This window comes from Candidatus Zixiibacteriota bacterium, from assembly GCA_040753495.1.
Lineage (GTDB): Bacteria > Zixibacteria > MSB-5A5 > GN15 > PGXB01 > DYGG01.
Genome location: JBFMEF010000037.1, coordinates 1 through 48,398 on the forward strand (window position 1 = coordinate 1; position 48,398 = coordinate 48,398).

Genomic DNA, 48,398 nt, shown 5'->3' on the forward strand with positions numbered 1-48,398 from the left:
CTTTCAAACCAAAAATTACGAAAGACGCCTCCTCAACGGCTACATCAGCTGATAGCAGGCGAATCTGAAGCGGGGTGATTGCCATCTGCGTGCCCTTAAGCATTCCGGCATACTGCTCCTTAAGACCAATTGCGATTTCGGCACGCCCGCGGAGAGTTACGCCGTTTGCAAAAGTATGAGTGCCATCGACCGCATAAATGGCCGCCATGCTGTCTGCCCTGCCCGCGTTGCTGGCTGCTTCATATTGCATAATACGTTTTTTGATTGCTTCTTCAGCTGATTCTTGACCGAAAGCAGAACCTGAAGCAACAAGTAATATCCCGCCAAGCAATACGGCGACGACGAGTTTATGCATCGCAAACCCCTTTCTGTTATGAGTCATATTACCATTTGCCATATGATAGCCATTCCACAGGGATTACTCAATGGGAAAGTGCACTAAAGGGGACCGTTGAGTCGTAGTTCCAGAAGTGTTAAGAAACCTGATTGACAGGAAGGATAGGTTACTAATTGTGTTTCAACAAGATGCTACAAAGCAGCATCGACCTTGCTCTCCCCTGGCTTCTGTACAATTTGCCTTTTGAATTGAATCAAGTTACTCTACAATCAGCGGAGTCCTTTGAAAAACATGCCAATAGGGAAATGCCTAATGCTTTCACCCCATCGGTTTCGAGCGCGCCATGCCGGGGTGTCACACATGGCACCTTCTTAGCGAGTCGCTGGCACAATACGAAGCCGTCCAGACTGGATTATAAGCGGGCATGACAGCCCCACTGGTCGCCGTAGCTAATCGTGGCAAGACAAACTATTGCCGCAGAATTTTCTCCATTGCTCTCCCTTTAGCGAGTTCATCAATCAGTTTGTCCAAGTACCGAATTTTCTGCATTAGCGGGTCTTTGATTTCTTCTACCCGCACGCCACAGACAACCCCCTTAATAAGCGAACTCTTCGGATGAAGCGCGGGAGCCTGCGCAAAGAAGGTCGCAAAGTCATTTCCCTGGTCGATCTGTTTCCGCAATCCCGCCTTATCATATCCGGTCAGCCAGCAGATTATCCGGTCAACTTCCTCTTTCGTGCGATTTTTCCGTTCCGCTTTTTGAACGTACATCGGATATACACTCGCAAATTTCATCGCAAAGACCCTTTGGTTATCCATTATAATTCCTCCTCTTTATCACAGTTCGATTAGCAGCGCTGTCGTTTGAACCGGCTCCCCCCTTTTGCATCGGTTTCCTAGACCAGATATATTACGAATGCAAGGGTTCACAGGTAGTCCTCCAATAAAAAAATCGCGCCACCCGGCGGGGTCATAAAAATCAATGCAGAGTTGACTATGCAATGCTTGAAACTTTTCGCTTCTTCTTTTGCAGTTGACAACATAGCAGAAGAAATCAGCCCCCAATGAACGGGCCCCAAATGACATCGCGTTCGTTGCCCCGCAGTCTATTCTCGCAGCTCTATTAAGCGACCTGCGGGACATAATAAGCTGCGTTCTATCTATATTCCCGAAGCAAACCCACAATTTTTCTCTCCCCCCTCATCTCTGCAAGTGAAAGAGGAGTTTGACCCTCTGCTGAAATATTGGGATCAGCTCCACTCTTCAATAATAACTCAACAATTTCTAAGTGCCCCATTTCAGCTGCGCGATGTATAGATGTAAAGCCCCTATTATCTCGGGCGTTGACATCTGCACCAGAGGAAATCAATAAGTTCAAATGTTGAATCTTCTTTGATTGCACGGCATTCATCATAGGTGTTGCACCTTGGAGTGACCTGACATCCAAGTCCGCCCCTAATTTAAGCAGATGTTGCATTGCTTGTGTACCTTCTGATTCTAGAGACCAATGGAGCGGCGCAAGGCCGTCTGCAGCGAGAATATCAATAGGGATGCCATTTTCAACTTGTAAGTCAATTTTATCCAATTCATTTCTAGCAGTGGCGATGTGCAGAAGAGAAAGGGAGCGCAAAGGTGATTCAGTCCAACCCTTAAGATTTGAGGTGAAAGTCCCGACTTTAGCCATATTACCGTATAAAGATAATGCCCATAAGCTAGCAGCCTTCTGGTCCGAGGAGAGAACTTTGGGGAGTGGTGCGGGAAATATTTCACCAATAGCATGACTAATCAGCAGATATCTTGCGATTGCTCGTATGAATTCCGGTTCATTTTCATCACAAAGTTGTCCTTTAATCTTATGGATATGGAGCCGACCATTTTGTTGGGTGGAGTCAGCGGTCGCAACTACCTTTCTTAACCAACTGCGAACGAAAATGATCTTGTTTTGATGGTAGAATATCGCCCATTTATTTTCCATTGCTCGCGGAAGAAATAGTACTCCCGGTGCAAGAATCGGATCAACATTGAAAGATATATCGGCCGTCATCTCAATGCCTGATTCAGGCTCTTGATTGATATATGAAGTCCCATCATCCGAACTAAAGGAAATTACATTCGCCGCCATTTGGGGGTCATCGGACCAGGAGAGCACTTTCTGTGTGATAGGTCGTAAATCTAATAATTTACTGCCCCAAGGATTTTCAGAGGCTTCAATCCAATTCAGAGAATGGGTATTTGAATATGATTCAATTATCACTCTGAAGAGATTCCTAAAAAATCGCATATGCACAAACCTTTCTTTGGCCAGCTGAAGATGATTACGAAATTTCCTATTACAATTTTCCGGCACAGAATTGCGGCTAAACTCCCATACCCGAATCGGCATTGATTGAGTGAACGCATTTGCACACTAAAAATTAACTCGGCTAGGGATCAATAAAAGCTAATATAAACGATTCCAATTAGCAACCTCATTACGCTTGCACGAATTCTTATCATAAATCTGATTGGTGAAACGAGTTCTGAGCATTTAATAAGTCAAAAGCATGAAATTACTTGTACCACAGCAGCTTACTTTGCTGGCACCCCCGCCCTCACTCCCCCCAATCATTTGTACAGTGAACCTTCAAAGTGCTATCAAATTATGCTATTCTTGACAGAACGTATTGGAGAATATTGAGATAATGAATACTGGGCCCGCTCGGTTGCCTCATTCATCACTTCTGAAAATATAAATCGCCCACCCTATAATATCTCTGCCCCACTTGAGATAGTTGTTCTTGTCCGACATCACTCGGTTCAAGAGTTCGGTTATGTCCGGGTCGTTGGGATTCTGACGGGCGTATTCGTCGGCCGCCAACCACTGCAGCCCTTCGTATTGATCCCAGTCATTCTTGTCGCTGACAATAGTATAAACAAGTTTCAGCCCCTGCTTCTCTCCAACCTTGACGTTATCGGCATGGGTTCCGAAGCTCTCTCTCTTAAGGCCTGATGCCTCCAGATATTCCTGTGCTGGTTCATGGAGCCAGAATGGCTCCCCAACGACTACCAGGCCGCCCGGGATAACCCAACTTTTCAATTTTCTTACCGTTTCACTGTGGTTTTTGAACACCCAGCTCGCCCCGATGCAAGACGCCAGATGCAGACTTGCAGGTTGTTCAGGCCTGAACTCGGCGCCGTCCATCTCAGTGAATTTGATATCAGCTCCGGACACTCTCTCGGCGGCCTTCTTTCTGCAATCTTCAATGCAGTAGGGAGAAATATCTACTCCCACCCCTCTGACTTCATATTCCTCAGCCAGTCGAATCAGAAACTCTCCTTTGCCGCAGGCGATATCGACCACTTCGGCCCCTTTCGGAAGGTCCAGAATTCTGACAAGGTGTGCCAGTTTGGCCTCGCTTGTCGGATTGCAGACGAGGTGCTTTTTATGCGTGATATTATAGAACTTCCAGGTATCCAAAGTCACTCCGTTTTGTATTGAAATATAAATCAAGACATTGAGAACCATTTTGTCAATCGGGAATTAACTCCCGAATGGTTCCGGATTCCGCGAGGCGCTACAAACGGTACTATGCCCTGTACACAAGGAACCCTTTGACATACTTGCCAAAGAGTCTAAATTTTAATCTGCCCGCCCCACCCAATCTCAAACTCTCGCCATATCTCTACCGCTGAGCATACCGAATGTACCAGAAGCCCGCAAAATGAGCGGCAGACTTATTCGTCTCTTCTTCTCTCTCTTTTCAAAACATCAGAATCGCTTCTGATAGAAATGGCAGTATGGCTCCTTGCCGGTGTAGTTGTAATAATCCTGATGATATTTCTCCGCTTCGAAAAACTCGCCGGCCTTGGTCACTTCGGTGACCACTTTGTACCCTTTGTCTTTCAGAATCTTTATCAATTTCTCGGCAATCTGTTTTTGAGTTTCATCGACATAAAAAACCGCCGAGCGATACTGGTCGCCGACATCAGGTCCCTGCCTGTTCAGCTGCGTTGGGTCATGAATTTCAAAGAAATATCGCGCCAGTTTCTCATAATCGGTCTTGGTCGGGTCGAAAACCACTTCAACCGCCTCGGCATGCCCGGTGTTTTCATAGCAGACCTCTTTATAGGTAGGATTCCTGGTTTTTCCTCCCATATAGCCGACCCGGGTTGAAATTACCCCTTCGACCTGCTCCAGAAGATACTCGGTGCCCCAGAAGCAACCACCGGCAAAATATGCTTTCTCGGTTTTGACCTCCTGAGATGCCGGTACGAAATTGAGCGAAATCGAATTGACGCAGTGACGGACATTTTTTTCGGTGAACCTTTCTCCTTCAAAGACATGCCCCAGATGTCCCCCGCATTTGGCGCAGGTGATTTCCGTCCGCATCCCGTCGGCGTCGGTCGTCCGCTTCACCGCTCCCGGGATTTCGTCATCGAAACTCGGCCAGCCGCAGCCGGAATCGAATTTGTCGCTGCTGCGGTAAAGGGGCGCTCCGCACTGTTTGCAAGTATATGTTCCGGCTTCCTTATGCTTATAATATTCGCCGGTAAACGGCGTCTCGGTCCCCTTGTGAATTATTACCCGCTCTTCTTCGGGAGTCAATTTATTCAATGTCATCTTTTTTTCCTCCGAGGTTCCTTCTGACCTCAACATAAATACGATGCTGACTATAGCCATCACTCCCAGAATCATCTGAAGCATTCTGCCGGTTTTCATTGCTGGACACCTCTATTTCTCTACGGGTGTAGATGCCAGGAATTTTAATCGTCTGTCCCTCTATCAGATGAAGACAAAATTATCCCCGGAAATGTTCCGCCAAACTCTTGCGATTGTCAGATTAAGCGGTTCAATTACCCCCGAAGTTCAAGGCTCGCAAAGAAAAAGCGTTCCCTGTCTATAGAGAATCAGTACTCTCCGCGGTTGGGAACGATACAGATAAATTCAAAATCTCTGTCGTACGGATTCTGGAACTGATGAATCTTATTGGGCGGCACCAGAGCGAAATCTTTCTCCGCCACTTCATGCATGACGCCGTCTATCATCAGACGTCCTTTCCCTGAAATGACATAGTTGACATGCTCCCAGTCGTGCTGATGTTTTGGGGTATGACCTCCCGGGGTAATCCTGAATACTCTGAGGGTGTATCCTTCCCAGCCCTCTTTAATTCCTATCGGGACTTTTTTGGTGACCCCCAGCACGTCCCCTGAACTCACTTCAGTCTCTTCTATTTCACTGAACTTGCGAACCGGCATTTCGTTCTCCTTTTTCATAAATCTACGAAGCAGCCGGCGTAATCGCAAGCCGTTCAGGCAGAAAGTATTTATAACCGGGTTGGCGCCGCATTCCGGCGGCGGGGTTACTCAGAGAAGATTCTCCAGTTTCAGTTTCAGTCGCAGTTCCTTCCCGCCGCGCTCCACCGCAAAACTATATTCTGTTCCGGCTTTCTCGGAAAGGAGCAGCCGCAATTGACTCAGTTCACCCAGCTGTTCCATCCTGATGCCGTTGATAGATTTTATGATATCGGCGGTTTGGAATCCCGCTTTTTCTGCGGGTGTCCCGCCGGCGACAAAGAGAACCTCGATATTTTTCCCGGAGCCGCGTTTTAACTGAAGCCCGGAGCGATCCACCGGATACTCCTTGTTGAAATTGGCGCCTTTTTCCAGTATCACTTTTTCCCGGTGATAATCGCAATAAATTACAAAATGCCGGAAGGTGGTATTTCCCAAGGTCCCAATCTCGTCGGAGACATGGGCGGTATCGACTTTGGAAATCTCAGTTCCGATTATCGGATTATCAATAACAAATCCACCCAGTTCCAGGCTCTTGCATCTGACCACTTTGGACCGATACTCCTGCCCGGCGCCTCGTCCCAGTCGCTCTACCCCGGTGCGGTTTGTGAACCCTTTTCTTAGCGCGTAGCCGCCGTCAAGCGACGTATTTGATGCCCCCAGATCAAACAGCCACGAGCCGGAGTGTTCATTGTCGAGATTTGCCGACACCATAAAAACACTGTTCTTGAAATAGAGAGGCAGTTCCGCGCCCGGTCCCTCGTATTTGAACGTCTCCGGGTCATAGAAAGAGACCAGCTGCGCGGCATAGTCCACCTTGGTCACAAATCGCGAGAGAAAGTCAAATCCGAGAATGCCGGCGCTTTCGATGTCGATTAGGCGGTTTAGTTCTGTCATATCGATTGCAGCGACTGTCTGCTGGTCGAATTCAATACCTCGAAGACTCAGCGAAGGAAGCGTGGCGAATGAAATGTCAACGGAGCCGCCGGCGCCCTTTCCTTTCATATCCCCTTTGAGTTCCAATCCCAGCTCTTCTGCGAACTCTTTGCTGATGACCGACATCCCCGCCCCGGTGTCCAGTATCCAGTACCGCTCTTTGCAGTTGACTGTAACCGGGATATAGAGATGATTCCCGGATAGACGGAAGGGGATATTTTCCGCGTTGACGCCATTGGTAAAGCGGTAGTCTTTGCGTGATTCTCCCGGAGGATAGAACTGGGATGGCTCAATCTCGGGGTTTGAGCGATACTCGCTGATTGTAATCTCCTGAGTTTGACCGGTCAGATGCTGGATTTCCTTTATCTTGAAGGCAACTTTCAGCCCCTCGATTTCGCGGTAGTCGCCATAATAGGAATCGGTCCCGTCTTCCCCTTCTTTGGCGCTGGTCTTCTCCAGCATAAAATTTTCGGCATTTATGAAACTGGTGTAGATATCGCTGTTGAGAGCGTTGGCAATTTTGATGGCATAGCATTTTTTGCCCTCGACATCAGCCATTCCGTCATATGAAACCTTGAAAATTTCCGATTGCGGGTTAAGGTATTCCAGCTCCGCCATTCGTTTCTTCAGTTCTTTTCGCTTCAGCGTCGGCTCATCAAAAGTGGTTATTTTCTGAAGTTTCCCGTTGGAGTCAAGCACCCAGTCGAATTCAGGATTGCTTCCCTGAAACTGCTTCAATATTCCCAGGTCAACATCGGCGCGGGAGAGGTCCGGTTTCTTTGTCCAGATTTTAATGGTCCCGCTGAGACCGGCCACCGCCAGCGTTCCCTCCATATACTGCGAACGCTCCGCTTTAAGACGCTCCAGTCCGCCGTTCATTTCGATATGTTTGTTCAGTATCTCATACGGGTCAGTCAGCCCGGTCTGCGAATAAGCGGAAACGGCAACAACCAGACATAGTCCGGTTATCCAGAAAGATTTGACAACGCGATTCATCACCTTACTCCTTTCGATTACACAGAAATTAACGTGGAGTCGCCGATTATGTTTCACCGCAATATGATTTGATAATGAACCGCCACAGCCGATTGATATTGCCGCCTTACTTCTTCAGCAGTTTGAAGGCGTGTGTCCAATTATTGTTCTTGAATCCATAGATAATCCAGAGCATCGCAAAAGCCTCCAGCCAGAACGATTCGGCGATACCTCCGATATCGACGCAGGAATTCCATCCCCATTTCTGCGCTAATTCTTCCACCCATTTCTTGGCGGAGTCATCATTGCCGGCGATAAAGAGGTCGGGACGTCCTTCCTCCAGATGAGCATTTATCATCGTTAAGGCATTTACCGTATTGAACGCCTTGACCAGTTTCGCTTGCGGAATAAATCTCTGTATCTGCTCCCCCAGCGAATTCCCCAGCTCCGCCGCAAATCTCGGCGGTACCCCTTTCGAGAAGTCAAGCGGATTGGTGGCGTCAATGACCATTTTCCCGCCAAATTTCTCTTTGCCCGCCATATCGATCGCTGCCAGAGTTGTTACGCCATGCGTGGCAAGAACCAGCGCCTCCCCGAATGATGCCGCCTCGGCGAAAGAACCGAGTGAGACTTTTGGCGAATTTAGTTCCTTCTGCCATTTCTCAAGCTTGGATATGTCGCGAGTCCCCACCTTGACATCGTATCCCAGACCGGCGAACCCCCGCGCCAGCGACTGTCCTACCATTCCCGAGCCTAAAATTCCAACTTTCATTGCTTTTCCTTTCTGTTTCTCTCAACAAAATGATTTTCTGCTTTGATGAATTAATTCCTAAACAACTTTATTGCGGCTAATGTTCGGATATTCGTCTGCTCCCAACCTCTTGACTTGTAAGGTAATAATGTTATAATTACAGAAATTATGACCGCCAGCATGAGATTATCTTAATGGACAAATTGATTTATCTTGATAACGGGGCTACTACCTTTCCAAAGCCGGAGGAGGTCTATCGCGCGATGGACCATGCCTACCGCAATTACGGCGTCAATCCCGGTCGTTCCGGTTACGACCTCTGTATTTATGCCGGCAACATTGTCGATGACACGCGCCGTCTCTTGACTCGCTTTTTCAACGGCGGCCTCGACCATAATCGCCTGGTTTTCTCTTATAACGCCACCGATGCCCTAAATCTCGCCATCTTCGGCTCTCTTAAAGAAGGCGACCATGCCATCAGCACTACCATTGAGCACAACTCTGTCCTTCGCCCCTTATATCATTGCTGGCGCGACCATAAAGTTGAAGTCGATTATATCCCTTTTGACCGGAAAGGATTTGTCGACCCTGACGATATCGGGCGCAAAATCAGAAAGAATACTCGTCTGGTTGCGGTCAATCATGGCTCCAATGTCATCGGTACCGTTCAACCTGTCAAAGAAATCGGCGCAATCTGCCGCGAACGGGGAGTTACTTTTCTTATTGATGCCTCCCAAACTGCCGGGAAACTTCCTATCGATATGCAAAAAATGAATATCGATATCCTCGCTTTCACCGGTCATAAATCGCTTATGGGTCCTATGGGTATCGGCGGGCTATATGTCCGCGACGGTGTTAATATCCGTCACACCCGCGCCGGCGGCACCGGAGTTCGCTCCGCCCTTCGGGGGCATCTCGATGAATATCCCTATCGCCTCGAATATGGCACCGGCAACCTGATGGGTATCGCCGGACTGAAAGCCGGTGTCGAGTGGATTGAAAAGAAAGGGCTCCTGAATATCGCTCATCAGGAAGACCTTTTGCTCAAAAAACTGCGTGATGGCTTGCGCGAAATTGACGGAGTGATTCTCTATTGCCAGGAGGATTTGACCGACCATATCGGTGTGCTGTCGTTCAATATCGAGGGACTTGAAGCCTCCGACACCGGCACCATGCTTGACGTAGATTATAACATCGCCTGTCGCACCGGGCTTCATTGCGCTCCTCTTGTCCATGAGCAGCTCGGCACCGACGCCGTCAAAGGGGCGGTCCGCTTTGGCCTGGGACCGTTCACTACTGATGGCGATATCGAGCATGCCGTTGCGGCGGTCCGCGAGATTGCCGCCGCCCGCAAGAAGGAGATATCGCCCGCTATCACCAACCGTAAACCAAGCTGCTGATTCCCGGGGATGCGGAATTTCATAATTCTCCGCCTCATTAACTATTTGATAACAGGCATTCTCCTTTCTGCCGCCGCCGTCGCCGCTGATGGAGACATTACTCATATAGTCTCGCATGACCGCATGAAAGTAGTCACCGACCCCTCGCGCGGTTACAACCCGTATCGTTCCTGGGCGCTTTTCCCCTCGACGGCAATCGAATACCGCAAAGTCTTTCTGCATATCCGCTACCAGTGCCCCGATTCTCTTCACTGCGGCGAATGGGACTATATCGATAATATCTTTATCCGCCGCCGCGGCTCACAGGATGCCGACACCGGCAAGATAGAAATCGCCCGGATGATATCTCCTTATGGATGGCGTTTTGGACCGGACTGGCAATTTGACTGGCAAACCGATATTACCGATTTCGGAATTCTGCTGCATGATTCGGTCGAAATTGAATTCAATCATACCGGGTATGAGAAAAATGATGACCGGGGGTGGGTAGTTACCCTCGACTTTGAAATAACGGAAGGTCCTCCGGCGATGAAATGTCTCGGTTTCGATACCCTCTGGTGCGGCTCGTTCCCTTATGGCGACTCCGCCCGCCCTATCGAAAACTTTCTTTCACCGGTTTCATTAGTGAATAAATATGACGCCGCCCTCGCCCGTGTGCGGATTCTGCAGACCGGTCACGGAATGGATGCGCAGGAAAACTGCGCCGAATTCTGCCGCAAATACCGGCGGCTCTACATCGGAGATTCTCTCATTAATGAAAGATTTATCTGGCGCGAATGCGGCGAGAATCCGCTCTATCCTCAGGCTGGCACCTGGATTTTTGACCGCGCCGGTTGGTGCCCCGGGGCGCTGGCGTATCCCGATATTTATGACTATCCGATTCTGGGGGATACTTTGATTAGAGTCAATATCGATATGGAGCCGTACCTGAATCCCAAAAATCCAACCGCCAATTTCTATATCTACTCCTACCTGTTCTATTACGCGCCGCCGTCGGCGCGGTACGACATTACGCTGGAAGAGCTGATTGCTCCGAACGACCGGGATGAATACTCCCGCCGGAATCCGGTCTGCGCTAATCCGCGGATAATAGTCAGGAACAACGGAAGCGAGAAGATTACATCATTTGCCGTGACATATGGATTTATTGGGGAAGAGACTTCCGTATATAACTGGAGCGGGAATTTGACACCCCAGAAATCAGTGGAGATAACGCTCCCCGGCACTATCGTACCGCGTGGGGAAAAACGTGACTATCTCATAAGACTTGATATGCCCAACGGTCAGACGGATGAATACCTGCCGGATAATTCGGCAATTACCGCTGCTACGGCGGTTCCATTGCTGGGAACTGATTTTATACTAAATTTTCGCGCCAATCAGGATTCCAGTCATAATTTTTATCGATTAAGCGATGAGCCGGGAGAAGTTATCGCAGAGAGAAAACTGGGGACATTGAACTCGGCGAGAATATACTATGATACCCTGCATTTGGCGCCGGGATGTTATAATTTTCTTTTCGGCGACACTGCCGGCGATGGGCTCGATTTCTGGTTCAATCCCGAAGGGGGCTATGGCTTTGTCAGGCTCCTTGATATGCAGGGGAGGCTTCTGAAATCGTTCTTATCTGATTTTGGAAGCGAGATAAACTTCTCCTTCCTGGTACAAGAGAACCCTCCTCCGATGCCCCCGGAGGATACCCTTCCTCTGGTTACCCCTTTCCCGGCGCGCAATTCCGGTAAGTTCAACCTCGATATCTTCTTCAATGAGAAATCTGATTTCCGCTTGGAAATCTGGAGTGAAGACAGCAGTAAGATAGTTTTTCGCCGCGATTACAAAGCTGTCAAAGAAGCCTTCCTTCCGCTCGATATATCTTCCGAGCCGGAGGGGATTTACTTTGTGAAAGTACTCACCGAGTCAAATACCACCGTACGACGGGTCAGGCTTAAGCGAACTTAAGAAAGTCCAGGTTTACTTCTTTCCCAGCCGCAGCTGCATCGTTTTCGCGCTGTCACTATCTTTGGCAGGTCCGCTCAGAGTGATAAATAAAGAGTCCTCACTGACCCTTTCATAGATGATATCCGTTGGCCAATCATTCTCTCTGTTCTGAAACGATGCCCGCCTGACAGCAGGGTCGTACCCAATCAGGCGGAATTTGATATCTTTCGGCCTGCCGCCGGGGTACGGGATAAGAAATGCTCCGGTGTCATCGTACCCAAATCGTTCGAATTCGACGTAGCAGGGGTGTCCCTCAAGAAACTCCTTATTCATCGAAAGTATCGCCCCGCCTTCGGGCGAAGAGTAGGTCGCTTCAAACCGATTGCCGCCGAATAGTCCGGTCCATTTACCCTCCATCCAGGTCATTGTCGCCAGTTGTTCAGCGGGGGCGAGAGCACCTCCAGTTACAGCGGCTGCGGTTAAGACGAACAGAAGAAGCCAGAAAAGAGATGGCTGAGCCATGAAATCCTCCGTTTTCATTTATTGTAATTGCTTATATATCAATAAAATATACAATTTTGTGGATAAAGGTAAAGATTTTCCTTGACAATCCGATGATATCATTATAATATCATAACGATAGCAAGGAGGTAAACTAAATGCTAAAAGAAAAAGAACGCAAAGCCATTTCCGGATGGGGACCATTCATCACCTTCTTTTTTCTTGGTCTCTTTTTCATCGCCGGAATAATCATTCTTGTCCCCTGGCTCAAGATTGTCTTCACCGTACTGCTGGTGCTGGATATCTTTTTTTTGACCGGACTATTCTTTATCAATCCCAACGAAGGGCGGGTGTTGCAGCTGTTTGGCAAGTACAATGGGACCGCCAAAGAGCCGGGACTTCGCTGGGCAAATCCGCTTTATACCAAGCGGCGGATATCTCTTCGTGTCCGCAACTTTGAAACTAACCGTCTCAAGGTAAACGACGTCGACGGCAATCCGGTAGAGATCGGCGCCATTGTAGTCTGGAAAGTGGTCGATACCGCCGAGGCCTGTTTTCAGGTTGACAATTATGAGGAATTTGTAAAAATCCAGAGTGAAGCGGCGGTCCGTAATCTTGCCACTCAACATCCGTATGACACTCACCACGACGAGCGCGTTTCCCTGCGGGGTCACACGGCAATAATATCGGACCAACTTCGGATAGAAATCCAGGAGCGGCTGGCGCAGGCGGGAGTGGAAGTGCTGGAAGCCCGTATCAGTCATCTGGCGTATGCGCCGGAGATTGCCGAGGCGATGCTTCGCCGCCAGCAAGCCGGAGCGGTCATTGCGGCCCGCCAGTTGATAGTCGAAGGGGCGGTCGGGATGGTTGAGATGGCGCTGGAGCAGCTTTCGACCAAGAAAATACTGGAACTGGATGAAGAGAAAAAAGCCGCCATGGTTTCCAATCTGTTGGTAGTCTTATGCGGCGAAACCTCAACCCAGCCGGTAGTCAATACCGGGACATTGTATCATTGAGTCGTGGCGGAACGGAAGTCATTTTTATTGCGGGTAGATGAGGAGACTCTCAATCTGGTCCAGAAATGGGCGAACGATGAATTTCGGAGTCTCAACGGCCAGATTGAGTTTCTCCTCCGGAAAGCCCTTAAAGAAGCGGGGCGAATCTCCCCGAAAAGCAAGGATGAAAATATTTCCGGGCAACAATCATAAAAAGCCCCCAGGAATCTTACTTAAAAGACGGTCGGCAGGACGTAATTACTATGTGATTGACAGTCTGTCGGCGATTTCTTATGATTAGGCAGAATCAAGCTCTAAATTAAGGTCTTCCAAAGAAAGGAGTATTTGTGAAAGGATTAAAGCCTGCATTTTTGTTGGTGGGGCTTCTGGCTTTTGTCGCGACTGCAGCGACCGCCCAGGAAAAACCGGCCGCGGAGAAACCGTGGTTTGATATGGCGAATTGTTCCTTCTGCAAGCACCTGGTGAAAGACACCATGCTGCTTGAGAATATGACCTGGAACCACTATGATATCTCCAACGGTGTCATGGCGGTCACCACCGTAAAGCCGGAGTATAAAGCGGCATATCTGGAGGCGATGAAGTCGATGCAGCAGGTCGGCGAAGATATGGCGGCTGGAAAAGTCCAGGTTCAGATGTGCGGTCATTGCGAAAACTACGGGAAGCTGATGATGTCGGGCGCGAAAATGGAATATGTCCAGACCGATGTCGCCGATATCGTTCTGATGACTTCTGATAAGCCGGAAATTGTTGAGATGATAAAGAAGTTTGGCCAGCGCAACCGTGAAGAACTGGCTAAGTGGGAAGCCGAAGCGAAATAGCGGCTGGCGCGATTTTCCCAATAAAAAAGTCAGAGTCATCGGACTCTGACTTTTTTTGTTCTATCCTGATGATTATCCAAAGCCACTTTAGTTAACGAAGTTTCTGGCAGCGCGGGCAGTAGTGCGCCGAGCGACTCCCTATTTTCTCTCGTCGGATACTCCCTCCGCATCTTGGGCATTTTTCCCCTTCACGACCATACGCCTTAAGATATTTCTGGAATCCCCCCGGTTGCCCATCAACTCCGGCGAAACTGTCCACCGATGTCCCCATCTTGTCAATCGCTTTCCGGAGCACCCTGATAATCGCGGAATGAAGCTCAGCCAGTTTTTTTGCGGAGAAGGAATCGGTCAGACGGCGGGGATGAATTCGCGCCAGGTACAACGCCTCATCGGCATAAATATTCCCCAGTCCGGCAAGAAAGGTCTGGTCCAGAAGAGCCGGCTTTATCATCCGATGGGTCGAACGAAACCGGGCGATAAAGTCGCCGGCAGGAATCTCCAGCGGCTCCGGTCCCAATTCCTTTAGCTCTTTTTGCAGATTCAGTTCTTTTGTCGATATCAGCCGGATATTTCCGAATCTCCGGTAATCGTTGAAGCGCAGTGTATGACCGTTGTCCCGGAAGTAGAAGATAAGGTGGTCATGTCTGTCAATCGGGGTTTCTTTGGGCAAAAAATAGAAATGCCCGGTCATTTTAAGGTGCACCCAGAGAGTCATTCCCTGGTCGGTCGCCATCAGGATATTTTTACCCCGGCGCTGGATATGCACAAAGCTGGACCCGGCCAGACTTTTGAGGTTACCCTCGAAATATCGCCGCGCAATTTTGGGCGGCTCCAGATAGACCGATTCAATTGTCTGATGAAGAACTGTCCGGCGCAGACCGCGGACGACCGTTTCAACCTCGGGGAGTTCCGGCATTCCTCAATCCTTGAATTGTGGGACGCTATTTTTTTTGCGGAAGTCTTTCCAGTTCGGCGATTAAGACGTCAATATCATGGCCGTGAAGCATTGCCCCCATCTCCAGCGTTTCCAGTTTCATAGCCGGGCATTGATAGCATCCGCCATGGAAATATTTCTGGATAAGCGGTCCTGCCTCCGGGACCAGTTCTATAATCTCGCCGATGGTCATATCCTTATTTATCTTTTTCACTTACACTTCCTCCCGCGCCATCTCGATTATGGAAAGCTTTTTCCTCCGACCCGGGCCGTGACAAGTTCACCGGCGCCGTGAGGAAACGCATATTTCACCAGTCCGACATCTTTTGCATACCACCAGTAAAGGTCCCCCTGAATCAACTGCTCCTGCCGGCTATAGAGCGACTTGAAAGACAATCTTATTTCAACGCAATCCTGAAAACCTCCGGCCGGGGTTGTTACCGGCTCGGTAGCAATAATCTCCAGTTCGGCCTGCGTTCGAAGGTGGGAATTGAGAGAATCGCTTCGTATCTCCGCCGCCGAAAAGAGCAAAGTATCGCCTACGGTCAGCGACCAGGGGGTAATCGGAATCGGCGGTTCGAAAAAGAGCGCCGGAAGATTCCCGCCGCGGCTGACAGTGCTTTTCCAGCCGACCGAATGGTCGGTGCGGACAAAATCATTCCAACCGGTTATATTTCCGGCGCTGTCGAAATAGGTAAACGTGAAGAGGTCATTAATCTGACTGGAAACGACCGCCTTCCCGAGTGGTCCGCTGTACTGATATATAGCGCCATCCACCAGCGGAAAGTAACGGCTGAAATCAGTCCGCGCCGGACGCTCCGCCTTTTGAATACAGGATAGAATGAGAAGCAGCGAAAAGAACAGAATTAAAGTTGCTGTCGGACGGATTCTCACGCGTTCTTGCCGCCCTTCCGGGAGCGGTAGTTTTCGATGGCGGCGCGAAGAGCATCGGTGGCAAGATTGGAGCAGTGCATCTTGATAGGCGGAAGTCCATCAAGCGCCTCCGCAACCTGATTGCGAGTCAGCCTTTCCGCTTCCGCAATTGTCCGCCCCTTGACCAGCTCCGTAGTTATGGAACTGGTGGCGATTGCCGCCCCACACCCAAAGGTCTTGAATCGGATATCGGTGATGATATCATTTTCCACTTTTATATAAATTGACATGATATCGCCGCAGGAGGCATTTCCCACCGTTCCCACACCGTCGGCATCCTCAATCTCTCCGACATTCCGGGGATTCTGAAAATGCTCGATAACTTTCGCGGAATACATATAAAACCTTCTAAATTATATCAAACTTATCCGCTTTAATATAACAATTTCGTAAGAGATTGCAAGTGAAATAATTCACATACAATCGGTTTGAGGACAAACTCAGTGTGTCGAGACCTCGCCGGCATTAAAAGGAATAATTCCTTCTCTCGTATCAAGCACCAATCGTCCCAGGGCATCTATATCTATTACGGTGCCAGTAATGGTTTTACGACCCATTTTCAGCTTTATTTCCTGATTGAGCAGGGCGGAGTATCGGAGAAGGCTCTTGCGGGCTTCTTTGAGGCCCGATTTGCGAAAGACAAAGTATTCTTTCTCAAAATTCCGCAGAAATCTTTGCAGAAATTCCCGGCGATTGACCTTCTCTTTGGTTCCGATACGGACGGAAGTAGCCGTTTCCCGCAATTCCGGCGGAAAATCGCTTCTTTTCTGATTCAGATTGACACCGACTCCAACTATCACATATTCGACCCGGTCGAGTTCAGCTGAAAGCTCTGTTAGAATTCCGGCCGCTTTCATTCCGGAGATGAGAACGTCATTGGGCCATTTTATCTTGACGTCGATATCATCGTATGAATTAATAGTCTCCGCCAACGCCACCGCCGTCATCAGAGAGATTCCGGGAGCCTGAGTGGGGTGAATTTTCGGGTAAAGAATCAGCGAGCAGTAGAGGCCGACCTTTTCCGGAGAGTGCCATTCCCGTCCCAGCCGTCCCCGCCCGCGGGTCTGATGTTCCGCAATCACCAGGGTTCCTTCGGGGGCTTTCATTGCCGCCAGTTGCGCCGCTATGGTATTAGTCGATTGAACAGTCTGATACGCATAAATCTTGCGGCCTATCATCTTGGTCCCGAGATGGTAGGCGATTTCTGCTGAGAGATAACTGTCGGGGATGCCCGTAAGGGTGTATCGTCCATTCCGGTCAGCTTTGATGGTGTACCCCCAGCTGCGTAACTCGCTTATTGCCTCCACCACGTTTTCCGGGGAGCATTTGAGTTCTTTGATCAAACGCTTCGGCTCCACCGGCTGGCCTATTTTCTTGCGCAAGAATATCAGAACCCGGTCGGCGGTCGTTTCCGGATTGAAGGGATTCATTTTACCGTGAAAACTCCATTGAAAAATCAGAGGACGGGGCCGAATGCGTTAAGGCGCCGATAGAGATGAAATCAACGCCGCTTGCCGCTATGGCTGCAATATTGTCCAAGGTAACATTCCCTGACGCTTCCAGAATCACTTTTGGCTGAAGCGACCGGGCAGTATCGACTAATTTCTTTAAGCCATCGGGGGTCTGGTTATCCAGCAGTAGCCTGCCAATTCCGCAGGCGAGCGCCTCTTTCAGTTCCGCCTCTGAGGTCACCTCCACCTCTATTTCAATATCATCCGGCTTTGTCACAAACTGCTCCTGGAACTCCTGGCTCCGCAGGAAATTGCGGAGACTTTCCACGGCGGCGGTAATCGCGCCGGCGGCGGCGATATGATTGTCTTTGACCAGCGCCATATCATAGAGTCCGTAGCGATGATTCTCGCCGCCTCCACAGGTAACGGCATACTTTTCCAGATGGCGCAATCCCGGGGTCGTTTTGCGTGTGTCCAGAATCTTTACTCCGCTTCCCCTGGATTTCTCCACGAATTTTGATGTCAAGGTGGCGATTCCCGAAAGATGCCCCAGGAAATTAAGCGCCGTCCGCTCGCCGGTGAGAAGAGCCCGCCGGTTTCCCTCAATAATCGCTATTTTATCGCCGCGCCGAAAAGGCTGGCTGTCATACTTAAGACATTCCATTTTCACCTTCGAGTCGAGCTTGGAAAAGACTGTCTCCACCAGCGGCAACCCCGCTAAAAAGCCATCCGATTTGGCGACAATCTCCCCTTTTCCCGCTCCGTCAGGAAGGCAGCCGAGCGTGGTGATATCGCCCGGACCGATATCTTCCATCAGAGCCAGTTCCACCTGGCGCTCGATTATGTCGTCGATAACAGTCATGCTATAGAGATTACCAGTTGCATAAATAGACTTTCATTATAATCATTTCGTCATTCCTTTTCCAGCGAGATTTTGCTTCCGGAGGGAAGGTCGAGAGTGCGAATCGGGAACGGTATGACAATCCCCTCTTCCCTGTATCTCTTCTGTATCCCCTTTATAAATTCATGCTTTATAAGATACTGATTGACATATTCCCGAACCCTTAAAATGACGCTGAAGTTGATACTGGAGTCGCTGAAAGTATGATACCGAATGAACGGTTCAAACTCCGCTATGCCGCCTTCGACCGCCCGTTCCGCCTCCCGCGCTACTTCAATCGTAACCCTTTCCACCTTTTCCAGGTCACTGTCGTACGCCACCCCCATCTGCACGATGACCGACATCTCTGTCTCCGGCAGGTGATAATTGGTGGTGATGGTGGTCGCCAGTTTGGAATTGGGGATTATGATAAAATTATTCGAAAGCTGCCTGATGGTCGTGCTGCGCCAGGTGATATCGGTGATATAACCCTCCTGATTGTTTTCCAGTTTCACATAATCTCCGACTTTCAGTTTTCCCGCCAGCAGAATATTCAGCCCCGCGAAGAGATTGGAGAGGGTATCCTGAAGCGCCAGCGCTACCGCCAGACCGCCGACGCCAAGGGCAGTCAGGAGCGGCGTTATTGAAATATTCAGAGTTTGCAGGATAATCATCACGCCGATAGACATCACCACTATCTTCGCGAGAATGGAGAATATGGACGTTGCGAAAATTTCTCCTTTGACCTCGGAGGAGTATATCCCGATGAAACCGCTGACAATCGAGGATGCCGCAAAAGTGACTGACAGAATCACCAGAACCAGGAGAGCTTTTTGAGCGATGGCGTGGTATTCCGGCGAGAGATGAAGCATAGGCAGCGCGGCGTATAGTCCAATAATAATCGCCCAGATGATAATTTTCCCGCGGAGTCCCTCGACAATGACATTGTCCCCTTTCCAGTGGGTTTTCTCCACCATCTTGCGAAGGCGAGTATTGACAAAGGTCTGGATTATCAGTCCGATAAGTACGGCGACGCCGAAGGTAATTGCCGGCGCAATGAATTTTTCGAGTCCTTTCAGTTCTGGATTCATGTTTCCTCCAAATAAAGTGAGCGTGGAAGAACCTTGCCGCAAAATAAACGGTTATCGCGATATGTCAAGGAGTAACGGTCTTTCCAGGGCAATGCCAGAAGGCACTCTGCGCTCTTTGAAAAATGGATTTGGCATCGGCCTGTAAATAGCATAATATTCCGCTGTTATGCCGTTTCTGTTGCTCTCTTTTCTCGGCTGGCTCTTTTTGGCCTTATTTGCGCTGCTTTTCTTAATAATAGCCGGCTGGGTTATCTTTGAAATGCTCGACCTTCTGGGATATATCAAGAAGAGTTTTGAATACGATTTGAAACGACGCCGAAAAAAAGAAAATGACCGCGATACCAGATCATAACCGGCGGTATATTCAATTGCATTAACCTGTCATCTTCATTACCTTCACAAAAAAATCGGAGAGGTGAGGATTGATAACAGTCGCTTTCCATGGCGCTGCCGGAACTGTTACCGGCTCCAAATATCTGGTGACGGTAAATGAGCAAAAAGTCTTGGTCGATTGCGGCATGTTTCAGGGCGCCAAGGCGCTCCGTCTTCGCAACTGGGAGCCGTTGCCGTTTGCCCCTGCCGAAGTTGCTGCTGTCATCCTGACCCATTGTCATATCGACCATGTCGGATATCTGCCCCGAATGGTCAAAGCCGGATTTGAGGGACCGGTTTATTGTACGCCGCCGACGGTGGAACTGAGCAGTATCGCTCTCCTTGACACGGCCCATCTGCAGATGGAAGATGCCGAGTATCGCAACAAGAAAAGAATCTCCAGTCATCCGGTAGCCCTGCCGCTTTTCACCGATGTCGATGCCGAGGCTGCTATCCGTCTTTTCCAGGCCGTTGGCTATGATGACTGGTTCGACCTGCCGCCGGGGATTCGTTTCCGTTTCCATGACGCCGGGCATCTCCTCGGAGCTGCCGGTGTCGAAATGGTCCTCAATGACGGCGCCAAAGAGCGCACAATCTTTTTCTCTGGCGATGTCGGGCGATACGGCAATCCTCTGACCACCAACCCGTCCCGGCCTCCGGAAACCGATTATCTCATCTGCGAATCGACCTACGGCGGGAAAATGCATCCCCCGGAAGACCCCACATTTGAGATTATGAATCTCATCAAGGAGACCGTGGAGCGGAAAACGGTGCTTCTGATTCCGGCCTTCGCTGTCGGCCGAACACAGCAGTTGATTTATCTTATCAATGACCTTGCCCGCAATAACCTTGTCCCGCCAATTGAAATTCATGTCGATTCCCCTATGGCAATCGAAGCGACCGATATTTACGCCAAATATAAATCGTACCATGTTATCCCTTCCCGGAATCTGGAAGGGGAAAACAATATGCTCAAAGGCCCCAATGTCTTTTTTCATAAAGACAAGAAATCATCCCAAACATTAAACCGGCTGCGCGGACCTGCGGTCATAATTTCGGCAAGCGGGATGCTTGCCGGAGGAAGAATCCTGCATCATCTGCTCAACCGCCTCATCGACCCTAAGGTTATTGTGGCGCTGGTCGGTTTTATGGCCGAGGGGACGCTGGGGAGAAAACTTCTGGATGGAGAGAAAGAGATTTATATCCATAAGACGCTGGTGCCGGTGCGTTCAAAGTTAGTTACGATTCAAAGCCTTTCGGGGCATGCTGACTATTATGAAATTTTGCACTGGCTGGAATCATACAGCAAGAAACCGCGGAAAGTGTTTGTGACACACGGCGAGATTACCCAGTCGGAAGGGATGGCGAAGCATTTGATGGAAGAAAAAGGGTGGGACTGCGTAATACCGTCACTGGACGATGTTTTTAGTCTGGATAAAATTTAGAGTAAAGATGAATACTGTCAACGCGCCGTCGGGAATCATTCCCGACGGAAGTTCCGGTAGGGAGGAAACCAGGCTGGCTTGTCGGTGGCGGGCGACCCGGCCAGTTCAAGAATGGCAATGTCACCCTAAGTTCTCCAATGAAAGCGGGAACGAGTTGGGTTTGGACAAACTTTGCTGGAGGTAATATGAAAAATAGCTTATTCGCGGCAATTGTGATTTTCGGAGTTTCTTCTTCGCTTGCGGCGGACGATATCTCCCAGCCCTCACTGAGGGATTCTTCATCCCCTGCAATTACGGCGAAAACGAAGCAAACAGAGATAGCGGAAGCATCATCCCGTTTCATTCAGCGCTTCCAATCGGCTCTTAAAGGGGAGCTGATGGCGGGAATGAAGGCGGGCGGGCCGGTCGGGGCGCTTGATATCTGCAAGATGGAAGCCCCTAAAATCGCCGCCGCCCATGCCCACTCCGGATGGAGTATCAAACGGGTCAGCGACCGCAATCGGAATCCCCAGAATCTCCCTGACTCGGTTGAGGCCGAAATTCTCAACCGAATCATAGAAGGGAAAGCGACTCCGGCGGCTTTTGGTCACTGGGTCAGACCGGACAGTTTGTATCAGTATTATGCCCCTATTGTTACCGGCAAACTCTGCCTCAACTGTCATGGTGATGCCGCCTCTCTGGCATCGGGCGTCCCGGAAAAACTGAAAAAACTCTATCCTGATGACCGGGCGGTCGGTTACAAGGAAGGGGATATTCGGGGGCTGTTTGTGGTGGAGGTCAAGTGGCCCGACGGGAGAGAATATATGGAGCAACTTCTGGCTGACTCGACCCTGGCGGAGTAGGCGGGATTGAGAATTTCTCCGCGGATGGGGCGGCAGCGACCGTAAATGCTTGAGAACGATTGGAGAAGAAATGTCTGAAAATAAACGAATGGTTCTGAAAATCGCCGGCATGCACTGCAACGGTTGCGCCATGTCCGTAACCCGGGTGCTGAAGAAAGTGACCGGGGTGGTGAGCGCCGAGGTACATCTTTCGTCAAACACGGCGGTGGTGGAAGCGGGAGAGGATGTGACATTGGACGCCCTGACCGCGGCCGTAAAGAAAGCAGGGTACAAGGCAGAGGGGGCATGAGGTCACCGGATTTGATAAGTCGGTTCCTTGATTATGATATATCAGTAATTCAACAGCGCTATTTGTATGCCGCGGCGGTGAAGCTACTTTCGTCAATGCTTCCTCGAAATTTCAAATCGAAAAGCGCCAGCCGCAATAGAAGTCGCGGTCGGTCTCATCAGGAGGGCAGCCCAGACATTCCGTCTTGATGCGCGGGTCGATGGCGCGGGCAAATTCGGTATATTCCACGATGCCGACCGATTTACAGGGGAAGAGGGGAAGGTTCTTCCGCTTCCGTGCCGATTGGACACGGCAATCGACCATTTTGAAGACGAAATAGTTTTGAGTTTCTTCGGTGATAGACTGCTCGTTGAGAAAGGCGTACAGGCGGAACCCGAGCGCTTTCTTGAGGGCCTCCAGTCCGCCGCCTGGAGGGATTTTGTGCCGCTCCATTATCCGCTTGGCTTCGATTCGGGTGAATTCCGCCCAGGCTTCGGTATCGAGCTTGATAGCGGTTGCCATGCTGCATTCTCTTTCGACCGCCTGAAACCAGAGGCCGTCGTGAGCAAGCCAGTTTTTGGCAAAATCGACCAGCATCGCTTCAAGGGTTTCGCGGTCGAGAGATTTTAAATGAGGGTTCATACCATCCTCTCAGATTTCGAGTCATTTTCGCCGGTCGGTCGGCGACGTCGTCTTGGGTCAAAAGGTGAACCGGCTTAAAGAGACGGTCCATTTGTTGAGAGGGAATTTAGCAAAAAATCTTGTTGCATAAAAGAGGCATTTGGATAAATTCTTCTCTATGAGGCGGAAAAGCAGGAGAACTGAATTCGGCGGTATCGATATGGCGCCCCTGAGCCGACTGTCGAACAATGAAAAACGTATGCGGCGGCTTATGTTTCGCCTGCTTCTGATATTATCCGTCATCTTTATCGTCTATGCCGTCTTCAACAGCAACAGCGGCTTTATCCAGATTTACAAACTGAAAAAGGCGCAAAACGAACTAATAGCGACTAATCATCGGTTGCTGGTTAAACTGATGAATGCCGAGATCACCAAGAGAAGACTTCACGACGATATCGGGTATCTGGAATATATCGCCCGCAGCAAGTATAACATGTCGCTTCCCGGCGAAGTAATCTATCGCATAACTGAATAGAGCCGATGCCCCAGGTTCGTTCCGAAGGGATCATCCTCAAAATAGTCAACTGGAAAGAGAACTCGCGGATTGTCACCTTTTTCACCGACAACGCCGGGAGGCAGTCGATAATTGACCGGGGGGGGCGCTCTTTTAGAAGCAAACGGGGGCGGCTGCAGAGTTTCAGCCTTCTGGATATCGGGTATTTCAAGTCGGAAAAATCGGGGACCGGGTATCTCTCCGATGTCGAGCCGCTGGAGCAGTTTTCATTTGAAAAAGAGGGGACTCTGGGTCGTCTGGCATTCGCCTCGGCGGCGCTGGAGATATTAAACGATTTGCTCGCCGAGGATGAGCCGCATCCGGAGCTGTACCATCTGACAGTTCAATTCTTACGGCTTACCGACAGAACGCCAAAGGGGGGGCTATATGGGCTTTTTATCGCTTATTTTCTGAAGACTCTCTCCTATCTGGGGTATCGTCCCAATTTCGCCGGCTGCGTGGCTTGCGGCAGAGGAAAAGAAACGGCCTTGCTGAAAAACGGCGCCTCGGAAAGGGAGTTCTTTCTCTTTTCGCCGGAACGGGGCGGGATAGTCTGCCCGTCTTGCCAAATGATGGGAGAGTATTATATTAGGCTTCAATTTGAGCATCAGGAGATGATTTATAGTCTGCAGACGGCGTCGCTGGCGGAAGCGGCGGCGGTAAGAGTGCGCCTTGGCGATGGTGATGAGATTCTGGAGTTGTTGACGTCGTTTTTTAAGTATCAGACCGAAGCGAAGGAGTTGAAGTCGCTGAAGTTTTTGGAGAAGTTGCGTAAAGCGAAAATATGAATTCCGTCAGGAGAGACTCCTGACGGCGCGAGAAAGTTTTTGGAGAAGTTGAAGAGAGTAGGTCGAAATCCTTCTTAGGTTTCGACATCGATTCCGTCAGAGTCCGCCAGAGGCGGACTGACGGCGCGAGAGAGGATATGAAATATCCTTCACTGTCATTCCCGTGAAGACGGGAATCCAGAACCGGTTCGAAATCCCGCCAGTGGCGGGAGGTTACGACGCCAATTCGTTCAGACTATTTCGAAACTACGGTTTCGACCGGCGAAGAATGTAATTGATTATTGTATAGGATACTGAATGGCAAAGAAAAATCCAAATGACGACAAGATGGAGCGGCTGGTCTCGCTGTGCAAACGGCGCGGTTTTGTCTTTCCCTCATCCGAAATCTACGGCGGACTGAATTCCTGCTGGGATTACGGCCCGCTCGGAGCGGAACTGAAACGGAATATCAAGACCTTCTGGTGGGAGGCGATGACCGCCCGCCGGGATGATATCGAAGGGCTCGATGCCGCGATACTGATGCATCCGCAGGTCTGGGTGACCTCGGGACATGTGGCGGAGTTTCATGACCCGCTGGTCGATTGCAAGAGTTGCAAAGCCCGCTTCCGCGCCGATGATGTCGCGGGGAAGAAGAATTGTCCCAACTGCGGGAACGCGACCCTCACCGACGCTCGTCAGTTCAACCTGATGTTCAAGACCTTTATGGGACCGGTGGAAGATAATTCATCGGTGGTCTATCTCCGTCCCGAAACCGCCCAGGGAATTTATGTCAATTTTCTGAATGTCAAGAATTCCTCGCGGCAGAAGATTCCGTTCGGAATCGCGCAGATTGGGAAGGCGTTTCGCAACGAAATTACGCCGGGGAATTTCATTTTCCGGACCCGCGAGTTCGAGCAGATGGAGATGCAGTTTTTTATCCACCCCTCAGAAGACGAGAAATGGTTTGAGTACTGGCGGGAGCAGCGCTGGAACTGGTATCTGGAGCTGGGGATAAAGAAAGAAAAGATTCGCTGGCATGAGCATGGGCCCGGCGAACTGGCGCATTATGCCAAAAAGGCGTACGATATCGAATATGAGTTTCCTTTCGGCTGGAAAGAGCTGGAAGGGATTCATAACCGGACCGACTTTGACCTCTCGCGTCATCAGCAGGCGACCGGAAAAGACTTGACCTATTTTGACCAGCGGTTCACCGAGAAATTTGTCCCTTTTATCATAGAGACCTCGGCCGGCTGCGACAGAACATTGCTGACGGTGTTGATTGATGCCTATGACGAGGACTCCTCAAGAGGAGAAAAGAGCTCGGTGCTTCGCTTCTCCCCCAGAATTGCGCCGATAAAAGCGGCGGTCTTCCCACTTGTCAATAAGGACGGGATGCCGGAGATTGCCGAGAAGATTTTTCATGACCTCAAGAAAAAATTCAAGGTTTTCTATGACGATTCCGGGTCGGTGGGACGTCGGTACGCCCGGATGGATGAGGCCGGGTGTCCGTTCTGCATTACCGTTGACGGGCAGACCAAGGAGGATGAGACGGTGACGATTCGCGACCGGGATACAATGGTGCAGGAGCGTTACAAGATAGCGGAGCTGGAGGATATAATAGGAAAGAAGATAGGTTAGGACAGAGGTAAGCATAGTTTCAAAACCCAGGAGTTATTTTTACCTGCTCGGCTGACAGTGGTTGAAATCACAACCTTAAAATGAGGACACAATGAAATTTCTCCGTCAATTCCAAGCAATTATCTTTCTGATGCTTCTGGTATGCCCATCATGTCTACGGGCGCAGGAGAATGTAACAACAACAGATGACCCTTACCTCTGGCTGGAAGAAGTACAAGGGGATAAGGCGCTGGATTGGGTGAAGAGCCATGATGAGGCGACCATGCAGGCGTTCCAGAATGACACCAATTTCCTAAGTTTCCAGAAAGAAGCGCTCAAGATTCTCAATGCCGACGACCGGATACCATACGGCTCCTACCGTGGAGGATATATCTACAATTTCTGGCAGGACGAAGAACATGTGCGAGGAATATTGAGGCGGACGACGCTGGTGGAGTATAAGAAGACAGAACCGGAGTGGGAAACGCTTCTCGACATCGACAAATTGAATCAAGACGAAGGGAAAAGCTGGGTGTACGCCGGCTCGTACAGCGTGCCGCCGGCATACGACAGGTGTCTGGTGATGCTTTCTGACGGCGGGCGGGATGCGGTTCAGATTCGCGAGTTAGATTACAGCACCAGGAGTTTCGTGAAGGATGGTTTCTATCTTCCGGTTGCCAAGAGCGGCGCACTCTGGCTTGACAGCAACACGCTTATTATCGACACCGATTTCGGTCCGGGATCTCTGACCGAATCAGGGTATCCCAGGATTGTCAAACTCTGGAAGAGAGGGACGACTCTGCCAGAGGCGGTGACTTTACTGGAAGGGGAAGAGACCGATGTTAGCGCTTCGGCTTATGTCGTGCATCGACCGGAAGGGAATGTCATGTATGTCAGCCGCAATGTTTCTTTCTGGGAATCGAAGCGATGGCTGGTCGATGAGAAGATGGAGAAGACTGAAATCCCGATACCAGATGACGCCGAAATCGAGACATTCTTCAAGGGGTATATGATAGTTAGACTGTTTTCCGATTGGCTGGGATTTCAGGAAGGGTCCCTGATCGCCTTGAAAACAAGCGACTTGAGTGCAGAAGACATGCAATCGAGGATTGAGCTAATTTATGCACCGGATGAGATAAGCACTATCAAGGGAGTCTCGACGAGCGAGGATTACCTGTTAGTCTCAATATTGAATAATGTGAAAGGGAAACTCCTCTATTTCAAATTACCCGTGACCGGTGAAAGACAGTGGAGAAAGGGGGAGGTGAGACTTCCCGAGGCCGGGTCGATAGGGGTTCAGTCGACCAATAATTTCACCAATATCGTATTGGTCACTTATGAGGATTTCCTCTCGCCAACAAAGCTGTATCTATTGCAGGATCCGGAGTCGAATCCGGAAGAGATAAAATCGCTGCCAGATTGGTTTGACGCGGCGAATATGCAGGTGGCTCAGTATGAAGCGAAGAGCAAAGATGGGACGATAATACCATACTTTCTGGTCTCGAAGAAAGACTTAAGCCTCAATTCCCAGAATCCAACTCTTCTTTACGGCTACGGTGGCTTCCGGAGCTCCCAAACGCCTTACTATTCAAGAATGCAAGGCAAATTCTGGCTTGAAAAGGGCGGGGTATTTGCGCTGGCAAACATCAGAGGGGGCGGTGAATTCGGCCCGAAATGGCACAAGGCGGCATTATTGGAGAACAGGCAGAAATCGTTCGATGACTTCATCGCCGTGGCGGAAGACTTGATAGCCCGAAAAATCACATCGCCGAGAAATCTGGGGATAATGGGCGGGAGCAACGGGGGATTGCTGGTTGGAGCGGTCTTCACGCAAAGACCGGAGTTATTCAATGCGATCGTCTGCCAGGTCCCGCTACTGGATATGATTAGGTATACGAAACTGGGAGCGGGAGCGTCCTGGGTGGGAGAGTACGGCGACCCGGCAATACCGGAGCAGAGAGCCTTTATCGAGAGATATTCACCGTATCAAAACCTTAAACCGGGAGTGAAGTATCCGCAAGCGCTATTCGTAACATCGACATTGGACGACCGGGTTCATCCGGGACATGCCCGGAAGATGGCGGCGCGAATGGAGGAGCTCGGTAATCAGGTCTATTTCTATGAAGAGACCGAAGGGGGACATGGCGCCTCGGCGGATAATATTCAACGGGCGAAACGGCATGCGCTGGAGTATTCTTACCTCGTGCGGATGCTATTCAATTAAGCAGCCAAAGAGGAAAATGTCCCCTCAATCTCCGACATTAACAGGAGACTGAGGGGATTTTCATTGTTCCCGAATTTCATATGGTCAGCCAGAAATCGCGGGGGTAGAGATATAGAATCGTTGCATTCGATTCTGCTTGCCTAATCGGGATTAATATATATTATAAAAATTAGAGGAGCGAATTTTGGATTCCGGCTTCGGGGGCAAGAGATGGAGGAATATGGATTACAGTCGAGATAGATTGCTTCGAGAAGCAGAGGAATTGATGGCGCTTGCCGGCTCGTCGAGCAGCCTGGAGGTTGTGCGCGAGCGGCTTTTTGGCCGGGTTACTCGATATCAGTTCGATGTTTTTGACGAGAGACATCTTCCAACAATAAATAATATCGTTCGGGTTCGCGACTGCGCCCGGGCGATGCGCTCCATACTGAGGATTCAGTCAGACCGCATGGCCGGTTTCAGTGTCACGCGGGCGCTTATGGACATCAGCAATGGCAAGCCACGGCCCGACCTGGGGCCCGGATTTTATGCCGAGTTGATTCATATGGTGCAGGGGATGCAGGGACGCGGCCCGGGACTGGCGCCATCAGATTTTGTCCGCCGTCAGAAGCTAACCGGCCGCCGCGCCGCCATCGCCCGTTCACGCGAACTTGACCGGGTCTGGATGAAGGTAGGGGCTTTCATGGCGCGATACCGTCATGGGCTGGAGGAATCCACAATTGAGATACGCAACAACAGGAGAGACAAGATTCGCGCGGTTCTGGGGGGAACGCTGAAGGAATGGTATGACTGGCGCTGGCAGGTGAAAAAAGTTGTCAGGGACATTAGTCTTCTCCGAAAGCTGGTTCCGCTGAGTGAAGAAGAAGAGGCGAATATCGCAGCGGCTTTAAGGGCTCGTCTTCCCTTTGGAGTAACTCCTTATTACCTATCGCTGATGGATCATCAAGGATATGACCACGCCATTCGCGCGCAGGTCTTTCCGCCATCGGATTATGTCGAGATAATGGGGGCAAACCGGGGAAAAAGAGAGTGCGCCTTTGATTTTATGCTGGAGCAGGATACGTCGCCGGTAGATTTAGTGACACGGCGGTATCCTTCCATTGTGATATTGAAACCGTACAATACCTGTCCGCAGATATGCGTTTACTGCCAGCGGAATTGGGAGATTGAGACAGCCATGGCGCCCGGTTCGCTGGCGCCATCACAGAAAATAAAGCGGGCGCTACGATGGATTAAGGCGCATCCGGCAATAAATGAAGTTCTGATAACCGGAGGCGACCCGCTGGCGTTAAACGACCGGACAATCGAGGCAATTCTCAAGCAGGTGTCGGAAATTGACTCGATTGAGCATATTCGTATCGGCTCGCGTACTCCCGTGACCATGCCGATGCGTATCACCCCGCAACTGGTGGCTATGCTCAGGAAATATATCTTTCCTTTGAAGCGCACGATTTCGCTGGTGACCCATATTGAACACCCCTATGAGATAACGCCGGAACTGGCGACAGCGGTAAATATCTTGCGCAATGCCGGAATACCGGTCTATAATCAGCAGGTATTCACATTTTACAATTCCCGGCGGTTTGAAACGGCGCTTCTGAGAAGGCTGCTCCGCAATATTGGAGTGGAACCTTATTATCTTTTCAACGCCAAAGGGAAGAGTGAAACTCGTCAGTATATCGTGCCGATAGCGCGGCTGCTTCAGGAGGTGAACGAAGAAGCCCGTCTTCTGCCAGGCTTGAGCCGGACCGATGAGCCGGTTTATAATGTTCCGGGACTGGGGAAAAATTATCTGCGCGCAAGGCAGCATCGCGACCTGGTTTCGATTCTGCCAGACGGCTCCCGGGTTTATGAATTTCATCCCTGGGATAGGAATCTGGCGGAAAGGAAAAATTACGTCGGTATTGACGCCTCCATATTTTCCTATCTGGAACGTCTAAAGGAGACAGGAGAGGATATCGAGGAGTACGAGACGATCTGGTACTATTATTGACCATGTCCTGTCGCCGATGATGCCGCTTCGGTTCTGAAACCTAATCTGATAACTTTCAACAAAATACGCCATTCTTTCTGAAGAAAGTCCGATAAAATTTCGCCTCAAATCTGCCGATAATCTAATGGTACAAGCAGTGCCACCGGGTTATTGTTATGCAGGAAAATTATTCAGAAGAACTGATTCAAGAGATTTCTCGTATCCTGTTGGATTTGACCAAGATAGTCAGGGTCGTCTCGGTCTATCCGGAAAACAACCCGATTCCCACCAAGCTCAAAGAATCGTTCAGCGAGCGGTTCTCGGACCTGATAAAAGACAATCAAGGTCTACATTTCTTCATTCAGCAAGGGGAAATCAGGTACGGCAACCAGGTGGTTTATAAAGATAGTTCCGCTGAAGATTCTCTCGCTGCCATTTTTCATAATTCCGGGATAACCGAAATCTCCTTCTCCCCCCTTTTGGATACGACGAAAGCAACCGCTTCTTCCGGGTGATGAAAGCCTATATCAACCGGGAAAAAGGCGCCGGCGACCTGGTAACCCTCTTCTGGCAGGAGAATATCCCCGGGTTTGATTACGCCACGGTTGAAGATGTCATTCTGCGGGAATATGACGGCGGGATGCTGGTACAAACTTCTATGGAAGGGGAGGAAACTTATGTTCGCGGCGCCGCCGATGATGAATCGGGCAAGGTAATTTACGGCAAGATTTTTCTTCCGGATGATTCCGGGGATGTGCCGCTTTCTGCAGAGGGGTTATCGGATGGCGGACCGACAGCGGTCGCAACCGGGCGGAAAAAAGCGGGCGGTTTTGCCCTCACCGATATGCTGGCGGAGAAGAAAATGGGGCTTTCTCCTTTGCCGGCGGCGAAGAAAAGCTCCCTTCCCGACACCGCCCTGATTCTGAACGACGCCTTTGCACTGGGAGAATCGGAGCGGGAGAAAATCAATGAGATGCTTCAGCGCGACGGAGAGTTTGACGAATTTGGCTCCACCATTGAATTGATTAAAGAGATAAATTGTCAGGAGACAGAATTCCAGGAATTCAGTGAAGCGGTGACCATAGTGGAAAAATTGCAGTCGGAGTTTCTGCAACTGGGGAATCTGAAGGCGGCCGGTGAGCTTCTGAATTATTTCAAAGAGATGACGGAAAATACGTCCGACCTTCGCAGACAGGAGCGGGTCAAGCGGGCGCTGGCGCTGGCGGCAAGCAAAGAATCATTGGGCGGCCTGGCGGCCGCTTTAAACCACGCGCCCGAAATTGCTTTAGAGGAAGTAGAAAACTATCTGAACCTGTTCGGGTGGGAGGTTCTCGCGGCGGTCACCGACCTGCTGGGAGAACTGGAGCATCGCCCGCATCGTGAAGCGCTCTGCAATTATTTGACACGGACCGGCGCCGAGCATATCGACCTGATTTCGCGCGGAATATTTGACCGACGCTGGTTTGTGGTGCGAAACACCGTCTCCATTATGGCGGGAATCGGAAGCGACCGGGCGTTTTCCTATCTGGAAAAAGCGATTAATCATGAAGAGAAACGAGTGCGCCAGGAAGTGATAAGAGGGCTGGCGCGCCATTCCCACCGAAAAGCGATAGGGCTGCTCTTGAAGATGGTCTGGGATAAAGACGCAGTGGTCGCCCAAGAGGCGCTGGAGGCGGTTATCGCCCGCGGGGAGGAAGCGCTCGATGCGGTCACCAGCATGATAAATGATGACCGTTTCAGCAGTCTTCCTGAGGAAGTGCAGGAGAATCTCTTTATAATATTCTCACAATTGGGAGGGGAAAATGCGGTGTCGTATCTTGCCACGTTGATTCCCCGCTGGGGACTGGCATCAAACCAGTCCAAGCAGTATTACATGCAGCTGGCGTTCAAGGCGCTGGGATACAACAGCTCCGAGAAGGCGGAAAAAATCCTTTTGGGATACAGTCATTCCTGGAATAAGCGGGTGCGGTACCTGGCGAAAGAAGCGCTGGTGAATAGACGTCAGGTCAAATACGGAGGCAAACTATGACAACCACTCCCGTAGTTTCGGAGAAGGAACGTCTCGAACTGGCCGGTCCGGAAGAACTGGCGCTGGTCAACGCCTTTTTTGTTCTGCTGAAAACCGCCCAATATGTTGACACCAATAATGCCACCTTTCAAACGCAATCAGCAAAGTTCTATCTCTCTTTTCGCCGGATGGCTGATGAGAGAGGACGGGTATCGATAAAAATAAGCGACAACAGGATTTTTGTCTGTGATAAGCTGGTCAAATTCGACAGTGACGGACTGGTGCGGGCCAGAATTGTCAGCGATGTCTGGCAAAGTCTCGGGATTGGGGGAGTCGCCTTTGATGATTCTCTGGACAACCGTCAGATAGACAAATTCGTGCATCTGGTGGCAACGATAAAGATGACCGAGCGCGACCATAACCGGATTGCGGAGAGGCTGCGGGAGCTGGGTATCGAGGGAATTACGCTTTTTGGAATGGAGCAGAAGACACCCCAGCCGCTTCTGACGGCGGAGAAGCGGTCGCTCTTGCGGCGCGCCGCCCGCGCCACGTTTTTCAGGGCTATTTCCGTGGTTGAGGATGTCATGGCGCAGGCGGCTGAAGACAAAGAAGTTGACCTGAGCAAAGCCCGCCGGGTGGTGCATTCCTTAATCGACCAGATAGCCGAAGATGAATCATCCCTGATAGAGCTGACATCGATTCGGGATTTTGACGAATATACATTCGCACACTCCACTAATGTTTGCGTTTACGCCTTGACGATGGGGATACGACTGGGAATGGACCGTCAGCGGCTCTCCGACCTCGGCTTTGCGGCGCTGTTTCATGATATCGGCAAAATCAAATTGCCGGGCGACCTGATTCGAAAACCGGATGCCTTCGATGAAAACGACTGGGCGCAGATGCAGCGACATCCGATTCTGGGCGCCAAGACGATTCTGAGAAACCTGAAGTTTGAGAGAAATGTTGCCCGGGCGGCGCTGGTGGCATTTGAGCATCATATTAATGAAGATTTCACCGGCTATCCGGCGCTGACCGCCCGCCGGCCGACCAACCTCTTCTCCAAAATCATCGCTCTGGTGGACACGTTTGACGCCCTTACCTCGGGACGAGTCTATATGAAAAAGGCGATTCCGCCTGATGAAGTTCTTCGCAAGATGATGTACCAGATGAATATCAAGTTCGACGCCTTCCTGCTCAAAATGTTCGTCAGCATTATCGGCATCTATCCGGCCGGAACTTTGATACTTCTTTCGACCGATGAACTGGCGGTGGTGGTGCAGAACAATCCCGAGAATCTGGCGCGTCCGATTGTCAAGATAGTTGGAGACCGCAAAGGACCACATTCAGAGTATATGACGGTGAACCTGATGCTGGTGGAGAATGCCGAGCGGAAGATAATCCGGATTATTGACCCAAAGAAGTACAATATAGATATCAAGAATATACTTCTCTCCGACAAGTGACGCCGCCATTAAATTCCAGCGCGGCATGGGCGTTCCACTTTTCGCGCCTTCAGTATCCGATTCTTAAAAATTCAATTGCAGATTGGCGGCTATGCCGCCGTCGGGATGGGGCGCCAGGTCAAATGAAATTCTTTTCTCGTATTGCGGAAATTTTGCCAGATGGGCATCAACGTAGGCATCGAACATGGAAAGAAAGATGGTGGTGCCGAGATACCAGGAAAAGCGATTGCGCTCGTTTTTGGCTTCCAGGAATTTGTTGAAATAGTATTCTTTGACCGTTGTGTTGGCAGCGGCATCAAATTTCTCCCGGGCATCCGAGGTTTTCTGAGAGTAATGAATCAGGGTAACGACCAGAGAGCCTTCCAGCGCCATAAAGATTCCGGCTTTGATATATTTCTTGTTTCCCAGCTGCCCCCAGCCGGGGACAAACATCGATTTGAAAAGCGCCACGGTTGGATTTTGAGTCCGGCTGCTGTCCACCGGGATATTGACATAGTACCCGCCGCTCTGGCGGTCGCGGTCGGCCGGTGGTTGCGGCTTATCCTGAGATTTGAGATATCCGGGAGTCAGGAAAGCGATTAGAAGAAGCGATATCGGAAACAGAGGCCGCACAGCATTTCACTCGTCAACTGCCGACTCTTTTGCCGGCCGCGCCTCCAGGTCAAAGAGCCTGATTTTCTTCTCGAAAACTTCAATGGAGAGCGACTCTGACTTAATCGGGAATATATCCCCGTCCAGATAGAGATTTTTCCCCCGCAGCGGTGTCAGCAGAATTTTGTGGCCGCGATAGATTCTGATTTCATCGGAGTAGATATATTTTTTCTTAAAAATCATTCTGATATAACCGGAGAGAATCGCTTTGCCGTCGCCGACATCAAAGATGACTTCCGCTTTCCCGTCATCATCAAGAGAGGCGCCGGTCATGGGCAAGCCGAGAGTGTAAGGCAGGAGGTTGATATTAAGGAGTCGGGGAGCAATGTCGAACTGGAAAGCATCCATCTTGATGGAGATAGGTGTTTGCTGCACCCGCGCGGCCGCCTGGGAAGCGTAGCGGGACCAGGAGATACCAAACCGGGGTATCCGCCTTTTCCCGATTATTTCATTGAGTTCCGGAATCAAGCCAATAGCAAGCGAGCCGAGGACAAGATTGCCATCAACCAGGGCATGGTCGATACGGCGGGCTCGGCCGGAGAGAAAATGTTTAATCGCCCGGCCGGTGTCCGGCTCACCGTAAAGCGACCTGTATATATTGTTGAATTTCCCCAGCGGAAAGATTCCGAGAATGGGGGAACGCCGGGCCAGATGTTGCGCCACCAGGTTAACGGTGCCGTCGCCGCCGCAGGCGATAATGCCTTCAGGATGACGGTTCACCGCCTGACGGATTAATGTCGATGCCCCGGCCGGGGAATCGGCGTCAATCAGATGAAACTCCCGGCTCTCCCTCTTAAGTTCGGCGATGAGGCTGTCAATCTCTTTGGGGAGATAATCGGAAGCGGCTTTATTTACCACCAGATAAAGGGTGCTCCGGTTCGGGGGTCGAAAACGCTGATATTGGTGCCGTCGGTAATTCATCTATTCCGTCATGGGACTGACTATACAGTCCACAGGATAGCTCAACCTATTCGAATTTCTGCAGTTCCATTCTGACCACTTTCATGGTGTCGGCGGCGCGATAGATTTCCAAAAGAACCGGCAGATGTCTTTCATCTTTGCTGAAGTAAGTATAGGCGATGGCGCTGGGGTCGCTGCTTACCAGTTTATAGCAGGCGAAGGTTCCGGCGGCGACGGTTATCTCCTGCTCGGCGGCGACAGAGTCGATATCTTCGACGGCATTGAAAGGCATCCCGTTGAAAGTCAGCAGGTCAACTTCTCTATATTTTTTGACGGCGCCGAGTTTGAAATCGAAATCGCGGGCGGCAAGGATGGAGCCGACGCCGGTGGTAAGATTGTCGCTCATCGGGATTTTCCCGGGAGGAGCGTAGCGGGGAACATTGGAGCTAATTTCCACGGAATCGCCCCGGGCAATGGCGCTGAGACGAACCGTGTCGGTCCCAAGTTGCGCTTTGGCTTGCTCCGGGAATTTCAGCAGGTTTTCCGAGGAGGCGAAACGAAGGCTATTGCCGTTGTATTTCTCCTGGGAATTGATAGTAATCTGCTGCATCGGGATATCGAAAATCTGGTTGACACTGAAAACCGGGTTGTCACCCCCGGACTTGGTGATTTCGACAGTAGTTGAGGCTTTCATTTCCGCCGGCACATAGGTGGTGACTTCGTAATAAAGTTTCTCCGATTTGCCGTCGGGCCAGGCAGTCAGAAAATCACCGGCGACGGCGGTAAAGGCAAGCAGTAATAGACAGGCAAGCCTGATAAGCATTTATCCTCCTTGGGAGTTGTTATTTCTGACGGTAAATACCGAAATAACCGCTAATAAGCAAGCGGTTTATTGAAAGGAGCCGACCCAGGAGGCCAGAAATTCGGCATGCGCCGGGCTGTAACCGACCATCCCGATAAGCTTTCCCTGCCTCAAACCGACGGCGGCGCGACCATAGAAGTCATCATATATGACAAAAGAGAGTCCGCTGTCGTACGGTATTGAATCGGGCGCCGGTTCGAAACTCCCGATTGCTTTGGCATATTCCGACCAGCGAAGAAATTTCTCGCCCGATTCATCGGTGGTCAGGAATAGTGTGGCGGTATCCGGCTCCAGATAGAAGTCAAGAGCGTAAACTTTCGGCAGGAATTTGTGACCGAGGAAATCGGCGGCGTAATATTTGTCGGTCAATCCGATTCGATTGGGCACCGGAAAAAGCAGGAAGGGGTTGGGGCGACTGGTGGCGCCGGGAAGAGTATCGTTTATTGCCCGGGCAACCTGCGCCAGGGCATCGGTCGTCATTTCCGATTCATTATATCCCATCAGGTCCACCAGATAGACGCCCTTGACGAAAGTCAATTTCATCGGAGTTGAATACCCTTCTATTCCCAGAGTAACAAGGGTCGGATTCTCCGGCCTGCGGACAGAGTAGATACCATAGGCATCGGTGGGGGTGCTGAAGCGGTAGATATCGGCGACCAGATGAAAGGTATCCCGGGTATATTCCATTGATGCCAGTTCAATGAAATTATAACTCTGATATAGCTCGGCTCCGCCGGGGATATACTCCCAGAGAGCATTTCCTTTATATATCCGGGGCTGGCCGGTAGTGACCAATCCGGTTGCGGGAATGGAATCGGGAAGGAAATTGGCGGCCCGGATTGCCGGGTCATCAGATTTGTCACCGGAGCAATTGAACGCCACCGGAATTAGAGTCATTAAGAAGAGTATCAGCATTAATCCTTTTTTCATATCTTTCCTCGCAAATTGTACTGCGGAATATCGTTTTTCTTTTTGAGCAACATCTGGTTTTCCGACGAACGGGATTCGCCGACCGAAGTAATATAAATTGCCGCTTTGTCTTCGACCGGGCAGGCATACTCGCAGGCGCCGCAGCCGGTGCAATGCTCCGGGTCAACATACGGTTGCTTTACGGTCACGGTTTCGCCGCGACTATTATACACCGTTTCCTCGCGAAGGTAAATGGACTTCGGTGAGGTTGGGCACCATTCCTCGCAAACGATGCAAGGGCGCGCCATCGCCCAGGGGAGGCATCTTCCCCGGTCGATAAAGGCGGTGCCGATCCGGTTGGGAGGAGTTTCCTTATCCCCTACTTTATCCTTGAGAGTCAATTCCAGAATGGCGCCGGTAGGGCAGACCTGTCCGCAGAGGGTGCAGGAGGGCTCGCAGTAACCGATGCGGGCAATAAGCAGAGGCGACCAGATTCCTTCCAATCCCGACTCCATGAAAGTGGGATGAAGAGCATTATTGGGGCAGACCCGCATACATTGACCGCAGCGGATACAGCGGGCAAGAAAGTCATTTTCAGAAACTGAGCCGGGAGGACGAATCAGATAGGGGCTGGCATTGGCGGCAAAAGTATCACCGGAGCGAAAGAGAGGATAGAGGGCGGCTCCGCCCGCGAGAGAAGCGACCACTTTCCGGCGGGAGATATCTATTTTGGCGGTGCCGGCGGGATTGGACTTGGAGACCTCCTGCGAGGGGAAAAATCTGAATGACAACGCCTGGGTAGGGCAGACTCCCTGGCAGTTAAGGCAAAGATGGCACTCCGACTGCCGCCAGACTGAGCCGATATCAGGATTGTCCGCTCCCTGACAATGAAGCAGACACTCGTTGCAATGATTGCAGGCTGACTCTTTCTTCTCCAGACCGAATATGGCGAAGCGCGAGAAAACTCCCAGCATGGCTCCAAGGGGGCATATCCCGCGGCACCAGAAGCGACTGAAAATCCGATTGAGAACGATGATAGCGATAAAGAGGCTGCCGATGGTCAGTATGGTGTGGAAGTGCATTTTACGGAAAGTAAGAAGCAGGGGGGCAATGAGGTCGTAGAGGAATTGAGCGGCCGCTGAAAGCGGCGGAATACCGATTGATTTGACCCAGCCGGTGATGCCATCGGCGGAGGTATGTATAACCGGAAGTACCACGGTGCCGATAGAGCGCGCCAGTAGCGGCAGCGGGTCAAGCAACCCGACCTGCAGAGTCCCCATCAAAGCGGCGGCAAGGAAAATGAAAAGTATGTAATATTTTATTCGCTGGTATTTCTTGTAGCGGTTGGAATCAATTTTCTGCTTTCCTTTCCTTTTCATCCTTTCAGAGGGGATTTCCGAAATCCAGTGGTTAAGAGTTCCCAGCGGGCAGACCCAGCCGCAGAAGAAGCGACCGATGAAAATGGTGGGAATCAGGATGACCAGCGACCAGAGGAGGCCTTTATAAATAGTGCCATTTGCCAGCAGAGTTCCCAGCGCCGTCAGAGGGTCGAACTCAAGAGCAATAGAGACCGGGTACGGCAGCCGGATTTCATTGGGGTCGGCAGGATTGAAATTGACAGAGAAATTGGTCTTGAGAATCAACCAGAAGAAGATGACAAAGAAGATTACCTGCGATGCCCGGCGGAGATTTCTGACGGTCGCAATGGTCATCAGAGAATTTCTTTATAACCAATAGAACGGTAGTCGATTTTGCCAAGTCCGCTTGTCTCGGCAAGAATAATATGCCCCACTTTCTCTCCGGTAAGCGACATAAATTCAGCGCCGCGGGAATCGGCGGCGACCGGGTCAATGGAGCAAATTACAGAATCGGCAATAAGAACGTCATCGAGCGACCCGCCGGTGGGACCGTTGCGCAAGAGGACGCGAGTGGCATCGACCACAGTCAAGGTCGGCTTGAAAAAGGCGGTTAAATCGACTATCGACTGGTCGATACTCTGGTGCAATTGATGTCGTCGTCCGCCCAGAACGCCATAGAGGTTTTTCATCCCGATAGTGCAGGCTGAGAGGGAGTGATGTTTCACTATCGGCATATTTATCAGGCGGTCGGTTTCGATGAAATATTTGAGCACGGGCCAATTGGTCAAGAGCTTCCCCCGCAGGTCAATATTGAGCATATCATTGTCGTCAGGCAAGAAAACCTCGGCGCCCGCTTTCTCGGCGCTCTCCCTGATGCCGGAACGGAGGAAACAGCGCCGCGGGTCATGGCAGGTGATATCGGTAACGATAACCCGGGAGGCTCCCGCCTCTTTGCAGAGGCGGACCATTTCGCCGACCAGAAGTGGATTGGTGTCGGCCGCCTGTTCCGGAGTTCGGTCCCAACCGATATTCGGTTTTATGGTTACCCTCTCCCCCGGTTTGATAAACCGCTTGATGCCCCCGATGGCATCAAGCGCTTTATTCAAAGCGGCAATATGATTGCTGTCTTTCGCCAGAGTTAATCCGGGATAAGTTGAGTCGGCGGAGATGCCGAACTCGGCGGTTTCGGAAAGATGAGGTTGATAATTGAAAGGGTCGCGGTTGTGGAAAAAGGCGCCGACGGCACCGGTTGCCGCCGCAAAGGTGAGCGCCTGCCCGGACTTCTTCAAGAATTCGCGACGTTTCATACTGACCTTATAAAATATACAGGATGATTACAACGGAGGCAAGCCAAAGAAGAACGTCAATTAATAGCGGCAGGTCGGTCAGAAGCATGGTTGTGGGAGAGCCGCCCTGTGCTTCTTTATGCACCAGGTAGAGGTAGCGGAAAATACCATAAATTACAAAGGGAATAGTGACAAAGAGGTATGGGGTATGCAGCTTGTCCTGGACTTCATGGGACATAGTATAGAAAAGATAAGTGACAACGGTGGAAGCGGTAACGACACCGATAAGCTGGTCGAGGAGGTAGGGGGAATATTTCTCAAGAATTTGGCGGTGCGAAGCAGCGCTGTCCTGCAGAAAGGTCAACTCATGGCGGCGTTTGCCGAGTCCGAGGAAAAGAGCCAAAACAAAAGTCGTAATCAGGAGCCATTCGGAGAAGACAACCTGAATGGCAACTACCCCGCCATAGGCGCGCAGGACAAAGCCGGCGGCGATGGTCATGACGTCAATTATGACTATATTCTTCAAGATAACGGTATAGAAAATATTGAGCGTCAGGAAAGCCAGCGCGACCGTCAAGAATGCTTGACTGATAACAAGGGCGAGCGCGACTCCACCACCGGCAAGAATAACGGCAACGATGACGGCTGTTGCCGACGAGACTTTGCCGGAGGCAATGGGACGGTTCTTCTTGAGGGGATGCATCTGGTCTCGTTTCCGGTCAACCAGGTCATTAAAAACATAGACGGCGGAGGAGAGCAGACAGAAAGCGACAAAGGCCAGCAGGGCATTCTGCAAGAGCGGCGGTGTTTCCGCCTTGCCGGCGAAGATGAGACCGGCGAGTACGACACCGTTTTTGACCCAGTGCGACGGGCGAATCAGCTTAATTATATCGGAAATCATGTAACGCCCATTCCTTGCCACTTACAGGCTGCGTCCGGCAGCCGTTTCTATCCGGCCGCGTTGAGCGGAGGCGGATTGCCGGCGGCAGTTTTCCCTTCAAATATTCGCTTGAGAATTACCCCAAAAAGAAATAGGAGCAAAAAAGCGACGATAAAAACAGATGCCCCCATGATGGAGTGAAGCGGCTCGGCGGTGACATTGGCATCGGAAACATAAACGATTATGCCGGTGACAAAGACGCGGAAGACATTGCCGCAGACCGCGATCGGAATAGTAGAAGCAAAGAGAATGATTTTGGCGAGAAGAGATTTCTGCGTCATATAGGCATATATCGCTCCCAGAGCCAGGAGCGACATCATGGAGCGCATCCCGGAGCAGGCTTCGGCAACCTCCAGCGATTGATTGGGCAGATGAATCATATTCCCCTGACGAATGGCCGGCATCCCGATTAGATTCAGAATGGTGCCGGTGACCTTGCTTGCCAGAAGCTGCATTGGGAAGGTTGCGGAATAATAAAGAACATATGGAATCGGAATCATAAAAACCAGAAAGAGAATCTCAAACCAGGTTCGGCGGATGATATTATTGCCGAAGAAATAGAGCGCCATTCCGAAAATGGTCACAACCAGAGAGAAACGGACGGTGAAATATTCGGAGGCGCCATTCCCCGCGACAAAAAGAAACACGCCGACAAGAATGAAAAAGATTCCGAGCCTGTTGGAGGTTACCTCCAGCGCCGCCAGTTCCTGACGCTTTCTCCAGAGCAGATATCCGGAGATGACCGGAATCAGAAACCCATGGGAATAGTTGCCGTCGGTTCCCCAGTCTTTGACCAGGTCAATAATGACGGGAAGATAAATAATAAGCAGGACTGCGGCCGCAACCAGCGGAAGAATCTTATTTATGTTTCCCGGAGGTTTTGTTTCCATGACTGTCTGAATATAATTTAAACAGAAAGATTAGAGTAATATATTTTTGTGGCGCTTTTTCATCTATTTTTCGGCGAAAAACGATTTCATTTTACCCCCTGTTTCGTTATCGCCGGCAGATAACGCCGCCAACCGTTTGTTATGATTGGGCGACAATATATGATGACATAAAGATGCGACTTTAGTACTTTGTCGGCATGATTCAGAATAATGCATCATTTTACTTTGGGTGACGTATTACTGGGAAGCGACTTATGAAGAAAATCCTCTTTGTTTGTACCGGCAATTCCTGTCGCAGCCAGATGGCGGAGGGTTTTGCCCGGCATTATGCCAACGGCAGGTTTGAAGTCCGTTCGGCAGGGATATTCCCGACGGGAATTCATCCGATGACCATCGAAACGATGAAAGAGGTGGCGATAGATATTTCGGGGCACTGCTCCACCATGCTTTCAGCGAGCCTGATGGAGTGGGCCGATTATCTGGTCACATTGTGCGGTTCCGCCCGGGAGCGGAAACCGCGGGCGCCGTCGCATCTGACCGACCTTCACTGGGATATCGAGAATCCGGACATACTATATACCTCGGAAGAAGACCGGCGACGGGAGTTTGCCCGAATTCGGGATGAAATTGGTCGGCGGGTGGCTGATTTATTGAGTAAAATTGAAAAAGGAGAGATATGAAGAAGCGGATGATTATCAACTGGTTGATGGCATGGGCGCTGATGGCAACGGGAGCGGCGGCGCAGACGGAAATGCAGATTCCGGTGCAGCAATTCAGTCTGGACAACGGATTGACCTTTCTGGTTGTGGAACGGCCTACGGCTCCGGTTTTTTCCGGATATATCTGTGTTTCAGTCGGCTCGGCTCATGAGATAAACGGCAATATCGGCACGGCACATCTTTTGGAGCATATGATGTTCAAGGGTTCTCAGAATATAGGCACGACCGATTATGAATCGGAAAAAGTGTTAATGGCAAAGGAAGATTCGGTCTGGGCAAAAATAGACGAAGCGCGTCGTCAGCTGCCGTATCTGAAGATAAACTATCCGGATAAAGTCGCGGAGCAGGAAAAATATATAGAGTCGCTGCAGATGATTCTTGATTCTCTGGCTGAAGCCAGTTCGCAATATGTAGTACAAAATGAATTTGACGGGATTTACACTCGTCACGGCGCCGCGGAATTCAACGCCAGCACCGGCTATGACCATACCAATTATTATGTTTCGCTGCCGTCAAATCGCCTCGAGCTCTGGTTTGCGATGGAATCAGACCGTCTAAAAAATCCGGCTTTCCGGGAGTTCTTCACGGAACGCTCCGTGGTCAGCGAAGAGAGACGACTTTCGGTGGAAAACAATCCCGATACGAAGCTGTATGAGCAGGTAATCGGAACGGCATATATGGCGCATCCTTACAAGATATTCTGGGAGTGGCAGTCGGAAGTGAACAATCTGACCCGCCAGGATCTTGAGAATTTCTTCCGCAAGTACTATATCCCGCAAGAAATGACGGTGGCAATTGTCGGCAATGTCAAGCTGGCCGAGGTAAAGAGACTGGCGGAGAAGTATTTTGGAGATATCCCGCGGGGGACTCTGCCGGAACCGATTTATACCGAAGAGCCGCCTCAGACCGGTGAGAGGCGCATCGATGTGAACTATGAATCCTCGCCGGCGCTATATATCGCCTTCCATAAGACGGCATTCGATTCGCCGGAGGAGCCGGTTTTTCAGATTATTCAGCGGTTGCTGGGAGACGGGCGGACTTCGCGTCTATATAAGGCGCTGGTGCTTGACAAGCAGACCTGTCTTGATATCTCGGTAGGGGAATTTCCCGGCGGAGAACTGGGAAGCGAAGACCCCGGTCTTTTCCTGATATTCGCCTACCCCAAAGAAGGGGTCAGCACCGCCGAAGTGGAGAAAGGGGTTTACGAGGAGTTGGAAAAACTCGCCGCGACTCCGGTGGACGAAAAAGAACTGACCAAGATAAAGAACCGGATTGACGCCGATTTTATCTGGGGCTTGCAGTCCAATATCGGGCTGGCGGGAAGGCTGGCATCCACTCACTTGCAGGCGCAGGATTGGCAATATCTGCTTAGTTTTCGAGACAAACTCAAGCAGGTGACGGCCGATGATATAATGGCAACAGCAAAGAAATATCTTATCAAGGAGAATCGTACGGTGGCGACTTTGATTCCGAAGATATCCGGGGAGGGAAAATGAAACGGCTTATATTTCTGTATCTGGTTTCAGCAGTCCTGCTGGCCGTAAGCGCCACGGCGGAAAACCCGCGCGATATGCGTTTCCCCCCGCTCAAATTTGAGCCGCCGGAGCCGGCGCGATTTGTAACCGACAACGGCATAATTGTCTATTTTCTCGAGGACCATCAACTGCCGGTCATCACTGTCGAAGCGCTGTTCAAAGGGGGAAGCGCCTATGACCCGCCCGACCTTGCCGGGCTGGCGGAGATAACGGCGACAGTGCTTCGCACCGGAGGGGCGGGAAAACGTAATCCGGAGGAGGTTGATGCCGCGCTCGATTTTGTCGGAGCGTCAATATCCAGTGTCGCTCTCAACGATTACCTGATGCTCGATATGCGCGCCTTGAAGAAAGATGCCGAGTTGGGTTTTGAAGTACTTGCTGATTTACTGCAAAGGCCGCTGATGGATACAGCCAAGATTGCCCTGGAAAAGTCGAATCGGCAGGACGCCATTCGTCGTCAGAACGATGAGCCGGGCGGTATCACCCGTCGCATCTTCTACCAGACCGTCTATGAGGGGCATCCTTACGGCCGATTTCCGACTCTGGAAACGGTCGGGGAAATTAGCCGTGAGAGTATCATAGAGCAGCACCGAAAGTACTACAATCCGGACAACTGCATAATGGCGATTTCGGGCGATTTGTCGCCGGAAGAATTGAAGACGCTTTTGCATAAGTATTTCGGGCAATGGCAGCGGGGGAATATGACGATATCGGCGTTGCCGCGGGCGGCGATGAACTATAAGCCGGGGGTGTACTTCGCTTCGAAAGATATCAATCAGGCGCATATTCGTCTCGGTCATCTCGGCATCGACAATAAGAATCCGGACCGTTTCGCGCTGGAGGTGCTCAATTTTGCGCTCGGCGGCGGCGGTTTTACCTCCCGCCTGACGGGGCAGGTGCGAACGACCGCGGGGCTGGCATATTCGGTCGGAAGTTATCTTCTGAATAGACCGCTGGTGGGAAGTTTCTTTGCCTTTTGCCAGACCAAGGCGGAATCGATGTCGCAGGCGATAAGGATGATGCTCGACATTATCGGCAAGGTAAAAGATTCCGGAATTACCCTTGACGAAATGAATATGGCGAAAGAATCTATCATAAACAGTTATATATTCAACTATGCCACCTCGGAGCAGATGGTAAACGCGCGTGCCTTTCTGGAGTTCAGCGGATTTCCTCCGGACCAGTTGAAAAAGGACCTGGAAGCATATCAGGGGGTTACCCTTGAGGATTGCAACCGGGTGGCATCGCTCTATCTGGATACCGCCAAAATCGCTCTAATTGTCACCGGCAACAAGGCTCTTTTTGATAAGCCCCTCGAAAGTTTCGGACCGGTGACGGAGGTCTCGCTGGAAATCAAGTAAGTCCACCGAGTCGGCGACTTAGAAGTTGAAACCGATATTGAGATAGTAGCGGTCGGTGCGGTCTTTGGCTTTTCCGTAGGTGAAATCGACCGGTCCGATGGGGGAATCAAAAGCGAGCGAAGCGCCATAGCCGTAGCGGAGATTGTCCAGCTTGATATCGTCAATGGAGCGATAGATTTCTCCCAGGTCGTACTTGGCGGTAATATAAAACCGATAAGGGAGGCGATAGCGAAGCTCCAGATTAGCCAGAATCATTTTATCGCCGGCCAGTTCATCGGTCTTGAACCCGATGAATGAGTAAGCGCCGCCGAGGTAGAATTTCTCCGACAAGGGTATTTTATAGTCGGTTTGCATCCAGCCGACAGCGAACCGGGGGTGAAAGTTGAGATGGCGCGAAAGCGGGAAGTATGATTCGAGGGAACTGAATACTTTAGTGTATTCGGTTTCGCCGCCGAGGATATCGGCGGCGTACTCAATGAAAAACTGATGTTTTTTCCCGGCGGTCGGGAAGGAGCGTCGGTTGAAGGTCTCCACCAGAGAGCGGATGGTAATCGCGCGCAGACGGATTTCTTCTTCTGACCCACCGGGGCGGAATCTGTTTTTAACCTGTTCCCACTTTATTTCGCCGGTGACCGTCCCCAGGCGGGCGATTTGCTGTCCCAGCAGAAATTCGAATCCGTATCTTTTTTCGAGGACGCGGCGGCTCGATTTTCCCCGTTCATCATAAAGTTTGCGCTCCAGCAGACCATAATATCCTCGGGCGCGGTAGGTCAGATAGGTGGAGAAGAAGCGGTCGGCTTTGAGCGACAATTCGTACCGCTGTCGGCGCGGTGCATAACGGGCATGCAGGAGTATCTCCTGCCCGGTTCCAAAGAGGTTATCGTCGAGAACTTCGGCGAATTCCTCGCTGCGATATTCATCATCCCAGCGCCATCCGAACCGCGCCTGGGTGTACTTCTTCTCCGCCACATTGAGAGTAACGACAGCGCCGGAATCGCCTGGAGTTAGAAACATCGATACCCGCTCAAAAAGCCCGGTGGCATAGATATTGGTAATTCCGGCGGAAGCCCGGGTGGAGCGAAACGGCTCCCCTTCCCGCAGCGGAAAATTGGCGGAGACCAGCCATTTCTTGGTCCGCTCCCGGCCCGTGACCTCGATCTTTTCTATTAAACCTTCATCGACATCGATGATGATGGTCTTATGCTCCGGGTCCAATCGGACCGAGCGCAGATGCGCCAGGTCATGGCCTCGTTTGCGGTAGAGCGATTCCAATGTGCGAGCAAAATTCTCAATATCTTCCGAAGAGACCGTTTTTCTGCCCTCGGTCAAAAGCGCCGCAATGACGGAAGAGTCAAAGACGGTATTGCCGCGGCAGATGATTTGGAGACTGTCAACGGCCGGCCGCGGGACGGTCTGCATTCGGAGGTTCACAATGTTATATGAGCCGAATTTGAAGCCGGTTTCGCTGACGACCGCATTAACAGAAAAAAGGAGTTGCGACCGGTACAGGTCAGAGAGGGCGGCGGCGATATCGGTTCGTCGTACAATTGCCCCGTCTTTGAGAGGAAAGACGGCGCTGAAGAGCGAGTCCGGCATACCTGTTTGTACTATCGATTCCAGGCAGACCGTGTCGCGGTCGCAGGTCAGCTGTAACCGCTTAATTATTTCCGGGGCGGCGCGCCAGCCTGCCTGATAGCCGCTGTCAATCAGTTCCGCCGCAGACTGAAAGTCGCTCGAATATATGCCGGCGATGGCGGGAGTAATGACCCAATCGGCCTGTTTGAGTCCCGATTCTTTTTCATCCAGCGACATGATTGTGGTAACCTGGTCGGCAATATCAATCGGGTCTCTGATTTTGTTTTTGGGAAGAAGGTCGCTGGTGGTATTGACTGCGACTACGAACTTGCTTCCGAGAGCGCGCACGACATCCACCGGTATCGGATTGACCAATCCGCCGTCCATAAGAATCATATCCTCTTTTTCCACGCCGGTAAAAGCCAGAGGAAACGCCATAGTGGCGCGGATGGCGTCGGCCAGGTTGCCTTTGCCAATAACGGTCTCTTTTCCCGAGACAATGTCGGTGGTGACCGCCCGAAAGGGGACTCTCATTCGCGAGAAATCGGTGCCGGAGATATAATTGGACTGGAGTGTCAGACTGGAAATAAGGTCGGTCAATCTTTGACCGGCGGTGAGCGCCTGAGGAATATGCGGCACAAAACCGTCAAAACGGATGGATAGCAGATATCGCTCTTTTTCGGAGCGCTGTGTGGTCAATAGCGATGTCCGCGAGGGACGGTCTCGAAAGAGACTGGGAAAGTTGATATTCAGGAAAATCTTTTTCAGGCTGTCGGCATCATAGCCGGAGGCGTAGAGTCCGCCGATAATTCCTCCAATCGACGTTCCCGCAATAGCGGAAATCTTAAGCCCTGATTCTTCGAGCGCCTTAATCACCCCGATCTGGGCAATACCGCGGGCGCCGCCCCCTGAAAGCGCCAGCCCTATTTGCCGTCCCGAATCGGGGGATTGAAATCGGTAGCCATCCCAGCCGATATAAATAATAGTAGAGTCGGCGGCATATAAGGGTTGTACCGCAAGCATCAAACCAATGATTATGCCCAGAGTTTTCACTTGCTAATGACCGTCAGAGTTTCGTTTAATGAAATAATCGCAATTTGACACCGGAAAGCAAGGATATTTGTCAATCTTAACGGAGCGCGATAAAAGCCGGATCAGGTCGCTTCTGACTAAGAAGGGACGTCGTCAGCATCGGCAGTTTTTAGCCGAAGGGGTTCGTCTGCTGGAAGAATCCCTGCGGCACAATTTCCTGCCGGCGACTATATTTTTTTCACCGGCGGAACTGAACGAGAGAGGACAGAGCCTTATTGGGCGATTTCGTGAGTTCGGAGTCCCGGTGCAGTCGATTTCCCGCAAGGAACTGTTCCAACTTGCCGACACGGAAACGCCGCAGGGGCTCATTGCCCTTTTTGATGAGCCTGAGCATTCGGTTAAACAGTACCTGACCCGGAAATATTTCCGGGCGCTGCTTCTGGACAGTATCGCCGACCCGGGTAATGCCGGCACACTTCTCCGCTCGGCGCTGGCTTTCGGATTTGACCTGGCTCTTTTAGGACCGGGGACGGTTGACCAATTCAGCCCCAAAACGATACGGGCATCATCAGGAGCGGTCTTTGGTCTGCCGATAATAAGAATAGAGCCGGAAAATTTGAACCATCTAAAAGAAAGCGAGCCGGTCCTGATGATGGCAGCCGACATAAATGGAATGAATCTGAATCTGATAAAAGCGGAGCGATTTCGACAAGGGCGTTTGATTCTGGCGGTCGGCTCGGAGGCGACCGGTCTTTCGGGTTATGTTCGGGCGGCGGTCGATGAACTGGTGCGGATACCGCATCGCGACACCATCGAATCATTGAATGCAGCTGTCGCTGGGTCGATTATCATGAAAGCGATATATGACGCCGGCAGGCAGGTGTAGATGATAAGACTGCGCACTATATTGACCTGGATTTTTCTCCTCACTCCGTTACTGTCGGCGAGGGGTGATGAGGTGGCACTGCTGGAAGACGGCCGATTTGCCACCAGCCC

47 protein-coding genes are annotated in these 48,398 nt (G+C 50.9%); 21 read left to right on the top strand and 26 right to left on the bottom strand.

Annotation, left to right across the window (positions count from 1 at the left end; all coding sequences use genetic code 11):
- From AB1690_01900 to AB1690_01935, 8 genes are all read right to left on the bottom strand, one after another.
- Positions 1–397, bottom strand: a 397-nt coding sequence (locus AB1690_01900; GenBank protein ID MEW6014053.1) for an SgcJ/EcaC family oxidoreductase, incomplete at its 3' end; no start/stop codon positions are given.
- 408 nt (positions 398–805) lie between these two features.
- On the bottom strand, positions 806–1,156 hold the full coding sequence (locus tag AB1690_01905) for a DUF2200 domain-containing protein (protein ID MEW6014054.1): 351 nt from the start codon (positions 1,154–1,156) through the stop codon (positions 806–808).
- Between the two features lie 337 nt (positions 1,157–1,493).
- Positions 1,494–2,591 carry an ankyrin repeat domain-containing protein gene (locus AB1690_01910; protein MEW6014055.1) on the bottom strand — a complete coding sequence of 366 codons (1,098 nt, stop codon included), beginning with the start codon at positions 2,589–2,591 and terminating at the stop codon, positions 1,494–1,496.
- Between the two features lie 453 nt (positions 2,592–3,044).
- On the bottom strand, positions 3,045–3,794 hold the full coding sequence (locus AB1690_01915; GenBank protein MEW6014056.1) for a class I SAM-dependent methyltransferase: 750 nt from the start codon (positions 3,792–3,794) through the stop codon (positions 3,045–3,047).
- 291 nt (positions 3,795–4,085) lie between these two features.
- Entirely contained in the window at positions 4,086–4,937 is an 852-nt protein-coding gene (locus tag AB1690_01920) for a bifunctional methionine sulfoxide reductase B/A protein (GenBank protein MEW6014057.1), read from the bottom strand.
- Between the two features lie 287 nt (positions 4,938–5,224).
- Positions 5,225–5,572 carry a cupin domain-containing protein gene (locus AB1690_01925; GenBank protein ID MEW6014058.1) on the bottom strand — a complete coding sequence of 116 codons (348 nt, stop codon included), beginning with the start codon at positions 5,570–5,572 and terminating at the stop codon, positions 5,225–5,227.
- Positions 5,573–5,680: 108 nt separating this feature from the next.
- The gene (locus AB1690_01930; protein MEW6014059.1) at positions 5,681–7,540 is read right to left on the bottom strand and encodes an aspartyl protease family protein; all 1,860 of its coding nucleotides are present in this window, start codon (positions 7,538–7,540) and stop codon (positions 5,681–5,683) included.
- A 106-nt stretch (positions 7,541–7,646) separates the two neighbouring features.
- Complete coding sequence (locus AB1690_01935) at positions 7,647–8,291, bottom strand: NAD(P)-binding domain-containing protein (GenBank protein MEW6014060.1); 645 nt, start codon at positions 8,289–8,291, stop codon at positions 7,647–7,649.
- A gap of 173 nt (positions 8,292–8,464) precedes the next feature.
- On the opposite strand from AB1690_01935, the gene AB1690_01940 reads away from it, so the two are divergent.
- Together AB1690_01940 and AB1690_01945 are read left to right on the top strand one after the other, a co-directional pair.
- Entirely contained in the window at positions 8,465–9,670 is a 1,206-nt protein-coding gene (locus AB1690_01940; GenBank protein MEW6014061.1) for an aminotransferase class V-fold PLP-dependent enzyme, read from the top strand.
- Positions 9,671–9,679: 9 nt separating this feature from the next.
- Positions 9,680–11,629 (top strand): peptide-N-glycosidase F-related protein, encoded by a 1,950-nt coding sequence (locus tag AB1690_01945; protein MEW6014062.1) that lies wholly within the window; start codon positions 9,680–9,682, stop codon positions 11,627–11,629.
- A gap of 12 nt (positions 11,630–11,641) precedes the next feature.
- Here the strand turns inward: AB1690_01945 and AB1690_01950 are convergent, their stop codons facing one another.
- A complete protein-coding gene (locus AB1690_01950) occupies positions 11,642–12,130 on the bottom strand; it encodes a DUF6265 family protein (protein ID MEW6014063.1) in 489 nt (162 codons plus the stop codon).
- Positions 12,131–12,267: 137 nt separating this feature from the next.
- Between AB1690_01950 and AB1690_01955 the strand changes: the two genes are divergently transcribed.
- From AB1690_01955 to AB1690_01965, 3 genes are all read left to right on the top strand, one after another.
- A complete protein-coding gene (locus tag AB1690_01955) occupies positions 12,268–13,125 on the top strand; it encodes an SPFH domain-containing protein (GenBank protein MEW6014064.1) in 858 nt (285 codons plus the stop codon).
- Positions 13,126–13,128: 3 nt separating this feature from the next.
- A complete protein-coding gene (locus tag AB1690_01960) occupies positions 13,129–13,317 on the top strand; it encodes an Arc family DNA-binding protein (protein MEW6014065.1) in 189 nt (62 codons plus the stop codon).
- A 134-nt stretch (positions 13,318–13,451) separates the two neighbouring features.
- Positions 13,452–13,943 (top strand): hypothetical protein, encoded by a 492-nt coding sequence (locus tag AB1690_01965; protein MEW6014066.1) that lies wholly within the window; start codon positions 13,452–13,454, stop codon positions 13,941–13,943.
- 91 nt (positions 13,944–14,034) lie between these two features.
- On the opposite strand, the gene mutM is transcribed toward AB1690_01965, so the two are convergent.
- The 7 genes from mutM to AB1690_02000 form a co-directional block, all read right to left on the bottom strand.
- A complete protein-coding gene (gene mutM / locus AB1690_01970) occupies positions 14,035–14,859 on the bottom strand; it encodes a DNA-formamidopyrimidine glycosylase (protein ID MEW6014067.1) in 825 nt (274 codons plus the stop codon).
- A 25-nt stretch (positions 14,860–14,884) separates the two neighbouring features.
- Positions 14,885–15,091, bottom strand: coding sequence for a DUF1858 domain-containing protein (locus tag AB1690_01975; GenBank protein MEW6014068.1), 207 nt, complete (start codon positions 15,089–15,091; stop codon positions 14,885–14,887).
- A gap of 26 nt (positions 15,092–15,117) precedes the next feature.
- Positions 15,118–15,771 (bottom strand): hypothetical protein, encoded by a 654-nt coding sequence (locus AB1690_01980; protein MEW6014069.1) that lies wholly within the window; start codon positions 15,769–15,771, stop codon positions 15,118–15,120.
- Positions 15,768–16,148, bottom strand: coding sequence for a Fe-S cluster assembly scaffold protein NifU (gene nifU, locus AB1690_01985; GenBank protein MEW6014070.1), 381 nt, complete (start codon positions 16,146–16,148; stop codon positions 15,768–15,770). Before nifU ends, AB1690_01980 begins: the two co-directional genes overlap by 4 nt.
- A 102-nt stretch (positions 16,149–16,250) precedes the next feature.
- Entirely contained in the window at positions 16,251–17,240 is a 990-nt protein-coding gene (locus AB1690_01990) for a biotin--[acetyl-CoA-carboxylase] ligase (protein MEW6014071.1), read from the bottom strand.
- A gap of 1 nt (position 17,241) precedes the next feature.
- Positions 17,242–18,123, bottom strand: coding sequence for a carboxylating nicotinate-nucleotide diphosphorylase (gene nadC, locus AB1690_01995; protein ID MEW6014072.1), 882 nt, complete (start codon positions 18,121–18,123; stop codon positions 17,242–17,244).
- Positions 18,124–18,173: 50 nt separating this feature from the next.
- Positions 18,174–19,232: a mechanosensitive ion channel family protein gene (locus AB1690_02000; protein MEW6014073.1), complete on the bottom strand. Its 1,059-nt coding sequence runs from the start codon at positions 19,230–19,232 to the stop codon at positions 18,174–18,176.
- A 166-nt stretch (positions 19,233–19,398) separates the two neighbouring features.
- On the opposite strand from AB1690_02000, the gene AB1690_02005 reads away from it, so the two are divergent.
- The 4 genes from AB1690_02005 to AB1690_02020 all read left to right on the top strand — a co-directional run bounded on the left by AB1690_02005 (position 19,399) and on the right by AB1690_02020 (position 22,180).
- Complete coding sequence (locus AB1690_02005) at positions 19,399–19,584, top strand: hypothetical protein (GenBank protein MEW6014074.1); 186 nt, start codon at positions 19,399–19,401, stop codon at positions 19,582–19,584.
- A gap of 70 nt (positions 19,585–19,654) precedes the next feature.
- Positions 19,655–21,049, top strand: a complete 1,395-nt coding sequence (locus tag AB1690_02010) for an MBL fold metallo-hydrolase (GenBank protein MEW6014075.1) — start codon at positions 19,655–19,657, stop codon at positions 21,047–21,049.
- 185 nt (positions 21,050–21,234) lie between these two features.
- Positions 21,235–21,891, top strand: coding sequence for a DUF3365 domain-containing protein (locus tag AB1690_02015; protein MEW6014076.1), 657 nt, complete (start codon positions 21,235–21,237; stop codon positions 21,889–21,891).
- A gap of 70 nt (positions 21,892–21,961) precedes the next feature.
- Positions 21,962–22,180, top strand: coding sequence for a heavy metal-associated domain-containing protein (locus AB1690_02020; GenBank protein MEW6014077.1), 219 nt, complete (start codon positions 21,962–21,964; stop codon positions 22,178–22,180).
- Positions 22,181–22,291: 111 nt separating this feature from the next.
- Here the strand turns inward: AB1690_02020 and AB1690_02025 are convergent, their stop codons facing one another.
- Positions 22,292–22,801, bottom strand: a complete 510-nt coding sequence (locus tag AB1690_02025; GenBank protein MEW6014078.1) for a DUF6125 family protein — start codon at positions 22,799–22,801, stop codon at positions 22,292–22,294.
- A gap of 157 nt (positions 22,802–22,958) precedes the next feature.
- Between AB1690_02025 and AB1690_02030 the strand changes: the two genes are divergently transcribed.
- The 8 genes from AB1690_02030 to AB1690_02065 all read left to right on the top strand — a co-directional run bounded on the left by AB1690_02030 (position 22,959) and on the right by AB1690_02065 (position 33,384).
- On the top strand, positions 22,959–23,315 hold the full coding sequence (locus AB1690_02030; protein ID MEW6014079.1) for a septum formation initiator family protein: 357 nt from the start codon (positions 22,959–22,961) through the stop codon (positions 23,313–23,315).
- Between the two features lie 5 nt (positions 23,316–23,320).
- On the top strand, positions 23,321–24,121 hold the full coding sequence (recO, locus tag AB1690_02035; GenBank protein ID MEW6014080.1) for a DNA repair protein RecO: 801 nt from the start codon (positions 23,321–23,323) through the stop codon (positions 24,119–24,121).
- Positions 24,122–24,418: 297 nt separating this feature from the next.
- Complete coding sequence (locus AB1690_02040) at positions 24,419–25,738, top strand: glycine--tRNA ligase (protein MEW6014081.1); 1,320 nt, start codon at positions 24,419–24,421, stop codon at positions 25,736–25,738.
- 91 nt (positions 25,739–25,829) lie between these two features.
- A complete protein-coding gene (locus AB1690_02045; GenBank protein ID MEW6014082.1) occupies positions 25,830–27,941 on the top strand; it encodes a prolyl oligopeptidase family serine peptidase in 2,112 nt (703 codons plus the stop codon).
- 220 nt (positions 27,942–28,161) lie between these two features.
- Positions 28,162–29,931: a KamA family radical SAM protein gene (locus tag AB1690_02050; GenBank protein MEW6014083.1), complete on the top strand. Its 1,770-nt coding sequence runs from the start codon at positions 28,162–28,164 to the stop codon at positions 29,929–29,931.
- Between the two features lie 155 nt (positions 29,932–30,086).
- On the top strand, positions 30,087–30,425 hold the full coding sequence (locus tag AB1690_02055; protein ID MEW6014084.1) for a hypothetical protein: 339 nt from the start codon (positions 30,087–30,089) through the stop codon (positions 30,423–30,425).
- Positions 30,425–31,939: a HEAT repeat domain-containing protein gene (locus AB1690_02060; GenBank protein MEW6014085.1), complete on the top strand. Its 1,515-nt coding sequence runs from the start codon at positions 30,425–30,427 to the stop codon at positions 31,937–31,939. The genes AB1690_02055 and AB1690_02060 overlap by 1 nt, the downstream gene beginning before the upstream one ends.
- On the top strand, positions 31,936–33,384 hold the full coding sequence (locus AB1690_02065; protein MEW6014086.1) for an HD domain-containing phosphohydrolase: 1,449 nt from the start codon (positions 31,936–31,938) through the stop codon (positions 33,382–33,384). The genes AB1690_02060 and AB1690_02065 overlap by 4 nt, the downstream gene beginning before the upstream one ends.
- A gap of 63 nt (positions 33,385–33,447) precedes the next feature.
- On the opposite strand, the gene AB1690_02070 is transcribed toward AB1690_02065, so the two are convergent.
- The 8 genes from AB1690_02070 to AB1690_02105 all read right to left on the bottom strand — a co-directional run bounded on the left by AB1690_02070 (position 33,448) and on the right by AB1690_02105 (position 41,180).
- The gene (locus tag AB1690_02070) at positions 33,448–33,996 is read right to left on the bottom strand and encodes a DUF5683 domain-containing protein (GenBank protein MEW6014087.1); all 549 of its coding nucleotides are present in this window, start codon (positions 33,994–33,996) and stop codon (positions 33,448–33,450) included.
- A 6-nt stretch (positions 33,997–34,002) separates the two neighbouring features.
- The gene (locus AB1690_02075) at positions 34,003–34,956 is read right to left on the bottom strand and encodes a diacylglycerol kinase family protein (GenBank protein ID MEW6014088.1); all 954 of its coding nucleotides are present in this window, start codon (positions 34,954–34,956) and stop codon (positions 34,003–34,005) included.
- 46 nt (positions 34,957–35,002) lie between these two features.
- Positions 35,003–35,758 carry a hypothetical protein gene (locus AB1690_02080; protein MEW6014089.1) on the bottom strand — a complete coding sequence of 252 codons (756 nt, stop codon included), beginning with the start codon at positions 35,756–35,758 and terminating at the stop codon, positions 35,003–35,005.
- Between the two features lie 66 nt (positions 35,759–35,824).
- Positions 35,825–36,727 carry a DUF6599 family protein gene (locus AB1690_02085; GenBank protein ID MEW6014090.1) on the bottom strand — a complete coding sequence of 301 codons (903 nt, stop codon included), beginning with the start codon at positions 36,725–36,727 and terminating at the stop codon, positions 35,825–35,827.
- Positions 36,724–38,418: a 4Fe-4S binding protein gene (locus AB1690_02090; GenBank protein MEW6014091.1), complete on the bottom strand. Its 1,695-nt coding sequence runs from the start codon at positions 38,416–38,418 to the stop codon at positions 36,724–36,726. The genes AB1690_02085 and AB1690_02090 overlap by 4 nt, the downstream gene beginning before the upstream one ends.
- A complete protein-coding gene (locus AB1690_02095; GenBank protein ID MEW6014092.1) occupies positions 38,418–39,371 on the bottom strand; it encodes a DUF362 domain-containing protein in 954 nt (317 codons plus the stop codon). Before AB1690_02095 ends, AB1690_02090 begins: the two co-directional genes overlap by 1 nt.
- Before the next feature lie 7 nt (positions 39,372–39,378).
- Positions 39,379–40,251 carry a decaprenyl-phosphate phosphoribosyltransferase gene (locus AB1690_02100; protein MEW6014093.1) on the bottom strand — a complete coding sequence of 291 codons (873 nt, stop codon included), beginning with the start codon at positions 40,249–40,251 and terminating at the stop codon, positions 39,379–39,381.
- Between the two features lie 47 nt (positions 40,252–40,298).
- Positions 40,299–41,180 carry an exosortase/archaeosortase family protein gene (locus AB1690_02105; protein ID MEW6014094.1) on the bottom strand — a complete coding sequence of 294 codons (882 nt, stop codon included), beginning with the start codon at positions 41,178–41,180 and terminating at the stop codon, positions 40,299–40,301.
- 254 nt (positions 41,181–41,434) lie between these two features.
- Between AB1690_02105 and AB1690_02110 the strand changes: the two genes are divergently transcribed.
- Genes AB1690_02110 through AB1690_02120 form a run of 3 tightly spaced genes read left to right on the top strand, consistent with a single transcriptional unit; the run spans position 41,435 to position 44,795 of the window.
- Positions 41,435–41,860, top strand: coding sequence for an arsenate reductase ArsC (locus tag AB1690_02110; GenBank protein MEW6014095.1), 426 nt, complete (start codon positions 41,435–41,437; stop codon positions 41,858–41,860).
- Positions 41,857–43,395 carry a pitrilysin family protein gene (locus AB1690_02115; GenBank protein MEW6014096.1) on the top strand — a complete coding sequence of 513 codons (1,539 nt, stop codon included), beginning with the start codon at positions 41,857–41,859 and terminating at the stop codon, positions 43,393–43,395. Before AB1690_02110 ends, AB1690_02115 begins: the two co-directional genes overlap by 4 nt.
- Complete coding sequence (locus AB1690_02120; GenBank protein ID MEW6014097.1) at positions 43,392–44,795, top strand: pitrilysin family protein; 1,404 nt, start codon at positions 43,392–43,394, stop codon at positions 44,793–44,795. Before AB1690_02115 ends, AB1690_02120 begins: the two co-directional genes overlap by 4 nt.
- An 18-nt stretch (positions 44,796–44,813) precedes the next feature.
- Here the strand turns inward: AB1690_02120 and AB1690_02125 are convergent, their stop codons facing one another.
- A complete protein-coding gene (locus AB1690_02125; GenBank protein ID MEW6014098.1) occupies positions 44,814–47,393 on the bottom strand; it encodes a patatin-like phospholipase family protein in 2,580 nt (859 codons plus the stop codon).
- A gap of 97 nt (positions 47,394–47,490) precedes the next feature.
- On the opposite strand from AB1690_02125, the gene AB1690_02130 reads away from it, so the two are divergent.
- Complete coding sequence (locus tag AB1690_02130; protein ID MEW6014099.1) at positions 47,491–48,288, top strand: RNA methyltransferase; 798 nt, start codon at positions 47,491–47,493, stop codon at positions 48,286–48,288.
- Positions 48,289–48,398 lie beyond the last annotated feature (110 nt).

Excerpts from the sequence above, each read along its gene's own strand:
- AB1690_01905 (MEW6014054.1), bottom strand. The coding sequence starts at position 1,156 with ATGGATAACCAAAGGGTCTTTGCGATGAAATTTGCGAGTGTATATCCG.
- AB1690_01920 (MEW6014057.1), bottom strand. The coding sequence starts at position 4,937 with ATGACATTGAATAAATTGACTCCCGAAGAAGAGCGGGTAATAATTCAC.
- AB1690_01925 (MEW6014058.1), bottom strand. The coding sequence starts at position 5,572 with ATGCCGGTTCGCAAGTTCAGTGAAATAGAAGAGACTGAAGTGAGTTCA.
- AB1690_01930 (MEW6014059.1), bottom strand. The coding sequence starts at position 7,540 with ATGAATCGCGTTGTCAAATCTTTCTGGATAACCGGACTATGTCTGGTT.
- AB1690_01935 (MEW6014060.1), bottom strand. The coding sequence starts at position 8,291 with ATGAAAGTTGGAATTTTAGGCTCGGGAATGGTAGGACAGTCGCTGGCG.
- AB1690_01940 (MEW6014061.1), top strand. The coding sequence starts at position 8,465 with ATGGACAAATTGATTTATCTTGATAACGGGGCTACTACCTTTCCAAAG.
- AB1690_01945 (MEW6014062.1), top strand. The coding sequence starts at position 9,680 with ATGCGGAATTTCATAATTCTCCGCCTCATTAACTATTTGATAACAGGC.
- AB1690_01950 (MEW6014063.1), bottom strand. The coding sequence starts at position 12,130 with ATGGCTCAGCCATCTCTTTTCTGGCTTCTTCTGTTCGTCTTAACCGCA.
- AB1690_01955 (MEW6014064.1), top strand. The coding sequence starts at position 12,268 with ATGCTAAAAGAAAAAGAACGCAAAGCCATTTCCGGATGGGGACCATTC.
- mutM (MEW6014067.1), bottom strand. The coding sequence starts at position 14,859 with ATGCCGGAACTCCCCGAGGTTGAAACGGTCGTCCGCGGTCTGCGCCGG.
- nifU (MEW6014070.1), bottom strand. The coding sequence starts at position 16,148 with ATGTATTCCGCGAAAGTTATCGAGCATTTTCAGAATCCCCGGAATGTC.
- AB1690_01990 (MEW6014071.1), bottom strand. The coding sequence starts at position 17,240 with ATGAATCCCTTCAATCCGGAAACGACCGCCGACCGGGTTCTGATATTC.
- nadC (MEW6014072.1), bottom strand. The coding sequence starts at position 18,123 with ATGACTGTTATCGACGACATAATCGAGCGCCAGGTGGAACTGGCTCTG.
- AB1690_02000 (MEW6014073.1), bottom strand. The coding sequence starts at position 19,232 with ATGAATCCAGAACTGAAAGGACTCGAAAAATTCATTGCGCCGGCAATT.
- AB1690_02005 (MEW6014074.1), top strand. The coding sequence starts at position 19,399 with ATGCCGTTTCTGTTGCTCTCTTTTCTCGGCTGGCTCTTTTTGGCCTTA.
- AB1690_02015 (MEW6014076.1), top strand. The coding sequence starts at position 21,235 with ATGAAAAATAGCTTATTCGCGGCAATTGTGATTTTCGGAGTTTCTTCT.
- AB1690_02020 (MEW6014077.1), top strand. The coding sequence starts at position 21,962 with ATGTCTGAAAATAAACGAATGGTTCTGAAAATCGCCGGCATGCACTGC.
- AB1690_02025 (MEW6014078.1), bottom strand. The coding sequence starts at position 22,801 with ATGAACCCTCATTTAAAATCTCTCGACCGCGAAACCCTTGAAGCGATG.
- AB1690_02030 (MEW6014079.1), top strand. The coding sequence starts at position 22,959 with ATGAGGCGGAAAAGCAGGAGAACTGAATTCGGCGGTATCGATATGGCG.
- recO (MEW6014080.1), top strand. The coding sequence starts at position 23,321 with ATGCCCCAGGTTCGTTCCGAAGGGATCATCCTCAAAATAGTCAACTGG.
- AB1690_02040 (MEW6014081.1), top strand. The coding sequence starts at position 24,419 with ATGGCAAAGAAAAATCCAAATGACGACAAGATGGAGCGGCTGGTCTCG.
- AB1690_02045 (MEW6014082.1), top strand. The coding sequence starts at position 25,830 with ATGAAATTTCTCCGTCAATTCCAAGCAATTATCTTTCTGATGCTTCTG.
- AB1690_02050 (MEW6014083.1), top strand. The coding sequence starts at position 28,162 with ATGGATTACAGTCGAGATAGATTGCTTCGAGAAGCAGAGGAATTGATG.
- AB1690_02055 (MEW6014084.1), top strand. The coding sequence starts at position 30,087 with ATGCAGGAAAATTATTCAGAAGAACTGATTCAAGAGATTTCTCGTATC.
- AB1690_02060 (MEW6014085.1), top strand. The coding sequence starts at position 30,425 with ATGAAAGCCTATATCAACCGGGAAAAAGGCGCCGGCGACCTGGTAACC.
- AB1690_02065 (MEW6014086.1), top strand. The coding sequence starts at position 31,936 with ATGACAACCACTCCCGTAGTTTCGGAGAAGGAACGTCTCGAACTGGCC.
- AB1690_02075 (MEW6014088.1), bottom strand. The coding sequence starts at position 34,956 with ATGAATTACCGACGGCACCAATATCAGCGTTTTCGACCCCCGAACCGG.
- AB1690_02080 (MEW6014089.1), bottom strand. The coding sequence starts at position 35,758 with ATGCTTATCAGGCTTGCCTGTCTATTACTGCTTGCCTTTACCGCCGTC.
- AB1690_02085 (MEW6014090.1), bottom strand. The coding sequence starts at position 36,727 with ATGAAAAAAGGATTAATGCTGATACTCTTCTTAATGACTCTAATTCCG.
- AB1690_02090 (MEW6014091.1), bottom strand. The coding sequence starts at position 38,418 with ATGACCATTGCGACCGTCAGAAATCTCCGCCGGGCATCGCAGGTAATC.
- AB1690_02095 (MEW6014092.1), bottom strand. The coding sequence starts at position 39,371 with ATGAAACGTCGCGAATTCTTGAAGAAGTCCGGGCAGGCGCTCACCTTT.
- AB1690_02100 (MEW6014093.1), bottom strand. The coding sequence starts at position 40,251 with ATGATTTCCGATATAATTAAGCTGATTCGCCCGTCGCACTGGGTCAAA.
- AB1690_02105 (MEW6014094.1), bottom strand. The coding sequence starts at position 41,180 with ATGGAAACAAAACCTCCGGGAAACATAAATAAGATTCTTCCGCTGGTT.
- AB1690_02110 (MEW6014095.1), top strand. The coding sequence starts at position 41,435 with ATGAAGAAAATCCTCTTTGTTTGTACCGGCAATTCCTGTCGCAGCCAG.
- AB1690_02115 (MEW6014096.1), top strand. The coding sequence starts at position 41,857 with ATGAAGAAGCGGATGATTATCAACTGGTTGATGGCATGGGCGCTGATG.
- AB1690_02120 (MEW6014097.1), top strand. The coding sequence starts at position 43,392 with ATGAAACGGCTTATATTTCTGTATCTGGTTTCAGCAGTCCTGCTGGCC.
- AB1690_02125 (MEW6014098.1), bottom strand. The coding sequence starts at position 47,393 with ATGCTTGCGGTACAACCCTTATATGCCGCCGACTCTACTATTATTTAT.